A 57,671-nucleotide genomic window follows, 5' to 3' on the forward strand; every position below is an offset into this window, starting at 1 on the left:
TTTGCCGGTTTCTTGGGGTGTGGGGTGGGGGGCGGCGGTGGCCGTTTGGGGTTGGTGGCGGAGGGTTTCGGCTACTTGTTCGGCTACTTGTTCGGCTGCGTGCTGGGCGGCGGGTGTAGGCGGCGGGTGTAGGCGGGAGGACGTTCTCGGGTCGTCTGGTGGCTCGGGCTTGGGGTGGGATCGCTGGCTAATGCCGCAGACGGGTCCGGGTGGAGCCAGAAGGAAGCCTCCAGTGGATGCGCGCGCCGGGTGTTCGTGTGGGTGGGTGGCGAGTGGCGGGGTCAGGTGGCGGGGGTGGGGGTCGCCGGTTCTTGGGGTTTGGGGTTGGTGGGGTGGGGGGCGGCGGTGGCCGTTTGGAGTTGGTGGCGGAGGGTTTCGGCTACTTGTTCGGCTGCGTGTTGGGCGGTGGTCAGGGCAGTGAAGCGGTCTTCGGCTGCTTTTCTGAGGTCGGCCAGTTGGGATTGGTGGTCGGCGCGGAGTTGTTCGCGGTCGGTTCGGTGTTCGGTGCGGAGGGCTTCGAGTTCGGCGCGGTGGCGGTTGCGTTCCTCGCGTAGCTCGGTGCGCAGCTGGTCGCTGGTTTGCTGGGCGGTTTGGCGCTCTGCCTCGGCGGCAGCCTGAGCGAGTCGGGCGGCCTCAGCTTCGGTGCGGGCCTGGCGGAGCTGGTCGTCGGCGACGGCCTGCACATCGCGGATTCGCTGTTCGGCTTCGGCGCGGATCCGCTCGATCTCCGTCGCCGAGGCTTCGTGGGCCGCGGCGATTTCCTGCCGGGCTTGCTCCAGCTCGTCTGCGGCGCTCTCACGGACCGCTGCCGCCTCCCGGCGCGCCTGCTCTGCCGCCTCCTCGGCGACGGCGAGGTCAACACGAGCCGACTCGAGTGCGGCGACGGCTTCCTGCGCGGCCTCGTCGGCCTCTTCGCGCGCATCCTCGGCCTCGGCCGCCAACTGCTCAGCTTTCCGGCGGCGATGCTCCTCTTCGCCTCGCTGGCGCTCGAGGTCGGCCAGCTCCGCCCGCGACGCCGCTTGCAGCTGCTCCACCTCGGCCGCGACTGCCTCGGCATCGCCGTACGTGCGGACCGCTTCCGCGATCTGCGCGAGGTGTCCTTCCAGTTCCTCCACCAGGCGCGGCAGGCTGCCCTTCATCAACTGCTCGAGAGTCATCCGAGCTGCCGTCACCGGCCCAGGTCCCGCCGGCACGGCAGATCCGACCGCGTCCCCATCGCGGCGCACCGGCTGCCTGGCCAGACGGTTCTTCGCGGCCCATGCGTTCGCCTTGTTGTGTACGACGGGCTTCCCGTCGACGCCCGCACCTTCGCGCCCGCAGTACTTCGGTGGGCGGCCCGGGGCGCCGGGATCTGCCTGCTTCGGGTTCGCGCAGGTCACTCCAGGGAACTCGCACAGCCCTTGCCGGCGCGGCGCGATGGACTCCGTCTCCGTCATGACGCCACTCTACCGAATTAAGTCGATAGAGTTCCAGTTTAAGTTAGGTTAACGTCAAAGACTTTGAACTTAACGAAACTGAACTGAAGTAGCGCATAATCCCCGTTATGCGCTAGTTTCTCTGCTGTGGACAATCTCCCGGCACCGCTCGTATTCCGCCCCTCAGAAACTGTGGTCGAGCTGCCGGCGCCCGATCCGACCACCGAAGCCGCCGTACGCCGCGCTCTCGGCCGCCGACGACCGCCAGCCGATCCAGCGGCACCCCCGGTCGACCGCCTGGAACTGCTCGCTGAGGCCCTCACTCCCGAACTGACGGCCCTGGTCGTGCTCTGGCTAGGCGGCACCCGGCGAGCGAGTCACGACACCCGGATCGGGTACGCCGACGACCTGCTGCTGTGGGCCGACTGGGCCCGTCGGGAGCTCGGCCGTGACCGCTTCGGCCTGGACCTGCATCGCGGCGAGGTGACGATGTGGCTCACCTACCAGCAGGACGCGGGCGCGGCCGCGTCATCCATCTCGCGCCGGCTCTCGACGCTGTCCAGCCTGTACCGGTACGCCGCCGGCTGGGGCCTGCCCGTGGTGTCACCGATCTCCGACGACGATCACCGACCGAAGTTCCACCGCGGTCGGCGCGCAACCTCGGCGCGGGTACTGGACGCCGACCAGGTCGAGGCCCTGCTCGCAGCCGCGAGCGACGTCCGCGACGCCCTGATCGTCGGCCTGCTGTACACCGGTGCGCTGCGCGTCTCCGAGCTCTGCGGGGCCGACGACGCCGATCGTCACGACGAGGGCCGGCGTACCTGGCTCGTTGTCACGCGCAAGGGTGGCAAGACCATTCGCGTCCCGCTCGAGACCACGGTGGCCGAGCTGCTCGACGCGTACCGCGCGATGCGGCCCGCCTGGACCGGCGTCGGACCGGCCCCGCTCATAGCGGATGCCAACGGCAACCGACTCGATCGCCACGACGTCACCCGCCTGCTCCGCCGGCTCGCCAAGGCCGCCGGCATCCCCCGCCCGGAGACCGTCGGCCCGCACTCGCTACGCGCGACCGCGATCACCGATCAGAAGCGTCGCGGCCACAGCGCCGAGGACCTCCAGGAGCTGTCCGGCCACGCGGACGTCCGCACGGTGATGATCTACATCGACGACGACGGCCGCGCCGAACGGGTCGCCGCGCTCACCGACGACCTCGGCCGCGTGATGACGGCCGTACCCCGCCACCTCAAGCCCTCGGGCTGAAGCCGACCAGCGGCAGGAACACGTCGTCGACCAGCGCGGTGATCGTCGACGACGGTACTGGCGAACGGCTGAAGAAGATCTCGTGCCGCATCAGGTTCGTCGGCGCGAGCAGAACCACGTCCGGAAGGTCCCCGGCCGGGATCTCGCCACGCTCCGCCGCCCGCTTGACGATCGTCGCCATCACGCCGGTCATCCGGCTGAACACCTCCGGGTCGAGGTCCGGCGCCTCGGCCAGCAGCCCGTGGATCGTGTCCGGACCGAGCTGGACGAACCGATCGGCCATCTGCCGCAGCACCCCGAGCACGTCGCCGCGCAGCGACCCGGTGTCCGGTACGTTGTCGACGATCGAGCCGGTGTGGTGCCGCATCGCCGCGATCACCAGCTCCGCCCGGTTCCGCCAGCGCCGGTACAGCACCTGCTTGCCGGTCTGGGCCCGCGCCGCGACCGACTCTATCGTCAGCTGCGCGTACCCCGAACCTGGCGGTGATGGTCGGCGCATTCCGCGAACTCGAGCCGGTGCAGATCGCGGATGCGAGCAGCACCACCCGAATCATGCAGCAGCTAGGCGGCGCGTTCGGCGCGGCGACGCTGGCAGTCGTCCTGCAGAACCACCTGACCAGCCACCCACCACGGATCGCCTACGCACACAGCTTCGCCTGGGCCATCGGATTCACTGTGATCGCCGCCGTCCCAGCACTGTTTCTGGGAAAGCTAGGCCTCGGGGCCAGGACGGAGCAGTCGGTCGACCAGGCCGTCGACGTACTCCGGGGTCAGGGAGCCCAAGCCGAACAGGACACGGATGTACATCGGGGCCATTACGTGGTCGAGCACGGCCAACGCGTCAGGTGCCGGCTCGCCACGGGCAACGGCACGATCGAGCATGGACTGGAGTTGCCGACCGCGCTCGGCCAGGACCTCGTCCCGCGCCTGGAGACCCTGATCACCCGTGCCGGACAAGGCGACGACCAGGTGCAACAGCGCCAGACCGTCGGGTCCGGTGATTTCGCGCGCCACCTGGGCCGCGTAGCTGCGCAGGTCGCCGGCCAGGCTGCCGGTGTCGGGCATCGGCGACTGCGCATTGAGGCGGGTGAGTGCCACGTCGGCGAGCAGGGTTTCCAGGCTGCCCCACCGGCGGTAGATGCTGCTGTCAGCCACGCCCGCGCGAGCGGCGATGTCGCCGACCGTGAAGTTCCCGTAGCCGCGCTCACTGATCAGGCTCGTGACGGCCTGGTGTACGTCGGCGGCGACGCGCGCGCTACGTCCGCCGGGCCGACGGGTGCGCGGCTGCTCGGTCATGTCCTCACCTTAACGCAGCTGCGACTTGCATTTGCGCCAGCCACTCCTTACAGTCGCTAACGCAGTCAACGACTGCGTTAAGTGAACGAGGGGAATCTCGATGGTTGTATCGCCCGCAGCTCTGAGCACTCGACAGAACCGGGGCGTCCTGCTCGCAGTGACCTGCCTGGGCCAGTTCATGGTCCTGCTCGACAACACGATCGTCGGAGCGGCGCTGCCTGACATGCAGCACCGACTGCACACCGAGCTGACAGGGCTGCAATGGATCGTCGACGCCTACGTATTGCTGGTCGCCATGTTGCTGCTGTCCGGCGGTGTCTTCGCCGACCGGTTCGGCCGCAAGCGGGTCTATCTGACGGGCGTTGCGCTGTTCACCGCCGCGTCGCTGGTCTGCAGCCTCGCATCATCAGTCGGTTGGCTGATCGCCGGCCGGACGCTGCAAGGCATCGGGGCCGCGGCGCTGAGCCCCGCCTCACTGGCTCTGCTCGCCGCTGCCTATCCGGCCCCGCACGAACGAATGAAGGCGATCGGACTGTGGGCCGGATTCAGCGGAATCGGTCTGGCCGCGGGCCCGGTGGCAGGTGGCGTACTCGCGGAAGCGTTCGGCTGGCCCGCCATCTTCCTGGTGAATCTGCCCATTGGCGTGGTCCTGCTGCTGGCCGGCCTGCGCAGCCTTGACGAGACACGCAATCCGAACGCGCCGGCGATCGACGTTCCGGGGACGCTGCTGTCCGTTCTCGGGGTCGGCGCGTTGACCTACGGACTGATCGAGGGTGGTGCCCGCGGGTGGACGTCGCCGCTGATCCTGGGCAGCTTCGCGGCGGCCGTCATCCTCCTCGCAGCCTTCGTCGCCGTCGAAGCGCGTCGTTCCGCTCCGGTGCTACCGCTGCGGCTGTTCCGGCAGCGACTGTTCAATGTGTCCAACGCGGCCATGGTCGTGGTCGGGTTCGCCCTGATGGGCTCGTCGTTCTTCTTCTCCCAGTTCTTCGTCTATGTCCAGGGCAGTTCGATCCTGCACGCCGGTCTCGAGACGTTGCCGACATCGCTCGCGATGGTGATGGTCAGCCCGTACGCGGGCAGGCTCGCTGCCCGGTACGGCTTCCGCATCGTGGTCACGGTCGGCCTGGCGCTGGCCGGTCCGGGTCTCCTGGCGCTCGGTACGGTCCACGCCGGCACCGGGTACTGGAACGTCTGGTGGCGGCTAGCACTCGTCGGTATCGGCTTCGCGCTGACGATGTCCCCTTTGACGGGAGCTGCCATCCAAGCCGTCAGCCCGCAAGAAGGTGGCCTTGCGTCAGGCATCAGCAGCACCACCCGGCAGATCGGCGCGGTGCTCGGCGTGGCGCTCCTCGGAGCCATCGTGCGGACTCGTCAGTCCGGCGGCGCGACGTTCGAGGCCGGGCTCAACACCGCCTTCCTCGCTGCCGGCGCGGTGACCTTGGCCACCGCCGTCTGCACCGGCCTCTGGTTGACCAGCCGGGGTCGAGCAGACTCTTGAATTAGTAACACGCTTGGTTTAACTTATCCGCGCAGCTGCTCTCGCCTGTCCTTCCAGTCCGCCACCTGGGGGTTCCAGCATGTTTAGATGCTTGCTCGCGCGGGTCCTGCCCGCCGTTCTTCTGACCGCACTGCTCGCCGTGCCGACGGCGCAGGCAGCAACGATGTATCCCAGTGGGGTCGGTGCCGATCTCGGGCCGACTCCGACCACGCTCGGAGTGAAACCCGCTGCCGGGGACGACCCGGCCGGGCTGCGGACCGGTACCGAACAAGGCCGCAGCTACTGGCAGACGAACCAGGCGGCCGGTACTGGCTACCTGGAGTTCGACGTGGATCACGACTACGTCGACGACATCGGCACCGACGACGTCCTGGTGACGGTCACCTATCTCGACACCGGCACCGGCACGCTCGACCTGCAGTACGACGCAAAGACCAACCCGCAGCAGGACGCGACCGACGTACAGCTCACGAACACCGGCCAGTGGAAGACCGGTGTCTTCGCACTCACCGACATCGCGTTCACCAACCGGCTCGGCGACGCCGACGTACGCGTCTTCGGGAGCGCCGACGTCACGATCGCCGGCCTCCGGATCAGTACGGCGGGCGCGTCCGTGCAGCTCGGCGCGACGCCCGTACAGAACGGGATCAGCCCGCGCGCCGGTGACGACGCGGCGCACCTGATCACCGGCGTCCAGGACGGCCGCCCGTACTGGCAGACCGACCGCACCGCTCCGTCGCCCGGCACGAACTTCTTCTACATGAACGTCGCTGACACCTACCTTTACGACAACCGCAGCCTGGTTCTCGTCAGCATCGACTACTTCGACGAGGGCAACGGCCAGTTCGGGCTGCACTACGACTCCCCCGGCGACACGATCCCGGAGAAGTTCAAGAACTCCGAGGTCGTCCGGTACGGCGATTCGAAGACGTGGAAGACGTACACGTTCGCGCTCCCCGACGCGGTGATGACGAACCGTTCGAACGGGAGCGACTTCCGGATCCACAACGGCGACGGCTCGGTCGATCTCAAGGTCGCCGCGGTCCGGGTCGCCAAGGTGGCGTCCACCCTCGACGTCACCGAAGGCCTCGTCGACCTCATCGCGCAGGCCACCCGGGTCGAGAAGGCAGCGCGGGAAGGGACCCGGGACGGGCAGTACCCGGTCGGCAGCCGCGCGACCTTGCAGGAAGCGATCGACAACGCTCAGGCGGTCGCGTCCACGCCGGGCGTCACCGACGTACAGGTCAAGGAAGCGCTGACGGCCCTGCAGGCGAAGCTGGACGCGTTCAACGCCTCGGTCGTCGACACGAACTTCGCCGGCGAGGGTACGGCGTCGGCCAGCGGCGGGACCGGAGCGGCGAACATCAACGACGGGGACGACACCACGGCCTGGACCGGTGGCCCGAACAGCTGGCTGCAGCTCGATCTCGGCAAGCCGCGGCCGGTGAACGACGTGCGAGTGGAATGGGGCGCGGACTACTCCCCCGACTACACCGTGCAGGTGTCGAACGACGGGAAGAAGTTCACCGAGGCCGGCCGGATCGGCTCGCCCGGTGGTGACCAGGTCAGCCGTACCCGGTTCGCCACCGTCAGCGCGCGCTACGTCAGGGTCGCGATGACCGGCGCCGACTCGTTCACCGTCAGGGAACTCCAGCTCAGAGCCGCACCGGTCGTCGCGCCGCAGCCGAAGCTCGTGCAGATCAGCAATCCGACCGAGGACGGCGTGGTCGCCGACTTCGACGCCACTGCGTACGGCGCGGATCCGACCGGCAAACGCGATTCGACGAAGGCGATCCAGCAGGCGATCTACGCCTGTCAGGACGCGGGCGGCGGAACCGTCTGGCTGCCGGCCGGGCGGTACAAGGTGACCGACACGATCGAGGTGCACGGGTTCTGCACGCTGCGCGGCGACCACGGGCCGAAGCTCGGCAGCGGCACGGTCGTGATCGCGGACTTGGCGTCAGGCGACGACGGGCCGAGCCTGTTCCGGATCGGCGGCAGCGCCGGCGTCCTCGGCGTCACGACGTACTACCCGAACCAGAACGCGGCGGACCCGGTGCCGTACAACTACACGTTCGAGATCCCCGGCGGCGCCTGGATCGGGAACGAGAACTACATGATGTCGACGGTCGCCGACGTCACGATGCTGAACTCGTACCGCGGGATCGGCGTCAGCACGATGCCCAACGACCACGGCAACGCACCGAGTTCGGGGCAGGTGCACGAGTCGACGACGATCCGCAACGTGACCGGTACGGCGCTGTTCGAGGGCGCCCGTGCCTACAACGGCGCCGACGTCGGCACCTGGGAGAACGTTGCCTTCAGCAACTCGTACTGGTCGTCGGCGCCTGCCGCCTTCCACCCGCCGGCCCGGACCACGCTCGATACCTGGACCCGCGCACACGGCACCGGTCTCGTGCTCGGTGACCTCGAGTGGGACCAGTTCTACCGGGTCGCCGTGTCCGACTACGCGGTCGGCATCCATGTCGTCGCCGGTCAGCGCGCACAATTCACGGGCAGCTTCCTGCAGCCGGACATCCGCCGGACCGGGACCGGTATCAAGGTCGACGTGATGGACGACCGCTGGGGTATGACACTGGCGGGCGGACATGTGGACGGCGGGATCACGAACAACTCGCGCGGCTACGTGAAGATCACCGGCACCGAGGTCGTCGGCGCGCAGACCGGGATCATCCACCACATGTCCGGTACCGCACCGACGTACACGCAGAAGCCGTTGCCCAAGCCGGTCCAGAAGCTGTACGTCGTGAACGCGCCGCACGGAGTCGGTTACCTGCCCGCCGCGGATGCGACGCGCGACGTGCAGAAGGTGCTCGACCGGGCCGGGCGCGACGGCGGCGGGATCGTGTACCTGCCCGCCGGCTGGTACCGGATCATTACGCATCTGAACGTGCCGGCGAGGGTCGAGCTGCGTGGCGCGTCCGCCGTACCGAACCGGGACGAGGGCGGTTTGAGCGGCGGGACGGTGCTGCAGGCGCTCGAGAAGAACACCGGCACGGCGCTGGTCACGTTGCAGAACCGGGCCGGAGTGCGCGGGCTGCGGGTGTTCTATCCGGAGAACAATCCGGCGGACGGTGTGGTGCCGTATCCGTACGCCATCCGCGGGCACGCCGGCGGGAACTACGTCATCAACGCCGGGTTCCCGAACGCGTGGAACGGGATCGACCTGAGCGGCGACGACGTCGTTGTACGGAAGATCGCCGGCGCGTTCTTCGACCACGCGATCTCGATCGGGGCCGGACGCAACGGCCGGATCGAGGGCGTGCTGTCGAACGGCAACGCGGTGACGCGGGTCGGGTACCAGCAGCCGTACTGGATGAACGAGGGCAACATCTTCGAGCTCGTCATCGACAAGTACATGCGCAAGACCGCGAAGATCGTCACCGTCGACGGCGCACGTGGGTTGACCTTACTGAACGTGTTCGCGTACGGCTTCCACGACGGGCTGGTGGTCAACGACGGGCAGGTCTCCGCGTTCAACCTGGGGACCGACAACCTCGGGAGCGACGGTCACACCGTGCAGGTCGTGAAGGGTGAGGTCGAGGCGACCAACCTGGCCCGGTACAACGGCGCCACGCTGAGCGGTACGGCGACGTTGCACAACGTGATGGTGATCAACGTGGTGCAGCGCAGTGTCAAGGTGCAGCCGAACGGGAACGGTACTGTCGCGATTGCCGGCAACGAGTCCGAGCCCGGAACGTACGAGGTCGGCGCGCAGGTCACCGTGACGGCGACGCCCGGATCGGATAGCGTTTTCCGGGACTGGACCGTGAACGGGACCGTGGTGGCGACAACGCCGTCGTACACCTTCACCGTGGCAACGGACCAGATACTGACCGCCAACTTCACCCTGAAGTAACCGAAGTAGGAGCGAGATGGCTGACACACAACAGCAGGTCGCGATCGTCGGGTGCGGGATCATCGGGCGTACCCACGCCAAGACCGTCGCGGAACGCCCGGACGCGGTCGTCACCGCCCTGGTGGACGGTGACGTCACGGCCCGGGAGGCGCTCCGGGACCAGTTGGTCGAGCTCGGCCGGCCGGAACCGAAGCTGTTCGAGGACCTGACCGCGGCGCTGAGCGGGTCGGACGTCACGCTGGTCGCGATCTGCACCCCGAGCGGTACGCACGCGGCGCTGGCCGAGCAGGCGCTGGACGCGAAGGTGCACGTGGTGATCGAGAAGCCGCTCGACGTCGACCTGATCCGGGCTCGGCGGCTCGGCGCGGCGGCCGCTCGGGCCGCGAACCACGGCGTCGTCGCGTCGGTGATCAGCCAGCACCGGTTCGACGCCGGCAGCGCGGTGGTGAAGCAGGCGATCGACGCCGGCAGGTTCGGGCAGCTGACGTCGGCGGTCGCTTCGGTGGCCTGGTGGCGCAGCGACGAGTACTACGCGTCCGCCGGCTGGCGCGGTACGTGGGCGCAGGACGGTGGCGGCGCGCTGATGAACCAAGGCGTGCACACGGTCGACCTGATGTTGTGGTTCATGGGCCGCCCGGTGACGATCCAGGCGCAAGCGCTGCGGGCCGCGCATCACGCGATCGAGGTCGAGGACACGGTCGTCGCGACCCTCACGTTCGAGAACGGCGCCGTCGGTACGCTGCACGCGACGACGGCGGCGTTCCCGGGCGGCCGCACACGCGTCTCGGTCCACGGCACCCAGGGTGGCGCCGAGGTCGAGGACGACCTGCTCGCCCGCCTGAACCTGGACGGTAAGCAGGAGGACCAGCCGATCGACGTGGGCGATCCCGGCGGTCACACAGCGCAGTACGCCGACATCCTCAAGGCCATCGCCGACGGCACGCCGCCTGCCATCACGGTCCAGGACGCCATCGACGCCCTGGCCACAGTCCGGGCCGTCTACATCGCGTCCACCTTGCAGCGCCCGGTGAAGTTCATCGACGTACTGGAAGGCCGCTACGACGACGTCGATGTCTCCCGAGGCATCGGGCTCCCGCCCAACTGACGGACCGCCAGTCGAAGGACAAGGCCGCAGCTGGCCTCCTCTTTCCGCGAGCTCGGCGCCGCTAGGCGCCGGGCTCGCGGTCGTTCAGGATGCGCTGGTAGAGATTGCAGTCCTGCCACTGGCCGTCGATGTGCAGGTACGTCGGCGCCATGCCGATCTGCTGGAAGCCTGTGCGCTCCAGCACCCGCTGCGACGCGACATTGGCGGTGAGAGTGCTGGCTTCGATGCGGTGGAGTTTCAGCTGCGTGTCGGCGATCTCGGCGACTGCCTCGACGGCGCGGGTCGCCAGGCCGCGGCCGACCGAGTCGACCGAGATCCAGTAGCCGAGGCTCGCACTGCGGAACGGACCGGGGACCAGGTCGCTCAACGTGATCGCACCGACGATCCGGGAACCGGATGCCAGCACCCACGGCACCACCTGGCCGTTCTTGTAGCGCTCGAGCTGGTAGTTCATCCGTTCGACCTGACCGGCCGTCGTGAACCATTTCTCGGTGCGCACCGGCTCCCACGGACGGAGATGCTCGCGGCTCAGAACCTGTTCGTCGGCCAAAGCGGGAGCGTCATCGAGGGTAGCGATCCGGAGTTCGACATCGGGCGTCAGAGGGCGGGGACCAATCACTTGGGCAGCCTACGTGCCTGACTCGACCCCGACACCCGAGGGGTGAACGCGTCGTGGAAGATCGTCGACGCCGCCCCGACCGCGGCCGCGTCGGTCTTCAGCATCGACTCCTCGACCACGACCGGCCGGGTCTCGCGGGCGACCGGATGCGCGTTCACCGCGCGCCCGATCTCGTGCAGGAAGATCTCCGAGATGTCCTTCCCGAACGCCGGCCCACCGAGGACCAGCAGATCGATGTCGAGCAGATCGACGAGCCCGACCGCGCCCTGCCCGATCACTCGAGCCACCTGCCGCACCGCCTGCACGGCGGCCTCGTTGCCAGCGGCCGCCGCGTGACAGACCGCCTTGTACCGCGAGGCTTCGTCGGTCGCGCCCGGATCGGTCTCGACGTACCCGAACTCGGCTGCGATGACGGGCAGCGACGCGGTCGGGTTGCACTCGGGCAGCATCCGCGGCCCGTTCTCCACGTCCCACTCCCCCACGCGCAACGCCGCGACCTGCCCGAACTCACCGGCGTTCGACGTACCGCCGCGGTAGATCGACCCGTTCAGGAACAGCCCGCTCCCCACGCCCGTACCGAGGTACAGGTACGCGAAGTCCCGCGCCCGCGCCGAACGCCCGATCCAGCGTTCGCCGATCGCGGCCGCCGTACCGTCCTTCTCCACGAGCACCGGGTGGTTGAGCCGCTCCTGCAGCAGCTGCCGGATCTTGAGCCCGCGCCAGGCCGGCTGCAACGGCAACGCGAGCAGCGACCCGTCGGCATCGATCGGCCCCGGTACGGCAACGCCGACGCCGAGCATCGACTCCAGGTCCACCTGGCTGATGCTGAGCGCCGCGGTCACAGTCGCCGCGGTCAGATCCACGAGCTTCCCCGCCTCGAGATCCTCCGCCAGGTCGACGGTCTCGCGGCGGACGATCTGACCGTCCAGGTCGACGACCGCGACGGTCAACAGCTCCGGGTCGACGTGGATCCCGACCGCGTGCGCCGCGTTCGAGCGCAGCCGCACCGGCGTCCGCGGTTTGCCGAGCCGCTCGGCCCGCTCCTGCGCCTCCTCCACCAGCAGGCCCTGCTGCAGCAGGATGCGCAGGATCCGGGAGACCGACTGCTGGGTGAGACCGGTACGGCGGGAGATCTCGGTCCGGCTGATGATGCCGGCCAGCCGGATCGTCTCGATGATCACGGCCTCGTTGAACGAGCCCAGGTCGTACTGGTTCGCGCCGGCGCGCCGCACCAGCCCTTCGACCGAATCGCTCATCTCCACCTCCCCATCGTCGTCCCGTACTGGCCGTGATCGTACTGCCGATCTACGGTGCTTCCAGGGCTCCGTCGATCCGCCGTACGCCGGCCGCCCACTCGTCGTGGCCGGACAGCGCCGCCGGATAGCGCGCCGCCGCCTCCTCGTCGAGGTCGATCCCCCAGCCCGGGGCCTCGTTCGGGCGCAGCCAGCCGTCCTCGATCCGCAGCGTGCCGGGGAACACCTCGTGCACGGCGTCGTCGTAGATGTGGCCCTCCTGGATGCCGAAGGCAACGGACGTGACGTCGAGCGCGACGTTCGCCGCGGCACCGATCGGCGACGTGTCGCCAGGACCGTGCCACGCGGTCCGGACACCGCACAGCTCGGCCAGGTCGGCGAGCTTGCGGGCCGGCGTCAGACCGCCGATGTCCGAGACGTGCGACCGGATGAAGTCCACGCCGTGGTCGCGGATCAGCCGGATCGCGTCGTTCATCGACGTGGTCAGCTCGCCGACCGCGAGCGGTACCGGCGACGCGGCCCGGACCTCGGGCAGCCGGTCCCAGTGCTCCGGTGCGAGCACGTCCTCGAGGAAGAACAGGCCGTACGGCTCGAGCGATCGGGCGAGGATGATCGCCTCCTTCGGCGTCAACCGCGAGTGCACGTCGTGCAGCAGTTCGATGTTGTCCGGCAGCGCCTGCCGCGCCTCGGCGAACAACTCCGGCGTCGTGCGCAGGTAGTCGCGTGCGGACCAGCCGTTGTGGTACGGCGCGTTCGGGTAGAGCGTCGCGAGCCGCGGAGCGCCGTACCCACCGCCGCCCGGTGTCGAGACCTGCAGCCGGATGTGCCGCCAGCCCTGCCCGATCAGCTTCTGCGCATGCGTGATCGTGTCCTCGATCGTCGCCCCGCTGGCGTGGATGTACGTGTCCGCGGCGGCGCGGACCTTGCCGCCGAGCAGTTCGTACACCGGCATCCCCGCGCGCTTGCCGGCGATGTCCCACAGCGCCTGGTCGATCCCCGAGATCGCGTTGTTGGTGACCGGGCCGCCGCGCCAGTACCCGGAGTACGACGCGAGTCGCGTCAGGTCACCGATGTCGCCCGGGTAGCGGCCGACGAGCAGCCGGGCAAGGTGCTCGTCGACGAACGTCTGTACCGCCTTCCAGCGCTGCGTGAACGTGGCGCAGCCGAGCCCGTACAGGCCCGGTTCGGTGGTTTCGATCTTCACGACCACCAGTGGGATGCCTTGCGGCGCGGTGACGATCGCCTTGACCGAACGGATCCGGAGGTCGTCACGGACCGGCCACGGCTGGTCGAAGTTCGAGGGCATGTCAGGGCTCCAGGGGAAGGGTCGGAAGGTCGAGTTCGTGCCGGGCCTGGAAGCCCAGCACGGTACGGATGGCGGTCAGGTCGATCGGTACCTCACGGTCCACGAACCGGCGCGCACGCGGCACGTCCGGCGCGAACCGGTCCAGCAGGTCCTCGGTCGCGTACGGCGCGTTGGTGGTGCCGGCCGCGACGAAGAACGTGTGCGCACCGGACAGCGGCGCGGTCAGCGCGAGTTCCACGGCGTACGCCGCGTCCCGGGTGTCGAGGTACGTCCACGCCTCGCGCAGCCCGATGCCCGGGTTCTCCCGCATGTGGTCCGACATCCGCTGCAGGGCCTCGGCCGAGTTCACGTGCGGGAACCGGAACGAGACCACGTCGATCCCCCACCGGCGCCACGCCATCCGTGCGGTGTTCTCGTCGTTCTGCTTGGACAGCGAGTACCAGTCGGCGACGTCGCTCGGCGCCTTCTCGTCCCAGGGGAAGTACGCCGGGCGGATCTCGTGCGGGTTGAACGGGACGCCGGTGGCGTTGATGCTGCTCGCGATCACCGCCCGGTCGATGCCCAGGGCACCGGCCTGCGCGAGCACGTTGAACGTCGACACCACATTGGTTGTGTACACGTCGTACGGCGAACCGGCCGATGGGTGCGGCAGCGCCGCCAGGTGTACGACGTACTCGACACCCTGCAGCGCTCGCGCGACGTCGGTCTCGGACCGGGTGTCGCCGATCAGCACCCGGTCCGCCTTCAGATCGGGGTGTTCGACGTTCGACAACGCGGTCACCTTCGCGCCGAGCTCGTTCAGGTGCTCGACCGTGACCAGCCCGATCCGGCCGGCGGCCCCCGTGACCAGCACCCGCCGGCCGTTCAGTTCACTCACTCTTTGATGCCTCCGGACATTCCTACTCCGCGCAGGAACTGCTTCTGGAACAACAAGAACAGGACCACCGGGATCAGTACCGCCAGGAACAACGCGCTCATCTGCAGTGAGATCTCCGTGGTCTTCTGTACCCTCGGAAGGGCGACCGAGATCGGCTGCAGGCGCGGGTCCGGCAGTACCAGCAACGGCCAGAGGTAATCCTTCCACGAACCGATCACGGTCAGCAGCGCGACGACGCCCACGATCGGCTTCGACAGCGGCAGGATCAGCGCGGTGAACAGCCGCAGGTTGCTCGCCCCGTCGATCCGGGCCGCCTCGATCAGCTCGCGCGGGATTGCGTCGAAGTACCGCTTCATCACCAGCACGTTGAACGCGCCGGCCGCCGACGGCAGCCAGACTGCCCAGAACGTGTTCTGCAGGCTGATCCCGAGCAGCGGCATCTTCAGCACCGTCATGTAGAGCGGTACCAGCGAGATGACCCCGGGCAGGAACAGCGTCGCGAGCACGGCGCCGGTGACGACCGGACCCCACTTCGGGCGCAGGATGCTCAGCACGAAGGCACCCGTCGTACACACGAACAGCGTCGAGAGCATCGACCCGATCGCGATGAACGCGGTGTTGCCGAGGTACGCGCCGATCTGCACGCGGTTCCAGGCGTCCGGGATGTTCTTCAACTGGATCCCCGACGGCCACAGCTGCATCGGCCCGCTGAGGATGTCCTGACTGGTCGAGACGCCGGACTTGAGCAGCCACAGCAGCGGCCCCACACCGGCGATCACGACAGCGACGAAGATCAGCACCTGGATGGCCGGCAGGCCGAAGCGGACCACGCCGCGCTGCCGGTCGGCGGTCGAGATGATTCCGCGTTCATAACTCATGTCGTACTCCAGCGGCGGGTGACGAAGTGGTAGACGGCCGACAGCACGCACAGCACGAGCGCGAGCAGCACGCTGAGCGCGGTGGCGGCGCCGAAGTCACCGTTGATGAACGCGTACCGGTAGATCAGCAGCAGGACGGTCGTGGTCGCGTTGTTCGGACCGCCGCCGGTGAATAGGAACGGTTCGGTGAACACCTGGAACGTCCCGATGAGCTGCAGCAGCATCATGATCAGGATGATTCCGCGGATCTGCGGCAGCGTGACGTGCCAGACCCGGCGCCAGATCCCAGCTCCGTCCAGCTCGGCAGCCTCGTACAACTCCGTGCGTACGCCGGTCAGCGCGGCCAGGTAGATGATCGAGGTCGCGCCGGCGCCGGCCCAGGTGGCCTCCAGAACGATCGCGGGCATCGCCAGCGTCGGCGAGTTCAGCCACGCGAACGGGCCGAGGCCGAACCAGCCGAGGATCGAGTTGAACACGCCCGCGCCGCTCGGGTCGTAGAAGAACGTCCAGAGCAGGATCGCGGCGACCGGCGGTACGACGGCCGGCAGGTACGAGAGCACGTTGTACAGCCACCCGGCCTTGCGCAGTTCGCTGACGAACACGGCCAGGAACAACGGCACCGGGAAACCGAAGACCAGTGCCAGCGCGGCGAAGTACAACGTGTTGAGAGCGGCCTGCGGGAGCTGCGGGTCGGTCAGCACGTAGCTGAAGTTCGACCAGCCGACCCATTCCGGCGCCTGGACCAGGTTGTTCTTCTGGAAGCTCAGGACCAGGCCGCGGACGATCGGGCCCCAGGAGAAGTACAGGAAGATCAGCACCAGCGGCAGGCCGAAGGCGATGCTGCTGAGCCCGCCGGAGCGGTACCAGGTCATGATCGACCTGGCACTGCTCCGGCTCTGCTTGGGCGAGCGTGGCTGGAACATCGGGTTACCGGGCCAGACGCGCGTCGATCTTCGAAGCGGCATCGCTGACCAGCTTGTCGATGTCCACATCCTTCTTCGTCAACACCTGCTGGACCACCGGGTCGAGCAGCGAGTAGACCTCCTGGCCCTTGTTCGGCGGCTCCGGCAGCAGCTTCAGCGACGTGGTCGAGTCGATGTAGCCCTGGAACTGCTTCACCGGGACATTCACGTACGGCTCACGCCACTTGTTGTACTGGTCGTACGTCGCCTGGCTCAGCGGCGAGATGCCGGGACGGCCGACGAAGCCCTTGTCGGCGATCGCGTTCTTCGCGTCCGCCACCGCCGCGGCCTCGTTGGTGTACTTGTCGAACTGGTCGAACTTGATCCACTTCAGCGCCGCGACGATCTCGTTCTTCGTCGCCTTCGGGCTGATCATCTTCAGCGAACCACCGGTCAGCGTGCCGTGCGGCCCGCCGTCCTGCGGCAGCGCGCCCTCACCGAAGTCGGCCGGCTTCATCCCGAACTGCTTGACGCTCATGTCGTACGCGTCCGGCGCTTGCAGCACCATGCCGATCTTGCCGGCCGCGAAGTCCTGGCGGACCTCCTCCTGGTTGTAGAGGAAGCGGCTGCCCATCGAGTTGTCGGTCCAGCGCATGTCCTTCAGCAGCTGCAGCGCCTTCTTGGTCGGCGCGTCGTTGAACGTGGACTTCTTGCCGTCCGGGCTCTCGACCGTGCCGCCCATGCTGTACGTCATCGTGGTCAGCATCCAGCCACCCGTGTTGTTCGTGGTGAGCTGCGCGTACCCGGCCTTGCCGGTCTTCTCCGAGATCTGCTTGGCGTACTGCCGGACCTCGTCCCAGGTCGTCGGCGGCTTGTCCGGGTCCAGGCCGGCCTGCTTGAACAGGTTCCGGTTGTAGGCGAGTCCGACCGAGAACACGTCGGTCGGTACGCCGTAGATCCGGCCGTTGGCGTCCTCGACGATCTTCAGGACGTTCGGGTTCAGGTCCTTGGTCAGGTCGACCAGCTTCAGCTCGTCGGTGATGTCCGGCAGCTGCTTGTTCGGGATCATGTTGGCCGGCTCGGTGAAGCTGATGCTCATCACCGTCGGCAGCGTCCCGCCCGCGACCTGCGCCTGGAAGGTCTGCGCCTGCCAGCTGGTCTCGGTCGACTTCACCGTGATGTTCGGGTACTTCGCCATGAAGTCGCTGACCTTCTGGTTGAAGGCCTTCAGGTCGTTCGGCTTGTCCGGGGTGGGCCGGTCGCCGATCGTGATCGTGACCGGCGCCTTCTCGTCCACGGCCGCGGCACCGCCGCCGGACGACGCCGGGTCCGTCCCCTTCGCACAGCCGGCCGCGAGCATCAGCCCGGCAACCCCCAGGGCGGTTCCGTACCGGCCCCACCTGCGCACTCTGATCATCGGAACTCCTCAGGTTTCCGGATACCGCCGATGTGCTCTGAGCCACACACCGGCCAGGTCCCGAGTAAGTTAAACCAAGCGTGTTACTAACTCAAGACCTTGATCCACCGATCTGCGGTAACGCTTTCGCAACGTCGAACCGGTCGCTCACGCTCCGACGTACCGGACGACGAGAGGAGATCGACATGACCAACCAGGTCGTGCACTTCGAGATCATCGGAACCGATCCGGCCCGGCTGCAGGACTACTACCGCGACCTCTTCGGGTGGAGCTATGACCTCGGCGACACCGTGTCCGAACAGGTGTCCGAGCCGGGGCAGTACGGGTTCGTCGGCGACGCCGGGCTCAACGGCGGCGTCGGTGGCGGTACGTCGCTGCAGCCGAAGGTGCTGTTCTACGTCGGGGTCGACGACGTCGGCACCGCGCTCGCCCGCGCCGACGAACTGGGCGGGACGCGGGTCTTCGGACCGGACGGGGTGCCGGGGAAGCTGGTGGTAGGGCAGTTAACCGACCCCGAGGGGAACCTGGTCGGGCTCGCCGGGCCGCGGTAAACGGGTGGAGGTTGCGGCGGCCGGACGTGAGGATGGGCCCATGGAGCTCCGACCGGCGACCGCGGCCGACTTCCCGTTCCTGATGGAGATGTTGCTCGAGGCGTGCAACTGGGACGGGACGCCTTGGTACGACGAGGCGAAGGTACGGCGGGACGATCACGCCTGGCGGTATCTGGACGGGTGGCCGGCGGCGACGGACTTCGGGGTGGTCGCGGAGGTTGACGGCTCCCCCGCCGGCGCCACCTGGGCGCGGTTGCTGATGTCGGAGCGGCGCGGATACGGGTACGTCGCGGACGACGTACCCGAGTTGACCCTGGGCGTGGCGGCCGGGTTCCGGCGGCGTGGGGTGGGGCGCGGGTTGTTGACGGAGGTGATCGCGCAGGCGCGCGCAGCGTCGTACAGGCGACTGTCGCTCAGCGTGGATCCGGACAACCCGGCGCGGAAGTTGTACGAATCGCTCGGCTTCCGGAAGGTGGGTGTCGTCGGTACGTCGGACACGATGGTGCTGGAGCTCCAGCCGCCGGCGGTTTAGCCGAAGCCGCGGACGCGGAACTGCATCACGCGGTACGGCCAGCCGTCGTTCGTGTTCCACTGGCTGACCGACAGGTGCAGATCCGACAGCGTCGACCCGGGGATGACGTAACCGCCGTACAGCTGAGCCACGTGGTTGTCGTCCTCGGAGCCCCACGCGCCGCCGTAGATGAGGGTCTGCCGGTACGCCGTGTAGAGGTTCGACGTCGGCGTGTCCATGATCATGCCGTCTATCCGGTAGTCGCCGGCGTCGAACCAGGTGAGTACCCATTTGCCGCCGAGCGGCCGGAGGCTCATCTCGCCGAAGCTGCCGTTGAGGATCGGCGTCGCCGGATTGCCCCAGGCCCAGACGCCGTCGCGGTAGCCCCACGGCTCGTAGGCGCCCGGATTCGCGATCTGCTCCTGGCGGACGCGCTTCAGGATGATCGGCTTGTCCCGCTGGAAGCCGGTCGAGTAGACGTACACGTACCCGTCGTTCGCGAGACCCCAGGTGAGCAGCTGGAACATCCCGCCGTCGATGTTCGGGTCGAACTTCGCGCCGGTGTGGTACCAGCTCGCACCGGAGTCGTCGGAACGCCAGATCTCTGTCCAGACAACGTTTCCGAGGCCCTTGTTGACCATCGCGTGCAGGTACATCGAGCCGCCGATCGTGATCACGTCGGACGGCAGCACGGTCGAGAACGTCGGGTTGTCGTGCGGGTAGTCCCAGAGCTGCTGCGCCGCGGCGCCCCCGACGGCACCGGACCACTTCACGCCGGTGCTCAGGTCGGAGGTGGTGGACCACAACGCCACCGGCGAACGCCACCAGCCACCGCCGACCCGCGCGTCCTCGAACGTGTCACCGAACATGAACAACAACCGCCCGTCCGGCGTACGCGCCGGTATCCCAAGATCGGTCGCCGCCATCCGAAACCGGTCGGTCAGTCCTGGCCCGGTCAGGTCGGCGACCTTGTTGGTCAGCACGGCCTGTGTGCTGCCAAATGCCCGGCCCGGTAGAGCCGGCAGCACACCGGCACCGACCGCGGCCTTCAGGAACGTGGATCGCTTCATCATCGCGTGCTGACTCCCAACATCAACGGGGCGGACATGATGGGAAATCGATTTCTCCCTCACCATCCCCCACCACCACGCCGAAAGTCAACCCTCACCCCTCGCCCCTCGCCGCTCCGGGCGGGGTGCCCCGCGTTCGCCGAGTCGTGGAATTCGGTGGGCGACACGCCGCATCCGGCTACCGCGATCCACGACTCGCGGTTACGGGTCTACGTTCCGGTGGCGACCGGGCGGGTCGGGTCGGTCACCCATTCGGACCAGCTGCCGACGTACACCGCCGACCGGATCCCCGCCGACTCCAGCGCCAGCGCCTCGTGCGCAGCAGTCACGCCGGAGCCGCAGTACACGGCAACCTCGGTGTCGTCGGTGACGCCTAGCGCGGTGAATCGCTCGCGGAGCTCGGCGGGGGTGCGGAAGTGCCCGCTCTCGGTGACGTTCGCGCCGGTGGGCGCGTTCACAGCACCCGGGATGTGGCCGGCCACCGGATCCATCGGCTCCACCTCCCCCGCAAACCGCTCCGGAGCCCGCGCATCCAACAAAATCCCCTTGGCAGCCACCGCAGCAGCCCCATCCGCATCCAACACCGGAATATGCCCAGGCGTCGCGGTGACGGTCCCAGAACCATCCGCCGGTACATCGGTTGTCAGTTTTTCGCCGGCGGACTGCCAGGCGGCTAGGCCGCCGTCTAGGACTCGGACGTTGGTGAGGCCGAAGTAGCGGAAGGTCCACCAGGCTCGGGCGGCGGACATGGAGTTGTTGGCGTCGTAGACGACGACCGGGGTGTCGGGCGACGTGATGCCGAGGCGGTGGAAGGTCGCGGTGACGGTGGTTGCGTCGGGCAACGGGTGGCGACCCGGGCCGGGTGGGCCGGCGAGCTCGGTGTCGAGGTCGACGAAGTACGCGCCGGGGATGTGACCGGCGTCGTACGCCGCCTTGCCGGGTGGGCCCGCCAGGTTCCACGTGACGTCGGCGAGTACCACACCGGTACCCAGCGCACGCAGTTCATCGACGGTGATCAACGGGCTCATCCACGTCCTCGCTTCGCTCCGGGCGCGGATGAGACACGGTCCGCGCTGTGTTGTTCGATGAACTCGCTGCGCTCGTTCATGAAGCGGCTCCTCCGAACGGCAGGACCTCGGGTGACAGGGTGGCGCGGGCGCGGGCCTGGGTGAGGCGGCGACGATGGTGCCGGCGGCAGAGGACCTCGTACGCCGGCTCGTGGTCGCGCGTCTCCATGTCGCCCACCACCAGCTGCTCGCCCTCGGTCACCATCTCCCCGCCGATCGTACGGGCGTTGTGGGTCGCACGTTCACCGCACCAGCACAACGCCTCGACCTGCAGCAGTTCCATCCGGTCGGCGAGCTCCACCAACCGCGCCGAACCCGGGAACAACGTGGCCCGGAAGTCCGTCAGGATCCCGAAGCAGAACACGTCGATCTGCAACTCGTCGACCAGCCTCGCGAGCTGCTCGATCTGCAGCGGGCTGTAGAACTGCGCCTCGTCGCAGACCACGTAGTCGACCCGCCCGCCGTGCGTGAGCTCGCCGACCACGTAGTCCCAGAAGTCGAACTCCTCACGCACCTCGACCGCTTCCGCGGACAGCCCGAGCCGGGACGACAGCACGGAGTCGCCGGCCCGGTCGCGGCTGGTGAAGATCCGCCCCACCCGGCCGCGGGCCCTGTGGTTGTGATCCATCTGCAGCGCGAGGGTCGACTTGCCGCAGTCCATCGTGCCGGTGAAGTACAGGAGCTCAGCCACGGGCGATCATCCTGCCAAGTCAACGGCTCGTCGCGCACTCCGGGGTGTGTCGGAGGGGTGGGTTGGTTCCGGAGGCCCGATTCAGTTTGAATGGATCGTGCGCAAACCCCTGCTCCTCGCCCTCGCGGTCTGCCTGCTGGCCGTCTCCGCCACCCTTCCCGTGGCGGCCGTGCCGGAGCGGATCGAGGCCGGGTTGCGGGCGTACTTCGTGATCACCGATCCGGGCCAGACCGGCAAGGTCACCGGTGCCGTCACGCAGAACGGCGGCACGGTGTACGCGACGTACGACGCGATCGGGGTGATCGTCGCGCACTCGACGGCGACCGACTTCGCGGACAAGATGCGCGGCGTCGACGGCGTACGGAAAGCGGGAGCGACGCGGACGTCGGACCTCCCGGCGGACGCGGCCAACCCGGGCATCCCGGCCGCCGTACCGGAGGTGGCGACCGCCCAGCCCGAGGGTGATCGCCCGGACATGACGCAGATCGGGGCCGACCGCGCCTGGGTGAAGAACGTGGGCTCGAAGAACATCACCGTCGGCGTCCTCGACACCGGCGTCGACGACCAGCACCCGGATCTGAAGGCGAACTTCGACGCGACCAGGTCGACGTCCTGCGCGTACGGCAAGGTCGACCCGCGCCCCGGTGCGTGGCGGCCGGTCGGCGAACACGGTACACACGTCGCCGGCACCATCGCCGCCGCGAAGAACGGCGTCGGCATGATCGGCGTCGCGCCCGGCGTAAAGGTCGCCTCGATCCGGATCGCGGAGCCGGGCAGCCAGCTGTTCTTTCCGGAGAACACGGTCTGCGCGTTCATGTACGCCGCCGACAAGGGTGTCTCGGTGACCAACAACAGCTACTACGTCGATCCGTGGCTGTTCAACTGCCCGAGCGACAAGGACCAGGACGCGATCGCGGAGGCGGTACGGCGTGCCGTCGCGTACTCGGACTCCAAGGGCGTCGTGAACGTGGCCGCCGCCGGCAACGAGGACTACGACCTCGCGAACAAGACCGACGACAACACCAGCCCCGACGACTCGACCGTGGCCGACCGTCCAATCACCAACGACTGCATCAGCCTGCCGACCGAGCTGCCGAACGTGGTCGTCGTGGGCTCGGTCGACCCGACCAGCCTGAAGTCCCCGTTCTCCAACTACGGCGAGAACAAGATCAACCTTGCCGCGCCCGGCCAGGCCGTCTATTCGACGGTCCCGGGCGGTGGCTACAAGCTGCTCGACGGTACGTCGATGGCGTCGCCGCACGTCGCCGGTGTCGCCGCGCTGATCCGAAGCGTCGACCCGAAGCTGACGCCGGCCCAGGTCCGCGCCAAGCTCGCGCAGCAGGCCAACGACCTGGCCTGCCCGGCGTCCGGCGCGGGTGAGTGCACCGGGTCCGCCGGCAACAACTCGTTCTACGGCGAAGGTCTGGTGGACGCGGCCGAGGCTGTCGGTGCCGCGGCCGCTCAACCGCAGGGCGCGATCTCGGTCACCCAGCCGTCCGACCAGATCGGTGTCGGCGGTATCCCGGCGATCCCGCTGCTGATGAAAGGTACGGGCGGCACCGGCGACATCAGCTATACCGCGGTCGGCCTGCCGCCGGGGCTGTCGATCGAGAAGACCCGCGGCTGGATCACCGGCGTACTGACACCCGGCGCCGGCCGCTACAAGGTGACCGTCACCGCCCGCGACGGCGAGGCGAAGACTGCGACCACCACGTTCTGGTGGAACGTCTGGAGCTTCTAGTAGCCGGCGTCGACGAGCAGCGGGATCTCCATCTCGTCGGCGGTCAGCGAGCCGTGCAGGCCGATGAGCCCGGCTTCTTGCGGATGCCGACGGCTTGCCACCAACGCGATCGGGCCGAGCGCCGCGACGATGACGTCACCGAGCCGAGGCGAGACCCGGTCCTCGACGGTGGCGCCGAACCACCCGCGGTCGATCGCCTCGGCGCGTGACAAAACCAGCGCCTTGTCGCCCACGCGATGCCGGTACGCAGCCAGTACGTCGGCCTCCGCGCCGGGCACGCAGTACAGATGACGGAACCGGGACTCGCCGCCGATCAGGCTGACGCCGTCGGTCAGCGCCGGCTCGGCGTCGATGTCGACGCGGTGTTCGGGTGCGACGTCGATCATGCCGTGGTCGGCGACGACGAGCAGTACGGCGTCGCGCGGCAGCGCTGATCGCACCTGCTGGGCGAAGGTGTCGGCCGCGGTGAGTTCCTTCTGCCACTGCCACGAGTCGCAGCCCTGCTGGTGGCCGATGTAGTCGAGCTGCGAGTCGTACACGTACACCAGCGACGACCGACCTTCACGGCTCGCGAACCGCGTCGCGTCCAGCCGATCCTCAACGGTATCGGCGCCTCGGTGTGCGGTCCCCCGGAACGCGGCAGCGGTCAATCCAGATTTCTCGAAGCGCCCCTTGCTCACATTGCGGGTCGCGACGCCGGCGGCCGCGATCCGGTCGAACACTGTCCCGTGCGGCTGCCAGCGCCGCGGATCGACCGGCGCATCCCACTGCAGCGCGTTCAGCAATGCGCCGCTCTCCGGGACGATCGACGTGTACCCGACGATCCCGTGCGCGCCGGGCGGGAGGCCGGTCCCGAGGCTGGTCAAACTGACCGCGGTCGTGGAGGGCACGCCCGCGGTCAACGACCGTCCGGCCAACGACGACAGGTACGGCGCGGCGTCGGCGTACCGCTGGAGGAGGTTCCAGCCGAGGCCGTCGAAGAGCAGCACCGCGTACCGCGAGGCGGCGGGCAGGCCGAGGACGTTGGACTCCCCCGGCACCGCCAGCGCACCGGCAACCGAGGGCAGTACGTCGGCGAGTGCGCCACCGCCGTACTGCGGGGCAACCGGCTCGATCACGGCGCTACCGAGTGGTCGCGAACGACAGGGCCTTGGCGAACTCGAGCACCTGCTGGATCCCGGCCGGTCCGTCCGCCGCGGCGCTGATCCGCAGCGAGATGTCGTCGGCGGCGACCGAACCGGTGTAGCCGTGGTCGGCCTCGCAGTTCGGGTCGGCGCAGACGGCCGGCTCCAGGTCGATCCGGTTCACCATCCCCCAGCCGATCGTCAGCACCACCTCACCGCTGCCGGCCACCGCCGGGTCGGCTTTGCCCGAGGCATAGCCGGCCGGATTCGGCACGACCCGGTTGACCACGACCGCGTTCACCCGGTGCAGCGGGATCGCCTCGGTCGAGGTGGACGCGTAGGGCGCGCGGATCAGCTCGTCGGCGGCGTGTTCGTCGGTGTGACCGACGATCAGCCGGGTCGGGGTGAGCGCCAGGATCGTGATGTGCCGCCGGACCTCGTCCCGGTCGAACGTCGGCTCGTGCTGCAGCATGTAGGCCCGGATCGGCTCGCCGGCGATCGCCACCTCGAGCGAATCGGTCACCACGTCGGGGTAGTAGCCGCACCGATCGATCGCGGCGCGCAGGTCCGCCGACGCGTCCGCGAGCTCCGGTGTATTCAGGTCACGCATGCCCACATCCTTGCACGATCGGCGCCCCGAGCGTTCCACCCTTGTGGACAACCCTGATCAGTTGGCACTTGCCTTCCGTAACACCGGCGCGCCCGCGGCGCCCGCCACCGCGACCAGCACCAGTCCCACGATCACCTGCCCGAGCAGCAGAATCAGCCCGGAACTGCCCTGCGTGATCACCTTCCCGCCGCTCAACGCCAGCCCGCACAGGGCACCGAACCCGACCACCGGCAGCCCCACACCGAGGACCGGTACGACGGCAGCGAGCCGAGCGGCGCGCTCGATCACCTGCAGCGGTACGCCGGAACGCCGCAGCGCGCGAGCAGGAGCCGCCTGGTCGAGCGCCGTACCGACCGCACCGGCGGCTGTCGACGCAGCGACGGTCAGGAACACCAGGGAAAGCAGCAGTGCGACGCCGATGCGCATGTCCTGGAAGCTGGAGTTCGCGTCATCGGACGGCATGAACACCGAGATGAACCCGGTGACGAACCCGGACAACACCAGCGCGGCGACCGGTCGGAAGGCTCCCTTCGGGTCGTCCACGAGCCGTCGCCCGGCGAGCAACGTCACGGCACGGTTCGCGTTGCCGGCCATGATCTTGCCGATCACCTGCACGGCGAACGGCCCGATGACCCGGACGGCCAGGGCCGCGAAGCCGACCCCGATCAGCACCGGTACGAATGCTCCGCGCAGACCGTAGTACCCCAGAATCGCCGGACCGATGACCAGAAGTCCCAGCCGGACCGCGTTCACGCCCTTGCGGGTCTGACCGCGTACGACACCCAGCGGGGTGATGCTGACGCGTCCGAGGCCGATGAGCGCGCTGATCACGGACAGGATCGGTACGGCGACCAGTACGACGAGGACTGTCCACCACTGGACGGTGATGTCGCTGATGTACCAACGGCCACCACCCAGCGGGATCTGTGCGATCAGTGGGCTCAGAACGGTGTAGCCGACCAATCCGGCGACTGCACCGGCCAAACCGAGCACGGCCTGTTCCACAGCGCTCAGCCAAAGGACCTGGGTACGTGTGGCACCTGCCAGGCGCAGTGCGGCCAACCTGTGCTCACGGCGCTTGGCTGCGACGCCGGCTGCCTGCCCGACCAGGCTGAGGATCGGGAACAACACCAGCGTGATGCCAAAGGCCACAGCGATCAGCAGGCCGAGCATGCGGCTGTCCCACACCTTGTCGTGCCAGCTGCTCACGTACTGCGGGTGCTGGTCGGCAGAGATCGTCTGGACACCACGAATGACGATGTACTCCTCCGGCGACGACAGGCCCTTGCGGCTGATCAGCCCGGTCGGCTTGTCCGTACCGAACTGCTTGCCGAGGCTGGACCAGTGCTTCGCGACCTCAGGTGAGACAAACACTTCACCCGGCTTCGGGGCATGATCGAGACCAGGCGGGGCCGGCTCACTCGGCTTCAGGACTGCCAGGTCGAGAACGCTCAGGCGGTGACCGTCGACGCTCTGGTCGTCGTTCAGGCTCAGCATGCCGACCGCGGTCGCCGGGCCGGCCTTGTCCGCGCTCCGCCAGCCGATCCGGTCGGACCGGTGGGTCAAGCCGAGCGACCCCGCGATCAAGAACGTCACCAGTAACGCCACGACCGCTGTCGCGCCGAACGCGGCCAGGTTCGCGGGCCGTCCGCCCGGCCCGGGCCGCCGGACGAACCGCAGACCGAGCTCGGTCATCGGGCTCATCGCACGACTCCAACGGACTCACTCACGCGGCCGTCGACGATGTTCAGCGTCCGGTGGCAGCGGGCCGCCACTGCGTTGTCGTGGGTGACCACTACTACTGCGGCGCCGCGGTAGGTGGCGGCGCCGACCAGCAGGTCAATGACCTGTGAGCCCGTGGCAGCATCCAGGGCTCCGGTTGGCTCGTCTGCGAACACCACCTGCGGTTCGCCGACCAGTGCGCGAGCAATGGCGACCCGCTGGGCCTGACCACCCGAGAGCTCACCGGGGCGGCGGCCTACCTCAGCAGCAAGCCCTACCTGCGCCAGCATGTGCCGGGCGCGTCCGATGGCCTCGCGACGGCTGAGGCCGTCGACCATCAGCGGGAGCGCCACGTTCTCGTCCGCGGGCAGCTCTGCGAGCAACTGGTTGTCCTGGAACACGAAGCCGAGCCGGCGGCGACGGAGTACTGTCCGGGCCGCGTCGTTGAGTTGGTCCACGCGTTCACCGCCGAGCCAGACCTCTCCCTGGTCCGGGGTGAGGATGCCTGCGAGGACGTGCAGCAGGGTGGTCTTGCCGTTGCCGCTGGGACCCATGACGGCGAGGGCTTCGCCGGAGCGGACGGCAACGTCGACGCCGGCGAGGCCCACCACGCTGCCGTAGTACTTGACCAACCCGAGACCGCTCAGCACGACCTGGGGCACAACTTGGGGACTCTGGAGGTTCATACCGCAGAGCCTTCCGCGAACCCGTCCCGCGATCGTCGGACCACGGGCCGGTCTTGGCGTCGCCTTCGGCTGCCTTTCGGCGTACCGGCGTACGACTCAGGTCGTAGTCCGGAACGCCGACGGGTACGCGTCGCGGTAGCTCGGGATCGTGCCGGCCGGGGTCTCGACCGACTCGGCGTTGAGCATCGCGTGCACGACGGCGCGGGACAGCGTGCGGGCGCCCGCGGCGTACACGGTCTCCAGTTGGCCGAGCGCTGTCGGGTCGGTGACGCTCAGGCGGGGCTGGTCGGTCGTGGTGGACAGCGCGAAGATGCTGTCGCCGTCGACCAGGGTGTGGATCGGGTCGATCGCCCGCGCGAGCCCGTCGTGGGCGATCATCGCCATCCGCTTGGTCGCGGCCTTGTCCAGCGGTACGTCGGTGGCGACGACCGCGATCACGGTGTTCATCGACGGGCCGGGGATCAGGTTGCGGCCCGGCTCGACCAGCGGCGGCGCATCGGTCGGCGTCCGCAGGTGGGCGAACTCGTCGCCGAGGCCGAGCCGGGCGCCGTACAGGTTGCCGTCGGCGTCGATCGCGGAGCCGGCCGCGTTCACGATCACCAGCGCGCCGACCGTCGTACCGTCGTCCAGCCGGACGCTCGCCGAGCCGACACCGCCCTTCAGCGACCGGGCCCGGGCGCCGGCGCCGGCCCCGTGGTTGCCCAGGGCAACCGGTCCGGCGGAGGCGGCCGCGATCGCGTCGGCGCCCCAGGACGGTTCCGGCCGAGCCTTGAAGTCACCGCCACGGGCCAGGTCGAAGATCACGGCGGTGGGCACGATCGGTACGACGTCGTGGTCCCCCTGGCCGACGCGGACACCCTCGCCACGCTCCTCCAGCCAGCGCATCACGGTGCCTGCGGTGTCGAGGCCGAACGCGCTGCCGCCGGTGAGGACGATCGCGTTCACGCCACCGTTCGAGTTCACCGGCGAGAGCAGATCGGTCTCGCGCGTGCCGGGGGCACCGCCGCGGACGTCGACCGCCGCGACGGCGGTGCCAGGGACGTGGACGACGGTCGTGCCGGTCAGGTACGGCGGGTCAAGCCGCTCGACCTGGCCTACCAGGATTCCGGGGACGTCGGTGATCGCGTTCTGCGGGCCGGGCTGCATTGGATGATCCTAAATCGAGTTGCGGCCGTGTTTAGCGTGAAAGGTATGAACGCCGATCAACTGTGTGGTCTGCTGGCCGAACCGTCGAGGTTGCGGACGTACTCCGCGATCGTCCTCGGCGCCTCCACCCCCGACCAGGTCGCCGGAAGCACCGGGCTGGCGGCACCGGTGGTGGTGAAGGCGCTGCAACGGCTGACCAAGGGCGGGCTGATCGAGGCGAGCCGGGACGGGTTCACGGCGGACGCCGACGTGTTCAAGGAGGCCGTCCGGGCGAGCCGGCCGGAGCGGGTGCCGCTGGATCCGGACCCGGCGCGGGACGGCGTACTGCAGTCGTTCATCCGGGACGGCCGGTTGACGCACTTCCCGACGTACCCGGACAAGTATCGGGTCGTGCTCGAGTACCTGGTCCAGTCGTTCGAGGTCGGCCGCGAGTACCCGGAGTCCGAGGTGAACGAGTTGCTGAACCGCTGGCATCCGGACCACGCGGCACTGCGCCGCGGACTGGTCGACGCACGCCTGCTGCACCGGGAGAACGGTATCTACACGCGGACTAAGTGAGCCGGCGGGCGGGCATGTCCTGACGGGGCTTCTCGTTCGGGGCGATGCGGATCCGGGTGTCCAGTACGGTCGCGCCCTGGGCCGAGACCAGCACCGAGCGGAGGTCGAGGCGGACCACTTCCTCAAGGTCCAGCGTCAGACGCGAGACCCGGTGCAGCAGATCCTCGATCGCGGAGATGTCCACCGGGTCCGACCCGCGGTACCCGTACAGCAGCGGCGCCGCCTTCACCTCGCGCACCATCTCCGCCGCGTCCCGGGTCGTCAACGGCGGCATCCGGTACGAGCGGTCGCCGAGCAGATCCGTCGCCACCCCGGACAGCCCGAACGTCACCACCGGCCCGAACGACACGTCCTCAATCGTCGAGATCACCACCGGTACGCCGGGCGGCGCCATCTTCTGGACGACGAACTGCGCCCGGCCGGGGTCCGACGCCACCCCGAAGGTGCGCGTCATCTCCGCCCAGGCCGCCCGCATGTCGTCCTCGTCGTGGATGTGCCGCCAGATGTCCGCGAGGTCCGGCCGCATCCGCCACTGTTCCGCGGTCGCCTTCAGGATCACCTCGAACCCGAGGTCCGCTGCCCGGGCGACCGCCTCCTCGGCGCTCAGCACCGGGAACGCCGGCAGCACCGAGATCCCGTAGAAGCTCAGCAACCGCTGCCGGTCTGCCTCGTCCAGGTCCGCTCCGGACGGGTGCCGCTGCAGGAACTCGGTGACGTAGTCCTCGGCCCCGGCGGTGTCGATGTCCGGTAGGTCGGGGATCCGGCTGTCCGACCGGCGCCGCCATTCGCCGTACTGGGTGGCCTTCGCGAGCGCGCCGACGGCGTACTGCGGGTTCAGGAACGACGGGATCGAACCGCGCGCGGCTCCCCCGTCCTCGTCCGGGACCCGCAACTCCTCGGGCACACTCCGGGAGGCGAGGAACGTCGACACGACCGGCTTGTCCGAATCGGCGGCGGCCGCGGCGAGTACCTGCGCGATCTCGCCACCGTTCGACTGCACCGGTGGTGTGTAGATCACCACGACCGAGTGCACCTTCTCGTCGGAGAACACCTCGGACAGCGCGAGCCCGAAATCCGACGCGGTCGCGTCCGGGCTCAGATTGCGCGGCTCCCCCGCGACCTCCAGGCCGCAACCGGCCATCGTGTCCAGTGCGAGCAGCGTCAGGGCGTCCGAGTTCGACACGATCGCGACCCGGCGCCCCTTCGGCAGCGGCTGGTGCGCGAGCAGCTGTGCGACGTCGAACAACTCACCGGTGGTGTCCACGCCGATCAGGCCGCTCTGCCGGAACAGCGCATCGATGGTTGCCGGCGGCAACTGACTGCGCCGGATCATCTGCCCGACCGGGACGCCCTGGGTGGCGCGGCCGGACTTCAGCGCGACCACCGGCTTGCGGCCGGCCAGCCGGCGGGCGACCCGGCTGAACTTGCGCGGGTTGCCGAGCGACTCCAGGTACAGCAGCACGACCTCGGTGGCCTCGTCGGAGTACCAGTACTGCATCAGGTCGTTGCCCGAGACATCGGCCCGGTTACCGGCCGAGACGAAACTCGACAGGCCGAGACCACGCCCGACCATGTCGGCCAGGATCGGTACGCCGAGCGCGCCGGACTGGCAGAAGAACGCGACCCGCCCCTTGCTCGGCATCAGCGGCGACAGCGTAGCGTTCAGGGACACACCGGTCGCGGTATTGATCACGCCGAGCGCGTTCGGCCCGATCACGCGCATCCCGTACGAGCGGGCCAGGCCGACCAGATACCGCTGCCGCTTCCGCCCCTCGTCGCCGATCTCCGCGAACCCGCTCGACACCACGACCAGCCCGCGGACACCCTTCGCCGCGCAGTCCAGTACGACGTCCGCGACCATCTCGGCTTTCACCGCGACCACCGCGAGATCGACCGTGCCCTCGACCTCCCGGATCGTCGGGTACGCCGGTACGCCCTCGATCTCGTCGGAGTTCGTGTCGGTGTTGACGGCGTACAACCGGCCCGGGAAGCCGCCGTCGCGCAGGTTCCGGAGCAGGGCGTTGCCGATCGTCCCCTCGCGTCGGCTCGCGCCGATCACCGCCACACTTCCGGGTGTCAGCAGCCGCGCGATCGACAGCGCTTCGGAGCGCTGCTCACGCGCCTGCATCACCCCGAACGACGTGTCGGTCGGCGCGATGTCGAACTCGACCATGATCACGCCGTCCTCGAACTCCCGGGCGACCTTGTAGCCGGCCTCGGTGAAGACCGTGATCATCTTCCGGTTGTCCGGCAGCACCTCGGCGACGAACCGGTGGATGCCGTTCTCCCGTGCGGCCTGCGCCAGGTGCTCGAGCAGCAACTGCCCGAGCCCGCGGCCCTGGTGCGCGTCCTCGATCAGGAACGCCACCTCCGCCGTACTGCGGCCGGTGCCCTCGTAGCGCCCGACGCCGATCATCTCGTCACCGACCGTGACGATCAGCGCGAGCCGCTGGTGGTAGTCGACCTGGGTGAAACGCGCCACGTCCCGGTCGGACAATTCGGGGTACGGGGCGAAGAAGCGGTAGTACTTGGATTGTTCGGACACGCGGGCGTAGAACGCCACCAGCAGGTGGTCGTCGGCCGGGGTGATCGGCCGCAGGTGCGCGGTCGCACCGTCCCGCAGGACGACATCGGCCTCGTACTCCGCCGGATAGCCGTCCGGGAGCTCGTGGTCATACTGGTCCGGCACCTAGACAGCGTACTCAACCAGCCACTGCGGAGGACGGGAATTTGGTCGAGCGGATCGCGCCGGTCCTGGTGTTCCTGATCGCAGTGACCGTGATCGCGGAGCTGGCCGATCAGGCCAAGGTGTTCGACGTCGCAGCCCGGGAGGCGGCGCACCTGGCCCGCGGCCGGGTCTGGCGGCTGTGGCTGCTCGTCGTCGCGCTCGCCACCGGTCTCACGATCGTCCTGTCCCTGGACACGTGTGCCGTGCTGTTGACGCCTGTGGTCCTGTCGATGGCACGTCAGCTGGAGATCCCGCCGAAGCTCTTCGCGTTCACCACGGTCTGGCTGGCCGGCACGGCGTCCCTCCTGCTCCCCGTGTCCAACCTCACGAACCTGCTCGCGCTGCATCCGTTCCGTGAACTCGGTGTGAGCTACCTGTCCGTCAGCTGGCGCCCTGCGATCGCTGCAATCGTCATCACGGTGGCCGTGCTCGCCCTGCTGTTCCACCGTGACCTGCCACGGCGGTACGTCGTACCGCCGACGCCCGGTGTCGACGACAAGGTCCTGTTCTGGGGCGCGACCGCGGTGTGCCTGCTGCTGGGTCCGGCGTTCGTCTCCGGCGTACAGGTGGCGTGGCCGGCGAGCATCGGTGCGCTCGTGCTCGTCGTGTTGTTCGCCGTACGGCGTCGCAGCGCGCTGCGTTGGTCGCTGATTCCGCTGAAGCTCGTCGTGACGGTGGTTGTGCTGTTCACCGTCGTGGGCTTCCTGAGCTCGCACGGGCTCGAGGACATCCTCCGACGCGTCGCGGGGACCACGTCTGAGTTGCGGCTGAGTGCGACCGCCGCGGTCGGCGCGAACCTCTTCGACAACCTCCCGGCGTACCTGGCGATGGAGCCGGTCGCCTCCAACAGCCCGCACCGCATGCTCGCGCTGCTGATCGGCGTGAACTGCGGCTGCCTGCTGACGCTGTGGGGCTCGCTCGCCACCCTGCTCTGGCGGGCCAGGTGCGACGCCGCCCGAGTGGACATCTCCTGGTGGTCGTTCCTGTGGCGCGGACTGATCCTCACGCCACTCGTGGTGACCGGAGCCGTTCTCGCCCTGAATGGGTAATGTGCGCTGCATGGAGCAGAGCACCTCGGAGGTCACCCGGCAGTTTCGGGCGGCGCGGGACTTTCTCGTGGCGCACCGGGACGACTACGAGACGGCGTACCGGGACTTCAGTTGGCCGCGGTTCGAGCGGTTCAACTGGGCGCGGGACTGGTTCGACGCGCTCGCGGTGGAGCAGCCCGAGGTGCCCGCGCTGACCATCGTCGAGGAGGACGGCGAGGTCACCACGCGGACGTACGCCGAGATGGCCGAGCGCTCCCGTCAGGTCGCGGGCTGGCTGACCGCCGCGGGCCTGAAGCCGGGCGACCGCGTGCTGATCGTCCTCGGCAACCAGGTCGAGCTGTGGGAGACCATGCTCGGCTGCATCCGCGCCGGCGCGGTGATGATCCCCGCGACCACCCTGCTCACCGAAGCCGACCTAGCCGACCGGATCTCGCGCGGCCACGTGCGCGCCGTCGTCACCAGCGGCGCCGACGCCGGCAGGTACGCCGGCATCGCGGACCACTGCATCCGCGTCGCGGTCGGCGAACCCGCCGAGGGCTGGCTGGCCTACGCCGACTCGCACATCTACGAGGGCCCGGTCCCTGAGGTCGACACCGCGGCCGACGACTCGCTGCTGCTCTATTTCACCTCCGGGACGACGAGCCAGCCGAAGCTGGTCGAGCACACGCACGTCAGCTACCCGGTCGGGCACCTCTCGACGATGTACTGGATCGGTCTGCAGCCCGGTGACGTACACCTCAACGTCTCCTCCCCCGGCTGGGCCAAGCACTCGTGGAGCAACGTGTTCGCCCCGTGGAACGCCGGCGCGACCGTGTTCCTCTACAACTACACGCGCTTCGACGCCGCGAAGATGCTCGACGTACTGGCGACGTACGGCGTGACCACGTTCTGCGCACCGCCGACGGTCTGGCGGATGCTGATCCAGGCCGACCTGTCCGCGGTCCAAGTGCGGATCCGCGAGTGCATCTCGGCCGGCGAACCGCTCAACCCTGAGGTCATCGACCAGGTCCGGCACGCGTGGGACATCACGATCCGCGACGGCTACGGGCAGACCGAGACCACCGCGCAGATCGGGAACCCGCCCGGTCAGCCGGTCAAGCTCGGCTCGATGGGCCGGCCGCTGCCGGGGTACAGCATCGCGCTGATCGACCCGGCCACCGACGAGATCGGTGACGACGGCGAAATCTGCATCGAGCTCGCGCCGGCGCCGGTCCCGCTGATGCGCGGGTACCGCGACGCCGACGAGCTGACCGCCGAGGTGATGCGGAAGGGGTACTACCACACCGGCGACGTGGCCAGCCGCGACGAGGACGGCTACATCACGTACGTCGGGCGCTCGGACGACGTGTTCAAGGCCAGCGACTACCGGATCTCGCCGTTCGAGCTGGAGTCCGTGCTGATCGAACACCCGGCCGTGGCGGAAGCGGCGGTCGTACCGTCGCCCGATCCGGTGCGGCTCGCCGTACCGAAGGCGTACGTCGTACTGGCCGCCGGGCACGAGCCGTCGCGGGAGCTCGCCGGCGAGATCCTGGCGTTCTGCCGCGAGCACCTGGCGCCGTACAAACGGATCCGGCGGCTCGAGTTCGCCGAGCTGCCGAAGACGATCTCGGGGAAGATCCGCCGCGTCGAGCTGCGCGCCGACGAGGCGGCCAAGGTCGAGAGCGGGAATGCCGGGCAGACCTACGACGAAGCCGATTTCAAGTAGGTGTCGTTCCACACCGGACTGGGCTGGGCCGCGCTCGTCGTCCTGCCCTTACTGATCGCGATCGCCGTCAGCGCGTCCCGGTACGCCGGCCTCCGTCATGACAAGGGCATCGTCACGGCCGCGCTGCGGGCCGTCGTCCAGCTGGCTGTGGTCGGCGCCGTGGTCGGCGTCGCCCTGCAGCACACGATCGGCGCGCTGGCGTTCGTGCTGCTGATGTTCGTGGTCGCGACCGTGACGAGTACGCGGCGGCTCGGGCAGACGGCGATGATCCCGGGGCAGTGGATGTACTGCGCGGCGGCGATCGGCTCGGGCGCGTTCGCCGTACTGCTGCTGCTGATCGTGCCGGGTGTGGTGCCGCGCAACCCGGCGAGCATCCTGCCGATGGGCGGGATCATCGTCGGCGGTGCGATGACCGCGACCACGCTCGCCGGGCGGCGGGTTCTCAGCGAGTACCGGAACCGGTACGGCGAGTTCGAGGCCGGGCTGTCGATCGGGCTGATGCAGCCGGACGCTTTCAAGCTCGTCGTCGGACCGGTCGCCGGTGACGCGCTGTTGCCGGCCCTCGACCAGACCCGGACGGTCGGCCTCGTCACACTGCCCGGAGCCTTCGTCGGTATGGTCCTCGGCGGCGCCTCACCGGTCCAGGCCGCCGCGCTGCAACTCGTCGTACTGATCGGCCTGGTCGCGGCCGAGGCGATCGCGATCCTGGTCGTCACGGAGTTGCTGTCCCGCGCTCCACTTCCGGACGGGCGTACGGTGTCTCCATGAGTGACGACAAGGGCATCTTCAGCCGCATTGACGAACTGGTGGCCGAGGAGCACGAGCTGCGGACCAAGCACGCGGCCGGGCAGATCGCTGACGCCGACGAGCACACCCGCCTCCGGGCTCTCGAGGTCGAGTTGGACCAGTGCTGGGACCTGCTGCGGCAGCGCCGCGCCAAGCGGGAGTTCGGCGAGAACCCGGACGACGCGCAGGCGCGCTCCTCCGACACCGTCGAGGGCTACCTCAACTGAAACCGCGTAGTTTCGGCAGGGTGCTCCGGACCAGGACCGAACTGGTCCGGAGTCATCCTGTTGTCGGTCGGGTGCCCTTCAGGAGGCCGGGCCGAGACGGCCCCACTCGATCGCCGGGCACCGGTCCATCACCATCGTGAGTCCCGCCGCCGTCGTCCGCGCGTAGGCGTCCTGATCGACGACGTCGAGCTGGAACCACACCGCCTTCGCGTTGATCCCGACCGCCTGGTCCGCGATGTCGCCGGCCAGCTCGGACCGTACGAACACGTCGACGCAGTCCACCGGGAACGGGATGTCCGCGAGCGTCGCGTACCCCTGCTCGCCGTGCACGGTCTCCGCTGACGGGTGCACGGGCACGATCCGCTTCCCGTGCCCCTGCAGGAACCGTGCAACGCCGTACGCCGCCCGGCTCGTGTCGTTCGACAGGCCGACCACGGCCCAGGTCTCGCACTCGGCCAGGATCTTCCGGATCGCCTCGTCCATTTTCCTAACCTCTCAGGTATGTCAGTACGGCGGACACGCGCCGGTCGAGCCCGTCGTCCAGTTGCAGCTTCGCGAAGATGTTGCCGACGTGTTTGCGGACGGCGGCCTCGCTGACCACGAGCTGCTCCGCGATCGCGCCGTTCACCCGGCCCTCCGCCATCAGCGCGAGGACCTCGAGCTCGCGCGGGGTCAGCGCCGACAACGGGCCGTCGTTGCGCCGCCGGGCCAAGAGTTGCCGGACCACCTCGGGGTCGACGACAGTACCGCCGCCGGCGACCCGGTCGAGCGACTCGAGGAACTCGGCGACGTGGCCGACCCGGTCCTTCAGCAGGTACCCGATTCCGCCGGTCGTTGTCTCGAGCAACGTCGACAGGTACGCGTCGGCGACGTACTGCGACAGCACCAGGATCCCCATCGTCGGCCGCTCGGCCCGGATCGCGGCCGCCGCGCGCAGTCCCTCGTCGCTGTGCCCGGGTGGCATCCGTACGTCGGTGATCACCACGTCCGGCGGATCCTTGCGGACGACCGCGAGCAGCGTGTCCGCGTCGCCGACCTGGTCGCGGACCTCGTGCCCGGCGCGATCGAGAATGCTGGCCAGGCCTTCTCGCAACAGCAACGAATCTTCGGCCAGCACGATGCTCAGTCGCCGAGTCGGCACGGGCACTCCATCCTCAATCGCGTCGGTCCACCGGGTGGGCTGTCGACGTCGAGTGTGCCGCCCAACGCGTCCAGCCTGGTCACCAGGCCGGTCAGCCCGGTCCCCGCACCGAGTCTCGCACCGCCGCCGCCGTCGTCCTGCACCGTGACCACGAGCCGATCCCGGTCTACCCAGCCCGAGACCTCGCACTTGGACGCCCGCGCGTGCTTGGCGACGTTCGCGAGCGCCTCGCTGACCACGAAGTACGCCGCCGCCTCGATCGGTCCTGGCAAGCGGTACGGAATGGTGATGTTGAGCGTCACCGGGAGCGGCATCCGGTCCGCCACCTCGCGGATCGCGGCCTCGAGTCCGTGGTCGACCAGTACACGCGGGTGGATTCCGCGTACGGCAGCCCGCAGATCGGCCAACGCCGCCTCCGCCTCGGTATGCGCCTTCACGACCAGCCGGCGGCCCTCCCCCTCGGGCAGATCCAGCTCGGCCAGCCCGAGCGTCATCGTCAACCCGACCAACCGCTGCTGTACGCCGTCGTGCAGGTGCCGCTCGATCCGCGCCCGCTCCGTCTCGAACGCATCGACCAGATCGAGCCGCGAACGTCGTAGCTCGGCCAGGTTGCGCTGCAATTCCTCCTGCCGCGGACCGAGCATCGCCTTCGCCAGCGACGCCTCGGCACCGGCGATCACGCCGAGCAGGTACGAGCTGACCGCGTAGAACGGCGGCCCGAACGCGACGAGGAACAACAGCCCTTCACCGAACGAGTCCAGCTTCCAGTTCCACATCATCACCGTGTCGTCGCCCGCGATGAACGGCGTCGCGAGCGTGATCCCGAGGACCATCGCGCTGATACCGCCGAACAACGCGCTCAACGGCCAGATGAAGGTCCCGAGCACGAAGCTGTACCCCAGCGCCCGCATCGACGCCTGCTCCCGCCGCCGGAACGCCAACCTCTGTCTGACCGGAAGCCCGATCGGCAAGGCGGCGTGCGGACTCGGGATCCCGTCGACGAGCATCAGCCCCGCCCGGCGGCGTTCGACGTACCCGATCGCGGCACCGAGGAGCGGAAACGCGGTGAGCAGCAGAATCCCGATCAGAATCGGACTGAGCAACGCACTGACCCCGGCAAGCCCCACCAGCACACCGATCGCCAGCACCCCCATGGGCACCGACGACAACAAATACGCATAAACCCGCCACGGCCACGACGAAACCAGGTACCGCGGCGAAGCCAGCGCTCCCCAAACCGTCGTGACTCCCTCCACCATCCCCACCCTAAGCGCCCATCCGACCCTCCCGCGGTAGCGCCCGCGCTACTCCATACGACGCCGCTCCGCCCCCTCAACAGCTCCGACCCCAAAGGACACCGCTTCGCGGCGGCAGTCTTCCGGCCGCCTTCGGCGGCGCGCGAACCGCTCCATCGTGAACCGTTCCGGCGAAGCCCAATCCCACGCCAGCCCAGGCACAAAGGACACCGCTTCGCGGCGGCAGCCTTCTGGCCGCCTTCGGCGGCGCGCGAACCGCTCCATCGTGGACCGTTCCGGCGAAGCCAAACCCCCCGCGCCAGCTCAGGCACAAAGGACACCGCTTCGCGGTGACAGTCTTGTGGCCACCTGCGGCGGCGCGCGATCCGTTCTACGGGAACCGCTCCGGCGAAGCCCCACGCCTCGCCAGCTCAGGCACAAAGGACACCGCTTCGCGGCGACCGTTCTTCCGGCGCCTTCCGCGCGCCGCAAACCGCTCCCCCTTGCACCGCTCCGGCGATGTCGCCCATGGCGAACTACTTGATGTTCGACGAGGTCCGCTCGCCGGTGAGCTGGGCCGCGGCGTCGACCTTGGCGACAGCCGGATTCCTGACAGCGACCACTTGCCTCCTCCATCGGCGCACACCGATGTACCGCCTCCGGTGGCGCGGACCATCAGCACCCACGGCTGACCCGCCGTGACCATCGCTACGCCTGCACTCGCAGCAACACGCAGCAGTAGCCCCCGCCGCGGGGTCGGTTCCCTTCGCCGGAGCACGTTTGCGGTAGAGGGTTTACCCGCCGCTGGAGGCGGCCAGAAGACAGCCCGCGGCGAAGCGGCGTCCCTTGCGACATCGGCCGGTCAGCACAGGTGCTTCGCCGGAGGCAGTCCCCGATGGGTCGTTTCGCGCGCCGCCGGAGGCGGCCAGAAAGACAGCCGCCGCGAAGCGGTGTCCTTTCGGCGAAGCTGCCAGGACCGGCACCAGTTCGTTGGTAGCGCGGGCGCTACTGACGGTTTCGCTTGGGGGCCAGGGTTTGGGGCCGGGTTTGGCGGTTGGGTTGGGAGTATGACCGCTACTGCGCCGATGTACTCCTCCGTCGTACCTGTTGAACCGCCGGCTCTGGTGTTGGACGGGATCACCAAGACCTATCGCTCCAAGGCTGGGGCGGTTGATGCGTTGCGTGGGGTTACGTACCACTTCGCGCGCGGGTCCTTCACCGCGGTGATGGGGCCGTCCGGGTCTGGCAAGTCGACGTTGCTGCAGTGTGCGGCGGGGCTTGATCAGCCGACGGCCGGAAGCGTCGTGCTCAATGGGGTCACGTTGGGGACGTTGAACGAGGTTGAGCTCACGAAGCTCCGGCGGGGCGAGATGGGATTTGTGTTCCAGGCGTACAACTTGCTGCCGTCGTTGACCGTGTACGACAACGTCGCGCTCCCCCTGCGCCTGACGGGACGGCGGCCGGGGCGCGGCGACGTACTGCGGGTGCTGGAGCAGGTCGGGCTGGACGGGAAGGCGAAGCGACGGCCGGCGGAGTTGTCGGGTGGGCAGCAGCAGCGGGTTGCCATCGCGCGGGCGTTGATCACCCGGCCGTCGGTGTTCTTCGCGGACGAGCCGACCGGGGCGCTGGACAGCGGTACCAGTCGGCAGATCCTCGGGCTGTTGCGCGAGGCAACCGATCGCGCCAGGCAGACCGTGGTGATGGTCACCCACGACCCGGTCGCGGCGGCGTATGCCGAGCGCGTCTTGTTCCTCTCCGACGGTCTACTCGCCGGCCACCTCGACCGCGCCACCCCAGCCCAGATCGCCGCAGCGATGAGCGAGTTGGAACGCTGATGTCTCGCCACAGAAGGCAGATCGTCCCGCCACACGGGTCCTTGTACCTTGCCCCAGTGAGTGGGGGTGGGCGGTGATGTTTTATCTGAGTCGGCAGACGGTTGGGCGGCATCGGGCGTTGTATGCGGGGGCCTTTGTTGCGTTGGCGGTCGGGGTGTTCATGTTGGGGTTGGCGGCGACCGCGACGGCGGCGACGATCGCGTACCACCTGCCGGCGTCGGCGACGATCGCGGTGACCACGCTCGGGGGCGCGGACACCTCGGCGCAGCACGTACGGGTTGCGTTGGCCGGTGCGGATGTCTCCGGGTTGCAGACCGTGTTGAGCATGGTTGGGGTGATCTGTGGGTTCATCACGATCTTTGTGATCGCCAGTACGTTCGCCTTCGCGGTTGCGTCGCGGCGGCGGGAACTCGGGTTGTTGCGGCTGATCGGGGCGACGCCGCGGCAGGTTCGGCGGATGATTCTCGGTGAGGCTTTGGTCGTGGCGTTGGCTGCGTCGATCACCGGAGCGGTTGCTGCGCAGCTCGCTACTCCGCTGTTGCTGCGTAAGGCGTCGTACACGGACCTTGCGCCGGTGAAGCTCGAGCCGGCGTCGCCGTGGGTACCGCTGGCGATCGCGGTTGGCGCGGGGATGCTGGTCGCGATGCTCGGTGCTCGGTCGGCGGCTCGGCGGGCGGGGAAGGTCGCGCCGGTCGACGCGCTGCGGGAGGCCGAGCTGGAGCCGCCGCGGATCGGGGCGGTACGGATCGTGTTCGGGCTGCTGTTCCTGGGTGGGGCGTTGACGATGCTGGCGCTGATCCGTCCCTCGTCGGGTGACGGCGCGGTACCGCTCGCGATGTTCACGCCGATGGTGATTGTGATCGCGCTGACGTTGCTGGCGCCTCTCGTCGTACCGGTGATCACCAGGCTGTGGGCGGCGCCGGTGGTCGCGTGGACGCACATCTCGGGGCGGTTGGCTCGGAGCAATGTGGTCGCATCCCCGCGTCGTAGTGCGTCCCTCGCGGCGCCGATTCTGGCGATCTCGGCAATTGCCGGGTCGATGGTGCTGAGCCTGAGCTTTGCGGCGGACAGTTCGGCGGCCGCGATCCGGGATGCCGTACGTGCGCCGATTGTCGTCACCGGACCGGTACCCGCTGAGAGCCCAGGACTGAAGGCGGTAGACGCAGGATTACCTACCCAGCTGGTGCGGGTGGCGGAGGATTACGCGGAGCTGGAGGATGCCGAGGGGATCGATCCAAAGGTCGCCGTCGAGACGCGGGATCTCAGCACGATCGCCGGAGACCTCAGCAACCTCAACGGAAACACTGTTGCTATCAGCAAGGAAATGGCCGGGATGGAGCACTACCGGGTGGGTGACGAGATTCCGGTGGTGTTCGTGGACCGCGTACCGGCCAAGTTGCGGGTGGTGGCGATTCTGAAGGACGCGTTCGGGGTCAACCCGTCGTTCCTGATCCCGCTCGACGTCGCCCGCCGGCACGCGCCGGATGCCAAGGTCGAGCGCAGTTTCGTTCTCCCGGCGGACGGCGTCAGCCCGGAGGACCTCGTGAAGCGCTTGCCGAACGCCCAGCTTGCCACAGACTGGGAAGCCGACCAGGCCAAGGGTCTCCGCAAGGGCAACCAGCTCGGGCTGGTGATGCTGCTCGGTCCGGCCGCGCTCTACAGTGCGATCGCGATCGTGAACACTCTGCTGATGAGCAGCCTGCAGCGCCGCCACGAGTTCGTCACCTCGCGGCTACTCGGCGCGACCGGCGCACAGCTGAGCCGGATGGTGTTGTGGGAGTCTTCCCTGGTCGGCGCAGTAGCTCTCAGTCTCGGTACGGCGACCACGATCACCGTCGGTGTCCTCCTCAGGCACGCGATGACGTCCGGGCTGACCGACGTACCGATGACGGTCCCGTGGGGCATCCTGCTGGGTATCGGCGGAATCTGTCTGACGCTGGCGGTAGGGTCCGCTCTGGCCCCGACTGCGTACCTTCTGCGGGTCGCGGGCCGGGAAATCGCGGGTCACCAGGGAGAATAGGTACGGCGCCAACCGTCGCGGCGCCGGTACCACTTGATCGAGGAGTTCGTAGAACCGTATGGCACGCCGTAGCAGCACCGCCGAACCCGAGGACTTCGAGGAGCACATCCTCGACGTCGACGTCTCCGACGAGATGCGCACCAGCTACCTGGAGTACGCCTACTCGGTGATCTACTCCCGGGCACTGCCGGACGCCCGGGACGGGCTGAAACCGGTCCAGCGGCGGATCCTGTTCTCAATGGCGGAGAACAACATCCGCCCCGACCGCGGCCACGTGAAGTCTGCCCGCGTCGTCGGTGAAGTCATGGGTAAGTACCACCCCCACGGCGACGGGGCGATCTACGACGCCCTGGTCCGCACCGCCCAACCCTGGTCAATGCGCGTCCCCCTCATCGACGGCCACGGTAATTTTGGAAGTCTGGACGATGGTCCGGCGGCGATGCGCTACACGGAATGCCGGATGGCGCCGTCGGCTGTGGCTATGACGAGCGGGCTGGACGAGGACGTTGTTGATTTTCGGCCTAACTACGACGGGCAGGAGGAAGAGCCGTCGGTGTTGCCGGCTGCGTTTCCGAATCTGCTGGTCAACGGGGCTGCCGGGATCGCGGTCGGGATGGCGACCAACATGGCTCCGCACAACCTGGTCGAGGTGATCCAGGCGCTGCGGCACCTGATCAAGACGCCGGGTGCCGACCTGGACGACCTGATGCGGTTCGTGCCCGGACCGGACCTGCCGACCGGCGGCAAGATCGTCGGGCTGGAAGGCATCAAGGACGCGTATGCGACCGGCCGCGGCAGCTTCAAGATGCGGGCCACGGCCCGGATCGAGAACGTCACGCCGCGCCGCAAGGGCATCGTGGTCACCGAGCTGCCGTACTCGGTCGGCCCGGAGAAGGTGATCGAGAAGATCAAGACCCTGGTGCAGAGCAAGAAGCTCCAGGGCATCGCCGACGTCAAGGACCTGACCGACCGCACGCACGGCACCCAGCTCGTCATCGAGGTCAAGAACGGCTTCGTCCCCGAGGCCCTCCTGGAGCAGCTGTACAAGCTCACCCCGCTCGAGGACGCCTTCCACGTCAACAACGTCTGCCTCGTCGAGGGCCAGCCGCGCACGCTCGGCCTGAAGGAACTCCTCGAGGTCTACCTCGACCACCGGTACGACGTCACTCGCCGGCGCAGCGAGTTCCGCCGGAAGAAGGCGCAGGACCGGCTGCACATCGTCGACGGCCTGCTGATCGCGATCCTGGACATCGACGAGGTCATCCAGGTGATCCGCAGCAGCGACGACTCGGCTGCGGCCCGGTCCCGGCTGATCGAGATCTACGAGCTGTCCGAGATCCAGGCGAACTACATCCTCGACATGCCGCTGCGCCGGCTGACCAAGTTCTCCAAGCTCGAACTGGAGACCGAGAAGGGCGAGCTCGAGCGTGACATCGAGGCGCTGACCGCGATCATCGAGGACCCGAAGCTGCTCCGCAAGATGGTCTCCGACGAGCTCGCCGAGGTCGCCAAGACGTACGGGACGCCGCGCCGGACCGTGCTGCTGGAGTCGTCCGGCGCGACCAAGACGGCCGCCGTACCGCTCGAGGTCAGCGACGACCCGTGCTGGATCCTGATGAGCTCCACCGGGCTGCTCGCCCGGACCAACGGCGTCGAGCCGTTCGGTCCGACCGAGTCGCGGGCCAAGCACGACGCGATCGTGTCCGCGATCAAGAGCACCGCCCGCGGGCAGTACGGCCTGATCACGAGCGCGGGACGGCTGATCCGGCTCGAGTCGCTCGACCTGCCCGCCGTACCGACCACCGCGAACGCGCCGAACCTGCAGGGTGGCGCGCCGATCGCCGAGTTCGTGTCGCTGGAGCCGGGCGAGAAGGCACTCGCGCTGACCACGATGGACCCGGAGTCGGTCGGCGTCGCGTTGGGTACGGCGGGTGGCGTGGTGAAGCGCGTCGTACCTGACCACCTGAGCAACCGCGACTCGTGGGAGATCATCGCGCTGAAGGACGGCGACGAGGTGATCGGCGCGATCGAGCTGACCACGGGCGACGAGGAGCTCTGCTTCATCACGTCCGACGCGCAGCTCCTGCACTTCCCCGCGTCCGCCGTCCGGCCGCAGGGACGCACCGCGGGCGGCATGGCCGGCGTACGGCTGGCCGCCAAGGCGAAGGTCGTGTTCTTCGGGGCCGTGGACACCAACCGCGAGGCGCAGGTCGTCACGATCGCCGGCTCCTCGTCGGCACTGCCCGGGACCGAGGTCGGCGCCGTGAAGGTCACGCCGTTCAGCGAGTACCCGGGCAAGGGCCGCGGGACCGGTGGCGTGCGGTGTCAGCGACTGCTCAAGGGCGAGGACGGCCTGCTCCTCGGGTACGTCGGAGCCGCGCCGGTGAAGGCCAGCGCGAGCAGCGGCGCGCCGGTCGAGCTGCCGCCCGTCGACCCGCGGCGCGACGGTTCCGGCGTACCGGTGGCGCAGCCGATCGCTGCGTGCGCTTCCGATCTGGCAGGCTGAACCTGTGAAGAGAGTGCTCGCGCTCTGCGCGGTCGTGGCCCTTGCGCTCACGGGCTGCAACAGCAAGAAGGACACCGGCGGCAACCAGCCGAACGGTGACGCCGTCGCGTTGCTGACCGGCGCCAAGAAGGCGATCGACGAGGCGGCCAGCGTGCACATCGTGCTCACCGGCCGCGATCTGCCGGACAACGGGCAGACGCTGGTCAGCGGTGACGGTGTCGCGACGCACGCACCCGCCTTCAAGGGCAAGCTGACCGTGCGTTCGGCCGGGGCGCCGATCGACGCGCAGGTCGTGTCGGTCGGCAGCAAGGTGTACGCGAAGCTCTCGTTCTCACCCGCCTACATCGAGCTGCCGCCGTCGCAGCTCGCCGGGCTGGGCGCGCCCGACCCGGCCGTCCTGCTCGACCCGGCGAAGGGCCTGAGCTCGGTACTGCCGACGCTGAAGGACCCCAAGGTGAAGGGCGACACCCGCGAAGGCGCCAAGGTGCTGACCGAGGTCACCGGTTCGGTCCAGGGCAAGAGCCTGCAAGGCATCTTCCCGAAGGCGTCCGCCGATCAGGACTTCCCGAGCACGTTCAAGATCGACAAGTCCACCAAGCAACTGGTGGCGGCCACCATCACCGGGCCGTTCTACTCCGGCGCCACCAGCAGCTACGACGTCACCCTCGACAAGTACGGCGAGAAGGTCGAGATCACCGCGCCGTGAGCTCGGCGCGGACCCGCCTGACGCTCGCGTCGATCGCGGTCGCCTTCGCGGCGGCGGACACCTATGTCGTCGTGCTGGCGTTGCCGGACATGATGTCCGGGGTCGGGCTGTCCGCGGACCAGTTGCAGCGGGCGGCCCCGATCATCTCCGGCTTCCTGCTCGGCTACATCGCCGTGCTGCCGTTGATCGGGCGGATCGCGGACGTCGTCGGGCGTACGCCTGTCCTCGTCGGGGCGTTGCTGCTGTTCGCGGTCGGGTCGTTGGTGACAGCCGGCGCCTATGACCTGCCGCTGGTGGTAACCGGTCGGTTTCTTCAGGGCGTCGGGGGTGGTGGGCTGGTGCCCGCGACGCTTGCGTTGGTCGCGGACCTGTGGCCGGCTGAGCGGCGTGGGTTGCCGTTGGGGGTCGTCGGTGCGGTGCAGGAGCTCGGGTCGGTCCTCGGCCCGTTGCTGGGCGCTGTGGTGCTGTCGGTGGCCGACTGGCGCTACATCTTCTGGCTCAACCTGGTGGTCGCTGTCGTTCTCGCGTTGATGCTGCGCGGTTGGCGATGGCCTCCCCCGTCTGCTGTCGTCGGGGTGCTCGCCTGCGTTGCCCTTGGACTCACGCTGACCGCTCCCGAGCGCCTCGCGTCCGGTGTGACGCTCGGACTGCCTTTCGTGCCGTTCACAGGTACGTCGCGGCTGCTGACGCCGATCGGTGTCGTCACGCTGGCGCTGGCGTTGGTGTGGTTCGCATTGGTGCTCTGGCGGACGCGAAGTCAGCTACACGGCCTCCTGTCGCAGGTGGACCTCGTGGGCGCACTCATGCTTGCTCTCGCGCTGGCAGGCGTCGTACTGGCGTTCGCGACCGCGGATCCCGAGAAGCAGCTGATGTCGCCGGCCGGGCCGTGGCTGCTCGTCGCTGCCGCTGTTTTCGCGATCGGATTCGTGGTGTGGCAGCGGCGTACACCGGCCGCGATCGTGCCGCGTGGCCTGCTCGGTGCGCGGCCGGCGTGGGGGTCGTTGGTGGTCAGTTTTCTGATCGGTTGTGCGCTGATCGCGGCCCTGGTCGACGTACCGGTCTTCGCACGGACGACGCAGGGCGGCGGACAGCTCGCGGCCGCGCTGGTGTTGCTGCGGTTCCTGATCGCACTGCCGGTCGGTGCGGTCGTCGGCGGATGGCTGACGCGACGGTACGGGCTCGGGCTCATCACCGGCGTCGGGCTCGGGCTGTCCGGTGCGATGTTCGTCGTGATGGCGTTCTGGAGCCGTACGGCGCTGGACCACTGGCCCGCGACCGTCGTACTGCTCGTGTGCGGTTTCGGGTTCGGGCTCGCACTGTCGCCGCTGAACACCGCGATGCTCGGCGCGACGCCGTCCGGCAGCCACGGACTGGTGAGCGCTCTCGTGGTCGTCGCGCGGATGGTCGGGATGCTGGTCGGCGTCTCCGCGCTGACCGCGATCGGCCTCCGCCGGTACTACTCGATTGCCGACGGCATCAAATCACCCAACGAACTCTGCCCGTCGACCCCCGCGCACTGCCGTCCGTACGTCGACGCGCTGCTCGACGCGGCCGTATCACAAGTTCACGCGATCTTCGCCGGGGCGGCTGTCTGCGCCGTCCTGGCCGCGGTCCTCGGGCTGTACCTGCTCGGCCGGAGTGGTACAGCGCACACCTGACGATCACATGAGGGTCCACCTTTCCACGTCCGTTACCGTGATGGTGTGACCCCCGCACCTGCAGCCGGCCTGTGCTCGACGTTCTGTCGGGTGCTGCAGGAGCCGTTGCCGGGTACGGCAGTGGTCGCGACCGGCTGGGTCGTCGTGGAGCAGCCCGGCCCGTGGGGCGCGAAGGCGCCGACCCAGAGTCACCTCGACCCGGTCTTCGGCGGAAAGTTCGACGACGACTGCAAGAAGGCCGACGTACGGTTCGGGCTGATCCGCTCCCCCGGGCGCCATGCCGACGCGGTCAGGCGTTCGCACCAGGTGTTCGTCGCCTCGACCACACCTGGCCGCAGCTGGCTGCTCGGCGGCTGCGTCGCCGATCCGTCCGAGCTGACTGCCCTGGACCTCGGCGCGGTGGCCCGCGGCGACCGGACCGCGGTCCTCCCCTCGCTGCCCGGCCTGAAGACTGTTGACGATCCGATTGTTCTGGTCTGTACGAACGGCAAGCGCGACGAGTGCTGCGCGATCCTCGGCCGGCCGCTCGTGGCCGGCCTCGCCGAGCGGGTGCCGGGACGGGTGTGGGAGGCCAACCACCTCGGCGGGCACCGGTTCGCTCCGACCGCGACGTATCTGCCGGCCGGCACCATGCACGGCCACCTCACAGTCGACACCGCGGTCGAGATACTGGCCGCTGCGGACCGTGGGGAGACAGTTCTGACCGGGTTGCGTGGACGGTCCACCTGGACCAAGCGCGGTCAGGCGGCCGAGGTCGCCGTCCGCGAACTCATCGGGGAGCTCGACCTGGACGCGTTGGAGGTGGTCGGCGAAGCTGCCGACACCGTGACCGTCCAGCACGCCGACGGCCGATCCTGGACCGTGCCGGTGACCAGTGCGCCGGCCGATCCACCTCGTCCGGACTCCTGCGGAAAGGAACCGTTCGCCATGCCCATCCTGCATACCGGTACCCCTGTACCAGGCCGCGCGCGATGAGCGGCGGCTTCGACGATCTGCTCGCGGCCAACGCCGAGTACGCCGCCGACTTCCACTACGGCGGTTTCGACGGGATCGCGCACGCCGGCATCGGCCTGGTCACCTGTATGGACTCCCGGATCCCGCCGCTGGAGATGCTCGGGCTGAAGCCCGGCGACGCGAAGGTGCTGCGCTCCGCCGGCGGCCGGGTCACCGAGATCACGATGACCGGGCTGGTGCTCGGCGTACAACTGCTCGGTGTCCGCCGGATCATGATCATCCCGCACACCCGCTGCGCGATGGCCGCGATGTCCGAGGACGAACTCCGCGCCAAGGTCGAGGCTGCCGCCGGCAAACCGGCCGGCTACCTGCCGATCCCGGTGATTCCCGACCAGCACGAGGCGCTCCGCCGCGACGTCGCCGCGGTCCGCGAACACCCGCTGATCGGCGACGACATCCTCGTCGGCGGCTTCCTGTACGACGTCGACACCGGCCGCCTCACCCAGCTCGACTGATCGTTCCTCGGGTCTCGGCAGGAAATCTGGTAGACACCAGGTATGAGACTCCGCCCCAGCTCATTCCATCGTTCGCTCGTTGCCGGCGCGCTGGCGTTGACCGCCGTGTTGTCCGGCGCTCCGGTTACACACGCTCTTCCTGACAGCGCGTCCGTCCTGCGCGGCGGACGTGTCACCGGGTGTCTGGATCATTCGATTGCCGGCACCGTCGAGGAACAGCGGCTGAGTCGAGGGGTCAATGGTGGGCCGTCGGTGCCGGCCGAGATCCTGCGGCGGTCGGGGTTCGATCGGCAGGTGCTGCTGTTCGGGCAGTTGCTGTGCCGGGTGCCGAATCGGCAGGCGGCCGGCGCACTTGTCCGCGCGCAGGGCGAGGCGCTGTGGCGGGCGGCGACGTACCGGGCGCAACACGCGCCGAAAGGCGCCGACGCGCTTCCCTCGACCGACGACCGCGGCCTGTACTGGGCTCGCATCTCGATGGCGCTGACCCTTCGCCAATGGCAGCCCGAGTTCAGCCTCGGTACGGCGGAACGCGCCGAGCTTATGCGCTCCTTCGAATACGCATCCCGCGGCATCACCAGCACCCGCTTCTCCGCTGGTGTGCGGAAGATCCTCGTCACCGGGTTCGACCCGTTCACGCTCGACGCGGACATCCGGATCGGCAATCCGTCCGGCGCGAACGCCCTGACGCTCGACGGACAACGCTGGACGGTGAACGGGACGACGTACGAGATCCAGACCGTCGTCTTCCCGGTGCGTTACACGGACTTCGATCAGAGCATGGTCGAGAACGCGCTCGCGCCGCACTACCACCCTGGTCCACAGCGCGCCGACCTGGTGATGACCGCGAGTCAGGGCCGGGTCGGCATCTTCGATCTCGAAGTCTTCAACGGCCGCCGTCGCTCCGTCAGCTCGATCGGTGACAACAACAACCTCTGGGGCGGTGGCACGATCAGCGCCCCGGTCGTCTCGCCGAGCATGCCGGCGGGCCCGGAGTGGATCACCTCGAGCCTCCCGCTGGCCCGGATGGCACAGGCCGACGTCGCACCGTTCCGTACCCGGGTCAACACGTCCGTCCTCGAGATCCCGGCCGGCGAAACCACGCCGGTACGGCGCCCCGACGGTCCGACGGCGGGATCGATCGCGTCCGAGGGCACCGGCGGCGGGTACCTGTCCAATGAAGTTGCCTACCGCAACACTCTGCAGCGCGACCTGCTCGACCCGTCGATGCCGGCCGGCCACCTGCACGTCCCAGTACTGTCCTTCGACCTCACCAACAAGACCGCCATCACGGACCCGACCTACGAGGCGAACCGGAACGCGATCGTCACCGGTGCGCACGCGGTCCTGAGGGCCGCACTCTCGTGATCACTATTCTGATCATGTGATCACTATCCTGATCACGCGAGCCTGCGGAATGTCGACTCTTCGACATTCCGGGTGACCACTAAAGTGCTCACCGTCAGCTGATCAGTATTGTGTCCATCAGCACCCGAGGATCAGCTTGAAAGCCTCGGTGACTGTGGTGACGTGGTGGTCCGGGCGTGGGCCGTCGACCGCGTGGTGGTGACCGACGAGGATGGTCCGTAGACCGGCCGCGATGCCGCCGGTGATGTCATACGCGGGGTGGTCGCCGACCATCCAGCCGTCGTCCAGGGACGTCCCCGTGCGTTCCGCGGCGAGCTCGAAGATGCGTCGATCGGGTTTCCGTACGCCGACCGTCCCGGACACGCAGGCGTAGTCCACGGCCGCACCGATCCGCGTGTGCTCGAGCTTCAGATCCTGTTGCACGGTGTCGCCGTTCGTCACCACCGCGACCCGCCAACCAGCCGCACGCAGCGCAGCTATCCCGTCCAGCACCTCCGGCTCGACCCAGGTGAACAGCGGATGCTCCCGGTTGTACGCCGCCACCAGCTCATCGACCGAGGCCGCAATCCCGAACCGTTCCCGTGCCAGCCCGAACAGCTCCGCCCGCTCACGGAAACCACCGTTGTCATGAGCAACCAACCAGTCAACGGCAGCATCCGGCAGCCGCTGCTCCGGCACCCACCACCGGGCCCATTGCAGAAACGCCCCGTTCCGATCGATCAAGGTGTTGTCCAGATCGAAACAAGCCAACCGGAAGCCCAGTCCCTACCCTGACAGCTAGGCAGGCGTTTGTCAGACGTCGATGCGGTTCTCATCGAGCTCGTATGCGCCCTGGACCAGGAACTCCTTGCGCGGGGCGACGTCGTTGCCCATCAGCAGGTCGAAGACGTGCGAGGCGGCTTCGACATCGTCGACGGTGATCCGGCGCAGGGTGCGGTGCCGCGGGTCCATGGTGGTTTCGGCCAGCTGGTCGGCGTCCATCTCACCGAGACCCTTGTAGCGCTGCGGTGGCTCTTTCCAGCGGACGCCCTTCTTCATCAGCTCGGCCGTCTTCCGCTGGTACTCCGCGTCGCTGTAGGTGTACAGGTACTTGTCCTGGCCCTTCTTCGGGTTCGTCAGCTCGAAGCGGTGCAGTGGCGGTACTGCGGTGTAGACGCGACCGGCCTCGACCAGCGGCCGCATGTACCGGAAGAACAGCGTGGCGAGCAGCGTGCGGATATGGGCGCCGTCGGAGTCGGCGTCGGCCATGAAGATGATCTTCCCGTACCGCGCCTGCTCCAGATCGAAGGTCCGACCGGAACCCGCGCCGACCACCTGGATGATCGACGCACACTCGACGTTCTTCAGCATGTCGCCGACGGACGCCTTCTGGACGTTCAGGATCTTGCCGCGGATCGGCAGCAGCGCCTGGAACTCGGAACTCCGCGCCAGCTTGGCCGTGCCGAGCGCCGAATCACCCTCGACGATGAACAGTTCGGACCGGTCGACGTCGTTGCTGCGGCAGTCCGCGAGCTTGGCCGGCAGCGCCGACGACTCCAGCGCGGTCTTGCGGCGCTGCAGTTCGCGGTGCTGGCGCGCGGCGACCCGCGTCCGCGAGGCGGCGACGATCTTCTCCAGCACGGCCCGTGCCTGCGCCTTGAACTCGCGCTTCGTCGAGGTCAGGAACGCCTCGAGCTCGGTCTGCACGACCTTCGCCACGATCCGCGACGCGGCCGGCGTACCGAGAACTTCCTTGGTCTGGCCGTCGAACTGCGGCTCGGCGAGCCGCACGGTGACAACCGCGGTCAGTCCCTCGAGGACGTCGTCCTTGATGATCTCCTCGCCGCTCTTCAGCAGCCGCGTGCCGTCCAGTGCGTTCGTGAAACTCTTCGACAGCGCGCGCTCGAACCCGGCGACGTGCGTACCGCCCTTGGGGGTCGCGACGATGTTCACGAACGACCGCAGCTCGGTCTCGTACCCGTCGCCCCAGCGGACCGCGATGTCGACGTCCAGGTCGCGCTCGACGTCGGTCGGGGTCATGTGGCCGGCATCGTCGAGCATCGGCACGGTCTCGGTGAAATGGCCGGTTCCGGTCAGCCGGATCACGTCGGTGACCTTCTGGTCGGTGGCGAGGAACTCGCAGAACTCGCTGATCCCACCGTCGTGCTTGAAGTGCTCCTCGGTCACCTCCTCGCCGCGCTCGTCGCGGATCACCAGCTCGAGCCCCGGCACCAGGAACGACGTCTGCCGCGCCCGGGTGACCAGCTCGTCGTAGTTGAAGGTGGCGTCCTTGGTGAAGATCTGGCGATCCGCCCAGTACCGGATGCGGGTGCCGGTGACGCCGCGCTTGGCCCGGCCGGCCTTGCGCAACCCCTTCGACGGGGTGAACGGCGCGTCCGCACCCGCACCGTCGAACTCGCCGGACACACCCCGCCGGAACGACGTCGTCCAGATCGTGCCGCCACGGTCGACCTCGACGTCCAGCCGCGCGGAGAGCGCGTTCACCACCGAGGCGCCGACGCCGTGCAGACCACCGGAGGCGTTGTACGACCCGCCGCCGAACTTGCCGCCGGCGTGCAGCTTGGTGAAGACCACCTCGACACCGCTGAGCTTGGTCTTCGGCTCGATGTCGACCGGGATGCCACGGGCCCGGTCGATCACCTCGACCGACCCGTCCTTGTGCAGCACGACGTCGATCCGCTCGCCGTGGCCGGCCAGGGCCTCGTCGACGGCGTTGTCGATGATCTCCCACAGGCAGTGCATCAGGCCGCGGCTGTCGGTGGACCCGATGTACATGCCCGGGCGCTTCCGGACGGCCTCGAGACCCTCGAGGACGAGCAGATGGCGGGCGTTGTACGCCGGGTCGATCTCGGTACTGCGAGGCGTCGGGGCGGCCACAGGGCTCCTTCACTGGTTCATGCACTTACCCGGACAGCTTAAGTGGCCGCACCCCCAAAAACCGCGCAGGCACGGGCACGCCGGGACATGCCGTCGGGTACCGGAGATACATGTCGCGGCAGGTATCGATCCGGACTCGATTCGAAGTGGTGTACGACACTCCGAATCCGAGCAGACGGTGACGGCATCATGGCGCACAGTGAAAGAAGAAGTACCCGCCTCCGTGGCGCACCAGAATTCCGCCGTACCACGAAACGATTCCGGGTCAGCAAACGTCATAGCGGAACAGGTGGTTCGTCTCACATACGGACACGTTGTCCCCACCGGGAAGCGATCCGCATGTCAGGATGTTGCTATCTGGTGAGTACGGAACTAGATGAGATGAGGCCTCAATGACTACAGCACTCGCCCCGAGTTCGGCCCTGTCGGCCGCGGATCGTTGTGACCGCTGCGGTGCGCAGGCCTACGTCCGGGTCACCCTGACCAGCGGTGGGGAGCTGCTCTTCTGCGCCCACCACGGCCGGGAGCACTCGGAGAAACTGCGCGACATCGCGATCACCATCCACGACGAGACCGGTCGGCTCGAAGCCACCCCGACGATCACGGTGGACGACGAGCGGTAACCACCTGCAGTTTCCAAACGCGCCAACGACGGCGCCAAAGTCATGAAGGCTTCGATGGCGGACACCTGTGAGGGTGGCCGCCATCCTTTCCTTTACACAACAGGTAGTTCGGGGCCGGGACCGTGCCGGCGCAACTCATGCCAGGCCCGCGCCAACCGCGCGACGGCATCGTCGAGCACTTGCTCTGTGTAGGCGAACGGCACCCGTAAGTAGTCATCGTGCTCGCCGGTCGGATCCATCGCGTGCCCGGCCACCACCTCGACCCCGTGCCGCAACGCCACCTGGGCGAATACCCGGGCATCGGTCCGCGGCAGCCGGATCCACAGCGCCGACCCGCCGACCGGTGCAGACCACTCCCACTCCGGTAGTCGCTCGGTCAGCAACTCCCCCATCAACTTCTTCCGGACGGTCGCGACCCGCGCCCGGGCCGCCGTCAGGTCGGCGAGCCGCGGCAACAACCGCGCGGTCAACGCCTGATCGATCACCGGACTGCCGAGGTCGGCGAGCGCCTTGTGCCGCGCCAGTCGCTCCGCCACCGGCCGCGACGCCCGGATCCAGCCGATCCGCAACCCGCCCCACACGGCCTTCGAGACCGACCCGATCGTCAGCACCTCCGCGTCGTCCGGCGCGTAGGCCGCCAGCGGCGGGGGGATCTCAGGACCTGACGGGTCCCACGCCGAGTACGCGTTGTCCTCGACGACCACAACTCCGTGGCGCGCGGCGAGCTCCGCGACCTGCCGGCGACGCGCGGCCGACATCAGCCGCCCGGTCGGGTTGTGGAACGTCGGCATCACGAACAACATCGCCGGCTGATGCTCCGCGAACGCAGCGCCCAGGAGGTCCGGCCGGATCCCCGCGTCGTCGAGCGGTACGCCGACCACGCGCCCGCCGGCTGCTCCGAACAGGTCGAAGCACCCCGGCCAACTCGGCTGTTCGATCGCGACCGCGGCACCGCTGCGCAGGTACATCTGCGTGACCAGCGCGATCGCCTGATGGGCGCCGGTCGTCACCACGATCTCGTCCGCCGACGTCGGCAGCCCGGATCCGGTGAAGTGCTCCGCGATCCGTTCCCGCAGTACCGGCAGACCCCGCGGGTGGTACCCGACGTCGCCGAGCAGCGCCGGCAGGTCGGTCGACGCGAGGTCGATCAGCTCCGAGGACAGCTCGGGCAGCCCGGGATCCACGGCGTACGTCAGCGAGATCACCTCGTCGCGGCCGACGGTGATGCGATGGAAGAGCGACTCGCCGTACCCGGCAGACATCCGCTTGTCCGCTCGTGAACGGCCTCGTCCGGCGGCCCGCGCGACCGTGGTACCGCTGCCGCGCCGGCTCTCGACCAGGCCGCGGGCGCGGAGTTCGTCGTACGCCGCGACGACCGTCGAGCGGCTGATCGCGAGCGACACAGCCAGCCGGCGTTCGGCGGGCAGCCGGGCGCCGACCGGGAGTTCCGCGGAGCCGATCAGCGTGGCGATCTCGTCGGCCAACCGCCGGTACAGGCCCTGCTGCGGGCCCTGATGTGAGCTGCCGCGGACGCTCAGCCGGTGCCCGATCAGGTCTGCCAGGGCGGCCATGGCGGCACGGTGTCCAGAACGGTCCACTTCTCCTCTTATTGGCTCGGGTGGACTGCTTCTCGCACGGCCAGGCTAGTACGCGCAAGCAGTCCAACAGGAGGTCGAGTGGGGATCGGACAGGTCGCCGGGTTCGCCGGCGCGACAGTGGTCCTGGTCGGAATGCCAGGACCGAACAACATGTACATCTCGCTGCGCAGCCTCACGCAGGGCCGGCGTGCGGGCGTGGTGTCCGCCCTGGCCGTCGAGACCGGGACGCTCGTCTACATCGTCGTCACGGCGCTCGGTCTCGCGACCCTCGTCCAGACCTCGCCGAAGTTGTTCACCGCGATCACGTTCGCCGGCGCGCTGTACCTGGCGTACCTCGGCATCAAACTGCTGCTGGCCCCGGTCGTGGACCATTCCGCCGGCGTTCAGGCCGCGCCACTCGGCCGGGTCTTCCGCGACGGCGTCATCGTGAACCTGCTGAACCCGAAGGCCGCATTGTTCTTTCTGGCGTTCCTGCCTCAATTCACCACCCGCGGCGCCGGACCGACCCAGCTCCGCACCGAGATGCTGCTCCTCGGCGTCGGCACCCTCCTGATCGGCCTCGCCCTCGACCTCTCCTACGCGCTCACCGCCGCCGCCGTCGGGCGCCGCTTCCGATCTGTTCGTACAACGACCCGAGGACGCAACGTAGTGGTCGCGACGATCTACCTCGGGCTGTCCGCGTTTGCGCTCGTCAGTGCGCTCTGACGACGGTCGCCTCGCCGTCGACAACCCGCACCGACACGAGGTCCGGCCCGACCCGCAGTCGCTCCAGTTCGATCCGTTGCCACGGCAGCGCGGGCTCCACAACGAGAGCTCCACCCGGTACGTCGGGTTCGAGGCCGAGGGCTGCGACGAGTACGGCGACGGCGGACGCAGCGGCCCAGGCCTGCGGGCGGCACGACAGCGGGTACGGCGTCGGCGTACTCTCCTCTGCTGTCCCGCGGCCGCCGTACAGCTCGGGCAGGCGGTAGTCGAAGGCTTCCGCGGCGCGGACCAGTCCGTCGACGTACGACGCGGCGACGTCGGCGTGGCCGGCGGCGTACAGGCCCTGGATCGTCATCGCGGTGTCGTGCGGCCAGACGCTGCCGGTGTGGTAGCCGAGCGGGTTGAAGCGGGTCATTGCCGTCGACAACGTTCGCAGACCGAAGCCGCTGTTCAGGTCGGCACCGGCGAGGACGTCGGCGACGGTTGCCTCCTCGTCGGCGTCGAGCAGGCCGGTACCGAGCAGATGGCCCATGTTCGAGGCGCGACCGGCGACCGGGTTCTTCGCGCCGTCGAGCGCGATCGCCGGGTGGCCGTCCACCCAGAACGCGGCCCGGAACCGCTCCTGCAGTGCGGCCGCCCAGGTGCGCCACTCGTCGCCGGATTCGCCGTACGCCTCGAGCAGCTCGGCGCCCCGCACCGCGGCGGCGTACGCGTAGCCCTGGACCTCGCAGAGCGCGATCGGTGCTGTCGCGAGCGTGCCGTCCGGCCACTGCACTGCGTCGGCGGAGTCCTTCCAGCCCTGGTTCGCGAGGCCGTGGCCCGACTCGTCGATGTACTCGAGGAAGCCGTCGCCGTCCGGGTCGGCGTACTCCTTCATCCAGGTGAGCGCGCTGCGAAGGTTCGGCAGCAGCTCGCGGACCTCGTCGGCGGGCATGCCCCAGCGCCAGGCCTTGTGCAGCGTCATGATCCACAGCTGGGTCGCGTCGTGCGTGCCGTAGTACACCGGCGGCAGGACCAGGCCGGCGCCGTGGTCGGCGACCTCGGCGCGGAGTTCGTGGGGGATCTTGCCGGGTTGTTCGGCCGAGTCGGCGTCGACCCTCGTCCCTTGGTGGGCCGCGAGCGCGCGCAGGGTGCCGGCGGCAAGCGCCGGGTCGACCGGGATCAGCATGCCGGACGAGATCAGCGAGTCGCGGCCGAACAGCGTGAGGTACCAGGGCGGGCCGGCGCCGAGGTAGCGGTCGTTGCCCGAGGCAAGCTGCAGCGCGCTGACGTCCTGCAGGGAGCGCTCCAGCCAGCGTTCGACCCGCTTGTCGTCGCAGGTCAGCGTCACGTCGTATGGCGTCCGCTCGGCGGGCGGCTCGATCGAGAAGTCCGTGGTGGACTTCGGGAACTCCGCGGTGACGTGCAGGGTCAGCGTGAACTCCTCCCCCGGTTCAACCCGCGGGGTGGCCGAGATCGAGGGGTCGGCGGTGACCACGACGCGGGTGTCGTTGCTCTCCCACCGGATCCGGCCGGGACCGTCCGGGAGTGGCGCGAGCTCGGGAAGGGCTGCGGCGGCGCCGCTGCGGACCGCCGCGGTGCCTGCGAGATCGGTGCCTAGGGCAACATCCAGCCGGCACTCGATCGCTGCCCTGGAGCGGTTCACCAGCGTGATCCGCTCGGTCAGTCCGTCGGACTCGACAGTGCGAGTCCGGTACAGCATCACGGTCGCATCGTGACCGGCGTCCCCGAGGCCCTCGAGCATCGCGACGTACTGGTGCGTCGCGGCGTCCTGCTCGTCGACGTGCACCGGGACCGGTTCGCGGCCGTCGACCGTGACGCTCAACCGGGACAGGATCCGCCGGTCCCGCGCGTACACGCCCGCCGCTCCGGAGCCGGTGAGCTGACCGGATCGCGGCGACAGCACCACCCACGGAGCGGCCAGAGCGGTGACGAGTTCGTGGAGGTAGACCATCTGTCCACCTTAGGGTGTGCACATGGACACAGGTGTCACGGTGCTTGCCGGGATCGCGATCTTCGTCGGGATCGTGGGTATCGTGCTGCCGATCCTGCCCGGCGCCATCCTCAGCCTGGCGGCGATCCTGGTCTGGGCGATCGTCGCGAAGAGCGCGACCGGGTGGGTGGTGTTCGGGATCGCCGCGGTGCTGATCGGTACCAGTCAGGTGGTGAAGTACGTCGTACCGGAGCGCCGGCTCCGGGAGGCCGGCGTACCGCGGCGATCGATGATCGTCGGCGTGCTGCTCGGCATCGTCGGG

At 68.7% G+C, this 57,671-nt stretch carries 49 protein-coding genes (1 of these 49 cut by a window edge); 23 read left to right on the forward strand and 26 right to left on the reverse strand.

What is annotated here, in order from left to right:
* Window positions 1–281: 281 nt before the first annotated feature.
* On the reverse strand, window positions 282–1,436 hold the full coding sequence (locus FB475_RS30680) for a coiled-coil domain-containing protein (protein WP_141860849.1): 1,155 nt from the start codon (window positions 1,434–1,436) through the stop codon (window positions 282–284).
* Between the two features lie 126 nt (window positions 1,437–1,562).
* Between FB475_RS30680 and FB475_RS30685 the strand changes: the two genes are divergently transcribed.
* Complete coding sequence (locus FB475_RS30685) at window positions 1,563–2,675, forward strand: tyrosine-type recombinase/integrase (RefSeq protein WP_141860851.1); 1,113 nt, start codon at window positions 1,563–1,565, stop codon at window positions 2,673–2,675.
* On the opposite strand, the gene FB475_RS30690 is transcribed toward FB475_RS30685, so the two are convergent.
* Window positions 2,659–3,174, reverse strand: coding sequence for a TetR/AcrR family transcriptional regulator (locus tag FB475_RS30690; protein ID WP_141860853.1), 516 nt, complete (start codon window positions 3,172–3,174; stop codon window positions 2,659–2,661). The genes FB475_RS30685 and FB475_RS30690 overlap by 17 nt on opposite strands.
* Before the next feature lie 212 nt (window positions 3,175–3,386).
* Window positions 3,387–3,971: a TetR/AcrR family transcriptional regulator gene (locus FB475_RS30695; protein WP_141860855.1), complete on the reverse strand. Its 585-nt coding sequence runs from the start codon at window positions 3,969–3,971 to the stop codon at window positions 3,387–3,389.
* A 100-nt stretch (window positions 3,972–4,071) separates the two neighbouring features.
* Here FB475_RS30695 and FB475_RS30700 point away from each other — a divergent pair, with 100 nt between their 5' ends.
* The 3 genes from FB475_RS30700 to FB475_RS30710 all read left to right on the forward strand — a co-directional run bounded on the left by FB475_RS30700 (window position 4,072) and on the right by FB475_RS30710 (window position 10,454).
* A complete protein-coding gene (locus FB475_RS30700) occupies window positions 4,072–5,469 on the forward strand; it encodes an MFS transporter (protein WP_141860856.1) in 1,398 nt (465 codons plus the stop codon).
* A 79-nt stretch (window positions 5,470–5,548) separates the two neighbouring features.
* The gene (locus tag FB475_RS30705) at window positions 5,549–9,349 is read left to right on the forward strand and encodes a discoidin domain-containing protein (protein WP_141860858.1); all 3,801 of its coding nucleotides are present in this window, start codon (window positions 5,549–5,551) and stop codon (window positions 9,347–9,349) included.
* Window positions 9,350–9,365: 16 nt separating this feature from the next.
* The gene (locus tag FB475_RS30710) at window positions 9,366–10,454 is read left to right on the forward strand and encodes a Gfo/Idh/MocA family protein (RefSeq protein ID WP_141860860.1); all 1,089 of its coding nucleotides are present in this window, start codon (window positions 9,366–9,368) and stop codon (window positions 10,452–10,454) included.
* Between the two features lie 61 nt (window positions 10,455–10,515).
* Here the strand turns inward: FB475_RS30710 and FB475_RS30715 are convergent, their stop codons facing one another.
* Genes FB475_RS30715 through FB475_RS30745 form a run of 7 tightly spaced genes read right to left on the reverse strand, consistent with a single transcriptional unit; the run spans window position 10,516 to window position 17,706 of the window.
* Window positions 10,516–11,073 (reverse strand): GNAT family N-acetyltransferase, encoded by a 558-nt coding sequence (locus tag FB475_RS30715; protein WP_141860862.1) that lies wholly within the window; start codon window positions 11,071–11,073, stop codon window positions 10,516–10,518.
* Window positions 11,070–12,329, reverse strand: a complete 1,260-nt coding sequence (locus FB475_RS30720; protein WP_141860863.1) for an ROK family transcriptional regulator — start codon at window positions 12,327–12,329, stop codon at window positions 11,070–11,072. Before FB475_RS30720 ends, FB475_RS30715 begins: the two co-directional genes overlap by 4 nt.
* Window positions 12,330–12,378: 49 nt before the next feature.
* Window positions 12,379–13,632, reverse strand: coding sequence for an enolase C-terminal domain-like protein (locus tag FB475_RS30725; RefSeq protein ID WP_141860865.1), 1,254 nt, complete (start codon window positions 13,630–13,632; stop codon window positions 12,379–12,381).
* A 1-nt stretch (window position 13,633) separates the two neighbouring features.
* Window positions 13,634–14,509 (reverse strand): NAD-dependent epimerase/dehydratase family protein, encoded by an 876-nt coding sequence (locus FB475_RS30730; RefSeq protein WP_238332541.1) that lies wholly within the window; start codon window positions 14,507–14,509, stop codon window positions 13,634–13,636.
* Complete coding sequence (locus tag FB475_RS30735) at window positions 14,506–15,387, reverse strand: carbohydrate ABC transporter permease (RefSeq protein WP_141860867.1); 882 nt, start codon at window positions 15,385–15,387, stop codon at window positions 14,506–14,508. The genes FB475_RS30730 and FB475_RS30735 overlap by 4 nt, the downstream gene beginning before the upstream one ends.
* Window positions 15,384–16,259, reverse strand: a complete 876-nt coding sequence (locus FB475_RS30740; RefSeq protein ID WP_238332542.1) for a carbohydrate ABC transporter permease — start codon at window positions 16,257–16,259, stop codon at window positions 15,384–15,386. Before FB475_RS30740 ends, FB475_RS30735 begins: the two co-directional genes overlap by 4 nt.
* A gap of 55 nt (window positions 16,260–16,314) precedes the next feature.
* Window positions 16,315–17,706 carry an ABC transporter substrate-binding protein gene (locus FB475_RS30745; protein WP_141860869.1) on the reverse strand — a complete coding sequence of 464 codons (1,392 nt, stop codon included), beginning with the start codon at window positions 17,704–17,706 and terminating at the stop codon, window positions 16,315–16,317.
* A 185-nt stretch (window positions 17,707–17,891) separates the two neighbouring features.
* Between FB475_RS30745 and FB475_RS30750 the strand changes: the two genes are divergently transcribed.
* Together FB475_RS30750 and FB475_RS30755 are read left to right on the forward strand one after the other, a co-directional pair.
* Window positions 17,892–18,257 carry a VOC family protein gene (locus FB475_RS30750; protein ID WP_141860871.1) on the forward strand — a complete coding sequence of 122 codons (366 nt, stop codon included), beginning with the start codon at window positions 17,892–17,894 and terminating at the stop codon, window positions 18,255–18,257.
* A 40-nt stretch (window positions 18,258–18,297) separates the two neighbouring features.
* Window positions 18,298–18,789, forward strand: coding sequence for a GNAT family N-acetyltransferase (locus FB475_RS30755; RefSeq protein ID WP_141860873.1), 492 nt, complete (start codon window positions 18,298–18,300; stop codon window positions 18,787–18,789).
* Here FB475_RS30755 and FB475_RS30760 read toward each other — a convergent pair.
* The 3 genes from FB475_RS30760 to FB475_RS30770 form a co-directional block, all read right to left on the reverse strand.
* The gene (locus FB475_RS30760; RefSeq protein WP_202878615.1) at window positions 18,786–19,841 is read right to left on the reverse strand and encodes a DUF4185 domain-containing protein; all 1,056 of its coding nucleotides are present in this window, start codon (window positions 19,839–19,841) and stop codon (window positions 18,786–18,788) included. The genes FB475_RS30755 and FB475_RS30760 overlap by 4 nt on opposite strands.
* Window positions 19,842–20,047: 206 nt before the next feature.
* Window positions 20,048–20,866 (reverse strand): sulfurtransferase, encoded by an 819-nt coding sequence (locus tag FB475_RS30765; protein ID WP_141860875.1) that lies wholly within the window; start codon window positions 20,864–20,866, stop codon window positions 20,048–20,050.
* 76 nt (window positions 20,867–20,942) lie between these two features.
* On the reverse strand, window positions 20,943–21,596 hold the full coding sequence (locus FB475_RS30770) for a thymidine kinase (protein ID WP_141860877.1): 654 nt from the start codon (window positions 21,594–21,596) through the stop codon (window positions 20,943–20,945).
* A 97-nt stretch (window positions 21,597–21,693) separates the two neighbouring features.
* On the opposite strand from FB475_RS30770, the gene FB475_RS30775 reads away from it, so the two are divergent.
* Window positions 21,694–23,337, forward strand: a complete 1,644-nt coding sequence (locus FB475_RS30775) for a S8 family peptidase (protein WP_238332543.1) — start codon at window positions 21,694–21,696, stop codon at window positions 23,335–23,337.
* Here the strand turns inward: FB475_RS30775 and FB475_RS30780 are convergent.
* From FB475_RS30780 to FB475_RS30800, 5 genes are all read right to left on the reverse strand, one after another.
* A complete protein-coding gene (locus FB475_RS30780) occupies window positions 23,334–24,455 on the reverse strand; it encodes an alkaline phosphatase family protein (RefSeq protein WP_141860878.1) in 1,122 nt (373 codons plus the stop codon). The two genes, FB475_RS30775 and FB475_RS30780, sit on opposite strands and share 4 nt — an antisense overlap.
* Window positions 24,456–24,459: 4 nt before the next feature.
* Entirely contained in the window at window positions 24,460–25,071 is a 612-nt protein-coding gene (locus FB475_RS30785; protein ID WP_141860880.1) for a DUF5998 family protein, read from the reverse strand.
* Between the two features lie 57 nt (window positions 25,072–25,128).
* Window positions 25,129–26,775, reverse strand: coding sequence for an FtsX-like permease family protein (locus tag FB475_RS30790; protein WP_141860882.1), 1,647 nt, complete (start codon window positions 26,773–26,775; stop codon window positions 25,129–25,131).
* Window positions 26,772–27,479 (reverse strand): ABC transporter ATP-binding protein, encoded by a 708-nt coding sequence (locus FB475_RS30795; RefSeq protein WP_185759507.1) that lies wholly within the window; start codon window positions 27,477–27,479, stop codon window positions 26,772–26,774. The genes FB475_RS30790 and FB475_RS30795 overlap by 4 nt, the downstream gene beginning before the upstream one ends.
* Before the next feature lie 96 nt (window positions 27,480–27,575).
* Window positions 27,576–28,625, reverse strand: coding sequence for a P1 family peptidase (locus FB475_RS30800; protein WP_141860884.1), 1,050 nt, complete (start codon window positions 28,623–28,625; stop codon window positions 27,576–27,578).
* A gap of 45 nt (window positions 28,626–28,670) precedes the next feature.
* On the opposite strand from FB475_RS30800, the gene FB475_RS30805 reads away from it, so the two are divergent.
* Window positions 28,671–29,183: a DUF2087 domain-containing protein gene (locus FB475_RS30805; RefSeq protein ID WP_141860886.1), complete on the forward strand. Its 513-nt coding sequence runs from the start codon at window positions 28,671–28,673 to the stop codon at window positions 29,181–29,183.
* Here the strand turns inward: FB475_RS30805 and FB475_RS30810 are convergent.
* Window positions 29,176–31,872: a bifunctional acetate--CoA ligase family protein/GNAT family N-acetyltransferase gene (locus FB475_RS30810; RefSeq protein ID WP_141860888.1), complete on the reverse strand. Its 2,697-nt coding sequence runs from the start codon at window positions 31,870–31,872 to the stop codon at window positions 29,176–29,178. The genes FB475_RS30805 and FB475_RS30810 overlap by 8 nt on opposite strands.
* 41 nt (window positions 31,873–31,913) lie before the next feature.
* Between FB475_RS30810 and FB475_RS30815 the strand changes: the two genes are divergently transcribed.
* From FB475_RS30815 to FB475_RS30830, 4 genes are read left to right on the forward strand one after another with little or no spacing between them, the layout of a single operon-like run.
* On the forward strand, window positions 31,914–32,960 hold the full coding sequence (locus FB475_RS30815; RefSeq protein WP_141860890.1) for an ArsB/NhaD family transporter: 1,047 nt from the start codon (window positions 31,914–31,916) through the stop codon (window positions 32,958–32,960).
* 10 nt (window positions 32,961–32,970) lie between these two features.
* Window positions 32,971–34,665 carry an AMP-binding protein gene (locus FB475_RS30820; RefSeq protein WP_141860892.1) on the forward strand — a complete coding sequence of 565 codons (1,695 nt, stop codon included), beginning with the start codon at window positions 32,971–32,973 and terminating at the stop codon, window positions 34,663–34,665.
* Window positions 34,666–35,433, forward strand: coding sequence for an ABC transporter permease (locus FB475_RS30825; RefSeq protein ID WP_141860894.1), 768 nt, complete (start codon window positions 34,666–34,668; stop codon window positions 35,431–35,433).
* Complete coding sequence (locus FB475_RS30830) at window positions 35,430–35,678, forward strand: DUF2630 family protein (RefSeq protein ID WP_141860896.1); 249 nt, start codon at window positions 35,430–35,432, stop codon at window positions 35,676–35,678. The genes FB475_RS30825 and FB475_RS30830 overlap by 4 nt, the downstream gene beginning before the upstream one ends.
* A 78-nt stretch (window positions 35,679–35,756) precedes the next feature.
* Here FB475_RS30830 and FB475_RS30835 read toward each other — a convergent pair whose 3' ends face one another.
* Genes FB475_RS30835 through FB475_RS30845 form a run of 3 tightly spaced genes read right to left on the reverse strand, consistent with a single transcriptional unit; the run spans window position 35,757 to window position 38,078 of the window.
* Entirely contained in the window at window positions 35,757–36,161 is a 405-nt protein-coding gene (locus FB475_RS30835) for a CoA-binding protein (protein WP_141860898.1), read from the reverse strand.
* 4 nt (window positions 36,162–36,165) lie between these two features.
* Entirely contained in the window at window positions 36,166–36,819 is a 654-nt protein-coding gene (locus FB475_RS30840) for a response regulator transcription factor (RefSeq protein WP_141860900.1), read from the reverse strand.
* Complete coding sequence (locus tag FB475_RS30845; protein WP_272952112.1) at window positions 36,801–38,078, reverse strand: sensor histidine kinase; 1,278 nt, start codon at window positions 38,076–38,078, stop codon at window positions 36,801–36,803. Before FB475_RS30845 ends, FB475_RS30840 begins: the two co-directional genes overlap by 19 nt.
* A 1,043-nt stretch (window positions 38,079–39,121) precedes the next feature.
* On the opposite strand from FB475_RS30845, the gene FB475_RS30850 reads away from it, so the two are divergent.
* The 8 genes from FB475_RS30850 to FB475_RS30885 all read left to right on the forward strand — a co-directional run bounded on the left by FB475_RS30850 (window position 39,122) and on the right by FB475_RS30885 (window position 49,613).
* Window positions 39,122–39,889: an ABC transporter ATP-binding protein gene (locus FB475_RS30850; RefSeq protein ID WP_141860904.1), complete on the forward strand. Its 768-nt coding sequence runs from the start codon at window positions 39,122–39,124 to the stop codon at window positions 39,887–39,889.
* Window positions 39,890–39,965: 76 nt separating this feature from the next.
* A complete protein-coding gene (locus tag FB475_RS30855) occupies window positions 39,966–41,909 on the forward strand; it encodes an FtsX-like permease family protein (RefSeq protein ID WP_141860906.1) in 1,944 nt (647 codons plus the stop codon).
* Between the two features lie 58 nt (window positions 41,910–41,967).
* Entirely contained in the window at window positions 41,968–44,415 is a 2,448-nt protein-coding gene (locus FB475_RS30860) for a DNA gyrase/topoisomerase IV subunit A (protein WP_141860908.1), read from the forward strand.
* Window positions 44,416–44,419: 4 nt separating this feature from the next.
* The gene (locus tag FB475_RS30865) at window positions 44,420–45,121 is read left to right on the forward strand and encodes an LppX_LprAFG lipoprotein (RefSeq protein WP_141860910.1); all 702 of its coding nucleotides are present in this window, start codon (window positions 44,420–44,422) and stop codon (window positions 45,119–45,121) included.
* Window positions 45,118–46,779 (forward strand): MFS transporter, encoded by a 1,662-nt coding sequence (locus FB475_RS30870; RefSeq protein ID WP_141860912.1) that lies wholly within the window; start codon window positions 45,118–45,120, stop codon window positions 46,777–46,779. Before FB475_RS30865 ends, FB475_RS30870 begins: the two co-directional genes overlap by 4 nt.
* Before the next feature lie 45 nt (window positions 46,780–46,824).
* A complete protein-coding gene (locus tag FB475_RS30875; protein ID WP_141860914.1) occupies window positions 46,825–47,754 on the forward strand; it encodes a sucrase ferredoxin in 930 nt (309 codons plus the stop codon).
* Window positions 47,751–48,248, forward strand: coding sequence for a beta-class carbonic anhydrase (locus FB475_RS30880; RefSeq protein WP_141860916.1), 498 nt, complete (start codon window positions 47,751–47,753; stop codon window positions 48,246–48,248). The genes FB475_RS30875 and FB475_RS30880 overlap by 4 nt, the downstream gene beginning before the upstream one ends.
* Window positions 48,249–48,500: 252 nt before the next feature.
* Window positions 48,501–49,613 (forward strand): pyroglutamyl-peptidase I, encoded by a 1,113-nt coding sequence (locus FB475_RS30885; RefSeq protein ID WP_238332544.1) that lies wholly within the window; start codon window positions 48,501–48,503, stop codon window positions 49,611–49,613.
* A 117-nt stretch (window positions 49,614–49,730) separates the two neighbouring features.
* On the opposite strand, the gene FB475_RS30890 is transcribed toward FB475_RS30885, so the two are convergent.
* Together FB475_RS30890 and FB475_RS30895 are read right to left on the reverse strand one after the other, a co-directional pair.
* Window positions 49,731–50,363 (reverse strand): HAD family hydrolase, encoded by a 633-nt coding sequence (locus FB475_RS30890; RefSeq protein WP_272952113.1) that lies wholly within the window; start codon window positions 50,361–50,363, stop codon window positions 49,731–49,733.
* 42 nt (window positions 50,364–50,405) lie between these two features.
* Window positions 50,406–52,490 (reverse strand): DNA gyrase/topoisomerase IV subunit B, encoded by a 2,085-nt coding sequence (locus FB475_RS30895; protein ID WP_141860922.1) that lies wholly within the window; start codon window positions 52,488–52,490, stop codon window positions 50,406–50,408.
* Window positions 52,491–52,882: 392 nt separating this feature from the next.
* Here FB475_RS30895 and FB475_RS30900 point away from each other — a divergent pair, with 392 nt between their 5' ends.
* Window positions 52,883–53,113: a DUF7455 domain-containing protein gene (locus FB475_RS30900; RefSeq protein ID WP_141860924.1), complete on the forward strand. Its 231-nt coding sequence runs from the start codon at window positions 52,883–52,885 to the stop codon at window positions 53,111–53,113.
* Between the two features lie 92 nt (window positions 53,114–53,205).
* On the opposite strand, the gene FB475_RS30905 is transcribed toward FB475_RS30900, so the two are convergent.
* A complete protein-coding gene (locus tag FB475_RS30905) occupies window positions 53,206–54,684 on the reverse strand; it encodes an aminotransferase-like domain-containing protein (protein WP_238332546.1) in 1,479 nt (492 codons plus the stop codon).
* A 105-nt stretch (window positions 54,685–54,789) separates the two neighbouring features.
* Here FB475_RS30905 and FB475_RS30910 point away from each other — a divergent pair, with 105 nt between their 5' ends.
* Entirely contained in the window at window positions 54,790–55,416 is a 627-nt protein-coding gene (locus tag FB475_RS30910) for a LysE family translocator (RefSeq protein ID WP_141860928.1), read from the forward strand.
* Here FB475_RS30910 and FB475_RS30915 read toward each other — a convergent pair.
* Window positions 55,403–57,370, reverse strand: a complete 1,968-nt coding sequence (locus tag FB475_RS30915) for a glycogen debranching N-terminal domain-containing protein (protein ID WP_141860930.1) — start codon at window positions 57,368–57,370, stop codon at window positions 55,403–55,405. The two genes, FB475_RS30910 and FB475_RS30915, sit on opposite strands and share 14 nt — an antisense overlap.
* A gap of 22 nt (window positions 57,371–57,392) precedes the next feature.
* Between FB475_RS30915 and FB475_RS30920 the strand changes: the two genes are divergently transcribed.
* Window positions 57,393–57,671 carry the 5' portion of a DUF456 domain-containing protein gene (locus FB475_RS30920; RefSeq protein ID WP_141860932.1) on the forward strand. 207 nt of this gene lie beyond the right edge of the window, so only the first 279 of its 486 coding nucleotides appear in the window; it begins with the start codon at window positions 57,393–57,395; the stop codon falls past the right edge of the window.

This window comes from Kribbella jejuensis, from assembly GCF_006715085.1.
GTDB lineage: Bacteria > Actinomycetota > Actinomycetes > Propionibacteriales > Kribbellaceae > Kribbella > Kribbella jejuensis.

Coding starts and splice junctions, on each gene's coding strand:
- FB475_RS30680 (WP_141860849.1), bottom strand. CDS start 1,436: ATGACGGAGACGGAGTCCATCGCGCCGCGCCGGCAAGGGCTGTGCGAG.
- FB475_RS30690 (WP_141860853.1), bottom strand. CDS start 3,174: ATGCGCCGACCATCACCGCCAGGTTCGGGGTACGCGCAGCTGACGATA.
- FB475_RS30695 (WP_141860855.1), bottom strand. CDS start 3,971: ATGACCGAGCAGCCGCGCACCCGTCGGCCCGGCGGACGTAGCGCGCGC.
- FB475_RS30700 (WP_141860856.1), top strand. CDS start 4,072: ATGGTTGTATCGCCCGCAGCTCTGAGCACTCGACAGAACCGGGGCGTC.
- FB475_RS30705 (WP_141860858.1), top strand. CDS start 5,549: ATGTTTAGATGCTTGCTCGCGCGGGTCCTGCCCGCCGTTCTTCTGACC.
- FB475_RS30710 (WP_141860860.1), top strand. CDS start 9,366: ATGGCTGACACACAACAGCAGGTCGCGATCGTCGGGTGCGGGATCATC.
- FB475_RS30720 (WP_141860863.1), bottom strand. CDS start 12,329: ATGAGCGATTCGGTCGAAGGGCTGGTGCGGCGCGCCGGCGCGAACCAG.
- FB475_RS30725 (WP_141860865.1), bottom strand. CDS start 13,632: ATGCCCTCGAACTTCGACCAGCCGTGGCCGGTCCGTGACGACCTCCGG.
- FB475_RS30735 (WP_141860867.1), bottom strand. CDS start 15,387: ATGAGTTATGAACGCGGAATCATCTCGACCGCCGACCGGCAGCGCGGC.
- FB475_RS30740 (WP_238332542.1), bottom strand. CDS start 16,259: ATGACCTGGTACCGCTCCGGCGGGCTCAGCAGCATCGCCTTCGGCCTG.
- FB475_RS30745 (WP_141860869.1), bottom strand. CDS start 17,706: ATGATCAGAGTGCGCAGGTGGGGCCGGTACGGAACCGCCCTGGGGGTT.
- FB475_RS30750 (WP_141860871.1), top strand. CDS start 17,892: ATGACCAACCAGGTCGTGCACTTCGAGATCATCGGAACCGATCCGGCC.
- FB475_RS30755 (WP_141860873.1), top strand. CDS start 18,298: ATGGAGCTCCGACCGGCGACCGCGGCCGACTTCCCGTTCCTGATGGAG.
- FB475_RS30760 (WP_202878615.1), bottom strand. CDS start 19,841: ATGATGAAGCGATCCACGTTCCTGAAGGCCGCGGTCGGTGCCGGTGTG.
- FB475_RS30765 (WP_141860875.1), bottom strand. CDS start 20,866: ATGAGCCCGTTGATCACCGTCGATGAACTGCGTGCGCTGGGTACCGGT.
- FB475_RS30785 (WP_141860880.1), bottom strand. CDS start 25,071: ATGCGTGACCTGAATACACCGGAGCTCGCGGACGCGTCGGCGGACCTG.
- FB475_RS30790 (WP_141860882.1), bottom strand. CDS start 26,775: ATGAGCCCGATGACCGAGCTCGGTCTGCGGTTCGTCCGGCGGCCCGGG.
- FB475_RS30795 (WP_185759507.1), bottom strand. CDS start 27,479: ATGAACCTCCAGAGTCCCCAAGTTGTGCCCCAGGTCGTGCTGAGCGGT.
- FB475_RS30800 (WP_141860884.1), bottom strand. CDS start 28,625: ATGCAGCCCGGCCCGCAGAACGCGATCACCGACGTCCCCGGAATCCTG.
- FB475_RS30805 (WP_141860886.1), top strand. CDS start 28,671: ATGAACGCCGATCAACTGTGTGGTCTGCTGGCCGAACCGTCGAGGTTG.
- FB475_RS30820 (WP_141860892.1), top strand. CDS start 32,971: ATGGAGCAGAGCACCTCGGAGGTCACCCGGCAGTTTCGGGCGGCGCGG.
- FB475_RS30830 (WP_141860896.1), top strand. CDS start 35,430: ATGAGTGACGACAAGGGCATCTTCAGCCGCATTGACGAACTGGTGGCC.
- FB475_RS30835 (WP_141860898.1), bottom strand. CDS start 36,161: ATGGACGAGGCGATCCGGAAGATCCTGGCCGAGTGCGAGACCTGGGCC.
- FB475_RS30845 (WP_272952112.1), bottom strand. CDS start 38,078: ATGGTGGAGGGAGTCACGACGGTTTGGGGAGCGCTGGCTTCGCCGCGG.
- FB475_RS30850 (WP_141860904.1), top strand. CDS start 39,122: ATGACCGCTACTGCGCCGATGTACTCCTCCGTCGTACCTGTTGAACCG.
- FB475_RS30855 (WP_141860906.1), top strand. CDS start 39,966: ATGTTTTATCTGAGTCGGCAGACGGTTGGGCGGCATCGGGCGTTGTAT.
- FB475_RS30860 (WP_141860908.1), top strand. CDS start 41,968: ATGGCACGCCGTAGCAGCACCGCCGAACCCGAGGACTTCGAGGAGCAC.
- FB475_RS30880 (WP_141860916.1), top strand. CDS start 47,751: ATGAGCGGCGGCTTCGACGATCTGCTCGCGGCCAACGCCGAGTACGCC.
- FB475_RS30900 (WP_141860924.1), top strand. CDS start 52,883: ATGACTACAGCACTCGCCCCGAGTTCGGCCCTGTCGGCCGCGGATCGT.
- FB475_RS30905 (WP_238332546.1), bottom strand. CDS start 54,684: ATGGCCGCCCTGGCAGACCTGATCGGGCACCGGCTGAGCGTCCGCGGC.
- FB475_RS30915 (WP_141860930.1), bottom strand. CDS start 57,370: ATGGTCTACCTCCACGAACTCGTCACCGCTCTGGCCGCTCCGTGGGTG.